General features: G+C 62.9%; 56 protein-coding genes, 1 tRNA gene and 1 pseudogene. 6 read left to right on the top strand and 52 right to left on the bottom strand.

All coding sequences use genetic code 11. From position 1 onward, the window contains the following. Nucleotides 1–103: 103 nt before the first annotated feature. The 52 genes and pseudogenes from KJQ12_RS12225 to urtA all read right to left on the bottom strand — a co-directional run bounded on the left by KJQ12_RS12225 (nucleotide 104) and on the right by urtA (nucleotide 51,907). Nucleotides 104–192 (bottom strand) — tRNA-Ser (locus KJQ12_RS12225). A gap of 80 nt (nucleotides 193–272) precedes the next feature. Further along, nucleotides 273–1,553: a serine--tRNA ligase gene (gene serS, locus KJQ12_RS12220; RefSeq protein WP_213484893.1), complete on the bottom strand. Its 1,281-nt coding sequence runs from the start codon at nucleotides 1,551–1,553 to the stop codon at nucleotides 273–275. An 18-nt stretch (nucleotides 1,554–1,571) separates the two neighbouring features. Then, complete coding sequence (gene pdxT / locus KJQ12_RS12215; RefSeq protein WP_213484895.1) at nucleotides 1,572–2,162, bottom strand: pyridoxal 5'-phosphate synthase glutaminase subunit PdxT; 591 nt, start codon at nucleotides 2,160–2,162, stop codon at nucleotides 1,572–1,574. A gap of 36 nt (nucleotides 2,163–2,198) precedes the next feature. Next, nucleotides 2,199–3,080, bottom strand: a complete 882-nt coding sequence (gene pdxS / locus KJQ12_RS12210) for a pyridoxal 5'-phosphate synthase lyase subunit PdxS (RefSeq protein ID WP_015256396.1) — start codon at nucleotides 3,078–3,080, stop codon at nucleotides 2,199–2,201. 112 nt (nucleotides 3,081–3,192) lie between these two features. Further along, a complete protein-coding gene (locus KJQ12_RS12205; protein WP_015256397.1) occupies nucleotides 3,193–4,458 on the bottom strand; it encodes a D-alanyl-D-alanine carboxypeptidase family protein in 1,266 nt (421 codons plus the stop codon). 222 nt (nucleotides 4,459–4,680) lie between these two features. Then, a complete protein-coding gene (guaB, locus tag KJQ12_RS12200) occupies nucleotides 4,681–6,138 on the bottom strand; it encodes an IMP dehydrogenase (protein WP_015256398.1) in 1,458 nt (485 codons plus the stop codon). A 177-nt stretch (nucleotides 6,139–6,315) separates the two neighbouring features. Beyond that, complete coding sequence (locus KJQ12_RS12195; RefSeq protein ID WP_213484892.1) at nucleotides 6,316–7,593, bottom strand: putative glycoside hydrolase; 1,278 nt, start codon at nucleotides 7,591–7,593, stop codon at nucleotides 6,316–6,318. 157 nt (nucleotides 7,594–7,750) lie between these two features. Beyond that, a complete protein-coding gene (gene lysS / locus KJQ12_RS12190; protein WP_015256400.1) occupies nucleotides 7,751–9,283 on the bottom strand; it encodes a lysine--tRNA ligase in 1,533 nt (510 codons plus the stop codon). 123 nt (nucleotides 9,284–9,406) lie between these two features. Next, nucleotides 9,407–9,883, bottom strand: coding sequence for a transcription elongation factor GreA (gene greA / locus KJQ12_RS12185; RefSeq protein WP_015256401.1), 477 nt, complete (start codon nucleotides 9,881–9,883; stop codon nucleotides 9,407–9,409). Nucleotides 9,884–10,121: 238 nt separating this feature from the next. Then, nucleotides 10,122–11,111 carry a tRNA dihydrouridine synthase DusB gene (gene dusB / locus KJQ12_RS12180; protein ID WP_015256402.1) on the bottom strand — a complete coding sequence of 330 codons (990 nt, stop codon included), beginning with the start codon at nucleotides 11,109–11,111 and terminating at the stop codon, nucleotides 10,122–10,124. A gap of 111 nt (nucleotides 11,112–11,222) precedes the next feature. Next, complete coding sequence (locus KJQ12_RS12175) at nucleotides 11,223–11,438, bottom strand: helix-turn-helix domain-containing protein (RefSeq protein ID WP_015256403.1); 216 nt, start codon at nucleotides 11,436–11,438, stop codon at nucleotides 11,223–11,225. Further along, nucleotides 11,390–11,947 (bottom strand): 2-amino-4-hydroxy-6-hydroxymethyldihydropteridine diphosphokinase, encoded by a 558-nt coding sequence (folK, locus tag KJQ12_RS12170; RefSeq protein WP_015256404.1) that lies wholly within the window; start codon nucleotides 11,945–11,947, stop codon nucleotides 11,390–11,392. The genes KJQ12_RS12175 and folK overlap by 49 nt, the downstream gene beginning before the upstream one ends. After that, nucleotides 11,931–12,311, bottom strand: a complete 381-nt coding sequence (gene folB / locus KJQ12_RS12165; RefSeq protein ID WP_213484891.1) for a dihydroneopterin aldolase — start codon at nucleotides 12,309–12,311, stop codon at nucleotides 11,931–11,933. Before folB ends, folK begins: the two co-directional genes overlap by 17 nt. Next, the gene (gene folP, locus KJQ12_RS12160; RefSeq protein WP_213484890.1) at nucleotides 12,299–13,183 is read right to left on the bottom strand and encodes a dihydropteroate synthase; all 885 of its coding nucleotides are present in this window, start codon (nucleotides 13,181–13,183) and stop codon (nucleotides 12,299–12,301) included. Before folP ends, folB begins: the two co-directional genes overlap by 13 nt. Nucleotides 13,184–13,187: 4 nt before the next feature. Continuing rightward, the gene (locus KJQ12_RS12155; RefSeq protein WP_213484889.1) at nucleotides 13,188–14,090 is read right to left on the bottom strand and encodes an aminotransferase class IV; all 903 of its coding nucleotides are present in this window, start codon (nucleotides 14,088–14,090) and stop codon (nucleotides 13,188–13,190) included. Further along, complete coding sequence (gene pabA / locus KJQ12_RS12150) at nucleotides 14,087–14,668, bottom strand: aminodeoxychorismate/anthranilate synthase component II (protein WP_213484888.1); 582 nt, start codon at nucleotides 14,666–14,668, stop codon at nucleotides 14,087–14,089. Before pabA ends, KJQ12_RS12155 begins: the two co-directional genes overlap by 4 nt. Next, nucleotides 14,665–16,272, bottom strand: a complete 1,608-nt coding sequence (locus tag KJQ12_RS12145; RefSeq protein ID WP_213484887.1) for an anthranilate synthase component I family protein — start codon at nucleotides 16,270–16,272, stop codon at nucleotides 14,665–14,667. The genes pabA and KJQ12_RS12145 overlap by 4 nt, the downstream gene beginning before the upstream one ends. 43 nt (nucleotides 16,273–16,315) lie before the next feature. Beyond that, nucleotides 16,316–16,630 (bottom strand): hypothetical protein, encoded by a 315-nt coding sequence (locus tag KJQ12_RS12140; protein ID WP_244860589.1) that lies wholly within the window; start codon nucleotides 16,628–16,630, stop codon nucleotides 16,316–16,318. 232 nt (nucleotides 16,631–16,862) lie between these two features. Next, nucleotides 16,863–18,233, bottom strand: coding sequence for a dicarboxylate/amino acid:cation symporter (locus KJQ12_RS12135; RefSeq protein ID WP_213484885.1), 1,371 nt, complete (start codon nucleotides 18,231–18,233; stop codon nucleotides 16,863–16,865). Between the two features lie 170 nt (nucleotides 18,234–18,403). Continuing rightward, on the bottom strand, nucleotides 18,404–19,423 hold the full coding sequence (locus KJQ12_RS12130; RefSeq protein ID WP_213484884.1) for a zinc-dependent alcohol dehydrogenase family protein: 1,020 nt from the start codon (nucleotides 19,421–19,423) through the stop codon (nucleotides 18,404–18,406). Nucleotides 19,424–19,559: 136 nt separating this feature from the next. After that, nucleotides 19,560–22,217: an ATP-binding protein gene (locus KJQ12_RS12125; protein WP_213484883.1), complete on the bottom strand. Its 2,658-nt coding sequence runs from the start codon at nucleotides 22,215–22,217 to the stop codon at nucleotides 19,560–19,562. Between the two features lie 128 nt (nucleotides 22,218–22,345). Continuing rightward, a complete protein-coding gene (gene cysK, locus KJQ12_RS12120; RefSeq protein ID WP_213484882.1) occupies nucleotides 22,346–23,284 on the bottom strand; it encodes a cysteine synthase A in 939 nt (312 codons plus the stop codon). 80 nt (nucleotides 23,285–23,364) lie between these two features. Further along, nucleotides 23,365–24,360, bottom strand: a complete 996-nt coding sequence (locus KJQ12_RS12115; protein ID WP_213484881.1) for a peptidyl-prolyl cis-trans isomerase — start codon at nucleotides 24,358–24,360, stop codon at nucleotides 23,365–23,367. Between the two features lie 23 nt (nucleotides 24,361–24,383). Then, complete coding sequence (gene hslO, locus KJQ12_RS12110) at nucleotides 24,384–25,292, bottom strand: Hsp33 family molecular chaperone HslO (protein ID WP_213484880.1); 909 nt, start codon at nucleotides 25,290–25,292, stop codon at nucleotides 24,384–24,386. Then, entirely contained in the window at nucleotides 25,289–26,080 is a 792-nt protein-coding gene (locus KJQ12_RS12105) for a type III pantothenate kinase (protein ID WP_213484879.1), read from the bottom strand. The genes hslO and KJQ12_RS12105 overlap by 4 nt, the downstream gene beginning before the upstream one ends. Continuing rightward, nucleotides 26,077–26,958 carry a carboxylating nicotinate-nucleotide diphosphorylase gene (gene nadC, locus KJQ12_RS12100; RefSeq protein WP_213484878.1) on the bottom strand — a complete coding sequence of 294 codons (882 nt, stop codon included), beginning with the start codon at nucleotides 26,956–26,958 and terminating at the stop codon, nucleotides 26,077–26,079. The genes KJQ12_RS12105 and nadC overlap by 4 nt, the downstream gene beginning before the upstream one ends. Beyond that, a complete protein-coding gene (gene nadB, locus KJQ12_RS12095) occupies nucleotides 26,951–28,564 on the bottom strand; it encodes an L-aspartate oxidase (RefSeq protein WP_213484877.1) in 1,614 nt (537 codons plus the stop codon). Before nadB ends, nadC begins: the two co-directional genes overlap by 8 nt. 78 nt (nucleotides 28,565–28,642) lie before the next feature. After that, complete coding sequence (gene nadA, locus KJQ12_RS12090) at nucleotides 28,643–29,581, bottom strand: quinolinate synthase NadA (protein WP_213484876.1); 939 nt, start codon at nucleotides 29,579–29,581, stop codon at nucleotides 28,643–28,645. 359 nt (nucleotides 29,582–29,940) lie between these two features. Continuing rightward, a complete protein-coding gene (ftsH, locus tag KJQ12_RS12085; protein WP_213484875.1) occupies nucleotides 29,941–31,944 on the bottom strand; it encodes an ATP-dependent zinc metalloprotease FtsH in 2,004 nt (667 codons plus the stop codon). 133 nt (nucleotides 31,945–32,077) lie between these two features. Next, nucleotides 32,078–32,617, bottom strand: coding sequence for a hypoxanthine phosphoribosyltransferase (hpt, locus tag KJQ12_RS12080; RefSeq protein ID WP_213484874.1), 540 nt, complete (start codon nucleotides 32,615–32,617; stop codon nucleotides 32,078–32,080). After that, on the bottom strand, nucleotides 32,611–34,053 hold the full coding sequence (gene tilS / locus KJQ12_RS12075) for a tRNA lysidine(34) synthetase TilS (RefSeq protein WP_213484873.1): 1,443 nt from the start codon (nucleotides 34,051–34,053) through the stop codon (nucleotides 32,611–32,613). Before tilS ends, hpt begins: the two co-directional genes overlap by 7 nt. 66 nt (nucleotides 34,054–34,119) lie before the next feature. Continuing rightward, nucleotides 34,120–35,067 carry a serine/threonine protein kinase gene (locus KJQ12_RS12070; protein WP_213484872.1) on the bottom strand — a complete coding sequence of 316 codons (948 nt, stop codon included), beginning with the start codon at nucleotides 35,065–35,067 and terminating at the stop codon, nucleotides 34,120–34,122. After that, complete coding sequence (locus tag KJQ12_RS12065; RefSeq protein WP_213484871.1) at nucleotides 35,051–35,776, bottom strand: vWA domain-containing protein; 726 nt, start codon at nucleotides 35,774–35,776, stop codon at nucleotides 35,051–35,053. The genes KJQ12_RS12070 and KJQ12_RS12065 overlap by 17 nt, the downstream gene beginning before the upstream one ends. A gap of 120 nt (nucleotides 35,777–35,896) precedes the next feature. Further along, nucleotides 35,897–38,389 (bottom strand): stage II sporulation protein E, encoded by a 2,493-nt coding sequence (gene spoIIE, locus KJQ12_RS12060; RefSeq protein ID WP_213484870.1) that lies wholly within the window; start codon nucleotides 38,387–38,389, stop codon nucleotides 35,897–35,899. Nucleotides 38,390–38,715: 326 nt separating this feature from the next. Further along, nucleotides 38,716–39,426 carry an FAD-dependent oxidoreductase gene (locus KJQ12_RS12055; protein WP_213484869.1) on the bottom strand — a complete coding sequence of 237 codons (711 nt, stop codon included), beginning with the start codon at nucleotides 39,424–39,426 and terminating at the stop codon, nucleotides 38,716–38,718. An 87-nt stretch (nucleotides 39,427–39,513) separates the two neighbouring features. Further along, on the bottom strand, nucleotides 39,514–39,912 hold the full coding sequence (locus tag KJQ12_RS12050; RefSeq protein ID WP_015256430.1) for an SRPBCC family protein: 399 nt from the start codon (nucleotides 39,910–39,912) through the stop codon (nucleotides 39,514–39,516). Then, nucleotides 39,909–40,238: an ArsR/SmtB family transcription factor gene (locus KJQ12_RS12045; protein WP_213484868.1), complete on the bottom strand. Its 330-nt coding sequence runs from the start codon at nucleotides 40,236–40,238 to the stop codon at nucleotides 39,909–39,911. Before KJQ12_RS12045 ends, KJQ12_RS12050 begins: the two co-directional genes overlap by 4 nt. Before the next feature lie 183 nt (nucleotides 40,239–40,421). Next, the gene (locus KJQ12_RS12040) at nucleotides 40,422–40,871 is read right to left on the bottom strand and encodes a S1 domain-containing RNA-binding protein (protein ID WP_015256432.1); all 450 of its coding nucleotides are present in this window, start codon (nucleotides 40,869–40,871) and stop codon (nucleotides 40,422–40,424) included. Between the two features lie 147 nt (nucleotides 40,872–41,018). After that, the gene (locus tag KJQ12_RS12035; RefSeq protein ID WP_213484867.1) at nucleotides 41,019–41,333 is read right to left on the bottom strand and encodes an FtsB family cell division protein; all 315 of its coding nucleotides are present in this window, start codon (nucleotides 41,331–41,333) and stop codon (nucleotides 41,019–41,021) included. Nucleotides 41,334–41,345: 12 nt separating this feature from the next. Continuing rightward, a complete protein-coding gene (gene yabQ, locus KJQ12_RS12030; RefSeq protein ID WP_213484866.1) occupies nucleotides 41,346–41,948 on the bottom strand; it encodes a spore cortex biosynthesis protein YabQ in 603 nt (200 codons plus the stop codon). Next, nucleotides 41,945–42,226, bottom strand: a complete 282-nt coding sequence (yabP, locus tag KJQ12_RS12025; RefSeq protein WP_041854644.1) for a sporulation protein YabP — start codon at nucleotides 42,224–42,226, stop codon at nucleotides 41,945–41,947. The genes yabQ and yabP overlap by 4 nt, the downstream gene beginning before the upstream one ends. Nucleotides 42,227–42,361: 135 nt before the next feature. Further along, a complete protein-coding gene (locus KJQ12_RS12020; protein WP_213484865.1) occupies nucleotides 42,362–42,640 on the bottom strand; it encodes an RNA-binding S4 domain-containing protein in 279 nt (92 codons plus the stop codon). A gap of 3 nt (nucleotides 42,641–42,643) precedes the next feature. Then, nucleotides 42,644–42,916 carry an HU family DNA-binding protein gene (locus KJQ12_RS12015; RefSeq protein ID WP_015256437.1) on the bottom strand — a complete coding sequence of 91 codons (273 nt, stop codon included), beginning with the start codon at nucleotides 42,914–42,916 and terminating at the stop codon, nucleotides 42,644–42,646. 180 nt (nucleotides 42,917–43,096) lie between these two features. After that, nucleotides 43,097–44,578, bottom strand: coding sequence for a bifunctional methyltransferase/pyrophosphohydrolase YabN (yabN, locus tag KJQ12_RS12010; RefSeq protein WP_213484864.1), 1,482 nt, complete (start codon nucleotides 44,576–44,578; stop codon nucleotides 43,097–43,099). A gap of 156 nt (nucleotides 44,579–44,734) precedes the next feature. Further along, nucleotides 44,735–45,277 carry a stage V sporulation protein T gene (gene spoVT / locus KJQ12_RS12005; RefSeq protein WP_015256439.1) on the bottom strand — a complete coding sequence of 181 codons (543 nt, stop codon included), beginning with the start codon at nucleotides 45,275–45,277 and terminating at the stop codon, nucleotides 44,735–44,737. Nucleotides 45,278–45,995: 718 nt separating this feature from the next. Then, nucleotides 45,996–46,313 carry a PDGLE domain-containing protein gene (locus KJQ12_RS12000; protein ID WP_015256440.1) on the bottom strand — a complete coding sequence of 106 codons (318 nt, stop codon included), beginning with the start codon at nucleotides 46,311–46,313 and terminating at the stop codon, nucleotides 45,996–45,998. Further along, complete coding sequence (locus KJQ12_RS11995) at nucleotides 46,310–46,945, bottom strand: energy-coupling factor ABC transporter permease (RefSeq protein ID WP_213484863.1); 636 nt, start codon at nucleotides 46,943–46,945, stop codon at nucleotides 46,310–46,312. Before KJQ12_RS11995 ends, KJQ12_RS12000 begins: the two co-directional genes overlap by 4 nt. Before the next feature lie 42 nt (nucleotides 46,946–46,987). Then, nucleotides 46,988–47,683 (bottom strand): urea ABC transporter ATP-binding subunit UrtE, encoded by a 696-nt coding sequence (urtE, locus tag KJQ12_RS11990; protein WP_213484862.1) that lies wholly within the window; start codon nucleotides 47,681–47,683, stop codon nucleotides 46,988–46,990. Continuing rightward, nucleotides 47,661–48,464: an urea ABC transporter ATP-binding protein UrtD gene (gene urtD / locus KJQ12_RS11985; protein WP_213484894.1), complete on the bottom strand. Its 804-nt coding sequence runs from the start codon at nucleotides 48,462–48,464 to the stop codon at nucleotides 47,661–47,663. The genes urtE and urtD overlap by 23 nt, the downstream gene beginning before the upstream one ends. Beyond that, nucleotides 48,409–49,557: pseudogene (gene urtC / locus KJQ12_RS11980) on the bottom strand (urea ABC transporter permease subunit UrtC). The gene urtD and the pseudogene urtC overlap by 56 nt, the downstream one beginning before the upstream one ends. A gap of 36 nt (nucleotides 49,558–49,593) precedes the next feature. Further along, the gene (gene urtB, locus KJQ12_RS11975) at nucleotides 49,594–50,502 is read right to left on the bottom strand and encodes an urea ABC transporter permease subunit UrtB (protein ID WP_213484861.1); all 909 of its coding nucleotides are present in this window, start codon (nucleotides 50,500–50,502) and stop codon (nucleotides 49,594–49,596) included. Between the two features lie 91 nt (nucleotides 50,503–50,593). After that, nucleotides 50,594–51,907 carry an urea ABC transporter substrate-binding protein gene (urtA, locus tag KJQ12_RS11970; protein WP_213484860.1) on the bottom strand — a complete coding sequence of 438 codons (1,314 nt, stop codon included), beginning with the start codon at nucleotides 51,905–51,907 and terminating at the stop codon, nucleotides 50,594–50,596. A 280-nt stretch (nucleotides 51,908–52,187) separates the two neighbouring features. On the opposite strand from urtA, the gene KJQ12_RS11965 reads away from it, so the two are divergent. From KJQ12_RS11965 to KJQ12_RS11940, 6 genes are all read left to right on the top strand, one after another. Further along, on the top strand, nucleotides 52,188–52,394 hold the full coding sequence (locus KJQ12_RS11965; RefSeq protein WP_213484859.1) for a spore germination protein: 207 nt from the start codon (nucleotides 52,188–52,190) through the stop codon (nucleotides 52,392–52,394). 20 nt (nucleotides 52,395–52,414) lie between these two features. Beyond that, nucleotides 52,415–52,624: a hypothetical protein gene (locus tag KJQ12_RS11960; RefSeq protein ID WP_213484858.1), complete on the top strand. Its 210-nt coding sequence runs from the start codon at nucleotides 52,415–52,417 to the stop codon at nucleotides 52,622–52,624. Then, nucleotides 52,621–52,953, top strand: a complete 333-nt coding sequence (gene gerPC / locus KJQ12_RS11955) for a spore germination protein GerPC (protein ID WP_213484857.1) — start codon at nucleotides 52,621–52,623, stop codon at nucleotides 52,951–52,953. Before KJQ12_RS11960 ends, gerPC begins: the two co-directional genes overlap by 4 nt. Continuing rightward, nucleotides 52,943–53,239 carry a hypothetical protein gene (locus KJQ12_RS11950; RefSeq protein WP_015256450.1) on the top strand — a complete coding sequence of 99 codons (297 nt, stop codon included), beginning with the start codon at nucleotides 52,943–52,945 and terminating at the stop codon, nucleotides 53,237–53,239. The genes gerPC and KJQ12_RS11950 overlap by 11 nt, the downstream gene beginning before the upstream one ends. 20 nt (nucleotides 53,240–53,259) lie before the next feature. Then, complete coding sequence (locus tag KJQ12_RS11945; RefSeq protein WP_015256451.1) at nucleotides 53,260–53,958, top strand: nucleotidyltransferase domain-containing protein; 699 nt, start codon at nucleotides 53,260–53,262, stop codon at nucleotides 53,956–53,958. A gap of 93 nt (nucleotides 53,959–54,051) precedes the next feature. Then, nucleotides 54,052–54,153, top strand: a complete 102-nt coding sequence (locus KJQ12_RS11940) for a YjcZ family sporulation protein (protein WP_213484856.1) — start codon at nucleotides 54,052–54,054, stop codon at nucleotides 54,151–54,153. Nucleotides 54,154–54,205: the final 52 nt, after the last annotated feature.

Below are 54,205 nucleotides of genomic sequence, written 5' to 3'. Positions count from 1 at the left end.
CTCGCCAGCCCCCATTCCGGACTTTCACCGTAGAGATGACGCCCATGCCGGGCGTACATCAAAAAGCCGATCCCTAAGATCAGGATCGGCTTAATGCTATTTATGGCGGAGAGAGTGGGATTCGAACCCACGTGGGCTTGCGCCCTAACGGTTTTCAAGACCGCCCCGTTATGACCACTTCGGTATCTCTCCGCGTACAAGAAGCACAGAACATTGTATCACAAGCCGCAACCGGCTGACAACCGGCTGCGGCCTGTAAAGCTCAGGGTATGTCAAGCAGGCCGGATCGCATCCAATCCGCCCATATACGGACGAAGCGCCTCCGGAATCAGTACCGAACCGTCTTCCTGCTGATAGTTCTCGAGAATGGCGGCGACCGTCCGGCCGACCGCGAGCCCCGAGCCGTTCAGCGTATGGATGAACTCCGGCTTGCCCTTCGGTTCGCGGCGGAAGCGGATGTTCGCCCGGCGAGCCTGGAAGTCCTCGAAGTTCGTGCAGGACGAGATCTCGCGATAGGTGCCGTAGCTCGGCAGCCACACTTCAATATCGTAGGTCTTCGCCGAGCCGAAGCCCATGTCGCCCGTGCACAGCACGATGACGCGGTAGGGCAGACCGAGAGCCTTGAGCACCTGCTCCGCTTCCGCCGTCAGCGTCTCCAGCTCCGCATACGAATCCTCCGGCTTCACGTACTTCACCAGCTCGACTTTGTTGAACTGATGCTGCCGGATGAGGCCGCGCGTATCACGTCCGGCTGCGCCGGCCTCAGCGCGGAAGCAGGCGGAGTAGGCGACGAATTTCTTCGGCAGATCCGAAGCTTCCAGGATGGTCTCCCGGTACAGGTTCGTGACCGGCACTTCCGCCGTCGGAATCAGGTAATAGTCCTGCCCGTCGATCTTGAACAGATCTTCCTCGAACTTCGGCAGCTGGCCGGTGCCGATCAGGCTGTCCCGGTTCACGATGTAGGGCGGCAGCACTTCCTCGTACCCGTGCCGATCCGCATGCAGATCCATCATGAAGCTGATCAGCGCGCGCTCCAGCCTTGCGCCGAGCCCGCGGTAGAAGACGAACCGCGAACCGGTGACGCGCGCCGCCGATTCGAAATCGAGAATGCCGAGCCGATCGGCGATCTCCCAGTGCGACTTCGGCTCGAACGGGAATGCCGGAGGCTCGCCGTGCCGGCGAATCTCCACATTGTCCTCTTCCGACGCGCCGACCGGCACGGATTCGTGCGGAATGTTCGGAACGGCGAGCAAGATGCGCTCGATCTTCGCCTCCAACTCTCGCACTTCATCGTCCAATTCCTTGATCCGGTCGCCGACCTCGCGCATCTCGACGATCAAAGCTTCGGCGTCGCCGCCTTCGCGCTTGATCTTCGCCACTTCCTGCGACACCGTGTTGCGCCGGTTCTTCAGCCGCTCGGTCTCGGTCAGCAATTCGCGGCGGCGCTGGTCCAGCGCCGGGAAATCGGCGATCAGCTCCTCCGACGCGCCGCGATGCACCAGCGCTTGCTTCACTCTGTCATAATCGCTGCGGAGCAGCCTGACGTCCAACACGTTCGTCTATACCCCTCTCTACTTCACGCTCTTCTCTGCGGCCGCTTCCTCGGCCATGGCGACGAAGTAAGCGTGCAGGGCGCTGTCATCCGTCAGCTCCGGATGGAACGAGCAGGCGAGCAGACGGTTCTGCCGTGCGGCGACGATCTCGCCCTTGTACACCGACAATACCTCGACGTCCGGCCCGACCTCCTTGATGAGCGGTGCGCGGATGAAGACCGCCCGAAGGGGCCGGTCAAGTCCGGCGACCTCCAGGTCCGTCTCGAAACTTTCGCGCTGCCGGCCGAACGCATTGCGCACGACCGTCATGTCCATCAGGCCGAGGTGGGCTTCCTCCCCGCCGTCAATCCGCTGCGCGAGCACGATCAGCCCGGCGCAGGTGCCGAAGATCGGCTTGCCATCCGCCGCGAACTGACGGATGGCTTCGATGAAACCGTATTTGCGCATGAGCTTGCCGATCGTCGTGCTCTCCCCGCCCGGAATGACCAGACCGTGCAGCTCCGAAAGCTGTTCAACCCGCTTGACGGCGACGGCTTCCGCTCCCGCTTGTTGAAGCGAGCGGATATGTTCCGCGACGGCGCCTTGCAGCGCCAACACGCCAATTTTGATGGTCAAAGTGGATCCCTTCTTCCCTTGAGGGCCCGATTACACGCTGCGATCCTGCATCCGGTCGTAGCCGGTCAGCTGCGAGATCTCGATGCCTTTCATCGGCGTGCCCAGATTTTTGGACACTTCGGCAATCAGCGCGTAGTCCTCGTAATGCGTCGTCGCTTCCACGATCGCGCGGGCGAATTTCTCCGGATTGTCCGACTTGAAAATGCCCGAGCCGACGAACACCCCGTCCGCGCCGAGATGCATCATGAGCGCCGCATCGGCCGGCGTCGCCACGCCGCCCGCCGCGAAATTGACGACCGGCAGCTTGCCGTTCTCGTGAACATAACGCAGCAGATCGTACGGCACGCCGAGCACTTTCGCCTCGTTGTACAGCTCGTCTTTCGACATATTCTGCACTTTGCGGATCTGGCTCATGATCAGCCGCATGTGGCGGACCGCCTCGACGATATTGCCCGTGCCCGGCTCGCCCTTCGTCCGGATCATCGAAGCGCCCTCCTGGATGCGGCGCAGCGCCTCGCCCAGATCCTTCGCGCCGCAGACGAACGGCACCGTGAACTGGTGCTTGTCGATATGATAGACTTCATCCGCGGGCGTCAGCACTTCGCTCTCGTCGATGTAGTCGACGCCGAGCGCTTCCAGCACCTTCGCTTCGACGAAATGCCCGATCCGCGCCTTCGCCATGACGGGAATCGAGACGGCCTTCATGACCTCTTCCACGACCGTCGGATCGGCCATCCGGGCGACGCCGCCGGCGGCGCGGATATCCGCGGGAACCCGTTCAAGCGCCATGACCGCCACGGCGCCGGCCGCTTCGGCGATCTTCGCCTGCTCGGCGTTCATCACGTCCATGATGACGCCGCCCTTCTGCATTTCGGCCATGCCGCGTTTCACGCGAGTCGTACCGGTTTCCATGTCTTCAAGTTCCTCCCACTCGACACGTAGTGTCCGAATTCGTACTAAACCTATATTTTAAATGAACGAGCCGACGCCGGCAACTGCGCAGAATATGCGTCCGGTCGGCGTTCTACCCGATGATGCCCTTGAACAGATTGCGGAAAAAGTCGCCGATGCCGCGGAACATGAGCCGCCACCAGCTGCCCTTCTTCGCTTCCTCGCCCGTGATCAGGTTGACCGTCTTCTCCAGCTTGTTCGCGCCGTCCGTATAAACGTAGGTGACGGAGCCGGCTTTCGTGCCCGCCGGCAGCGGTGCGACAAGCTCTTCCGGCGGCAGAACTTCAACGTTCGACACTTCGATCTGCGGCTCGACGCCCTTGCGGACAAGGAAGGTGACATCCGATTCGGTCACAACCGGCACTTCGGTCTTGACGCCTTTCTTAATCTTGACCGTTTCCACCGATTCTACAACCGATTTCGGGGCCACGACCGTCTTCATCTCGAAATTGTTGAACCCGTAGTCAAACAGTTTCGCCGTCTCCAGGAACCGTTCGCCCATCGAGTCGGTGCCCATCACGACGCTGATCAGCCGCATGTCGCCGCGTTTCGCCGTACCCGTGAAGCAGTAGCCCGCTGCGCTGATGTAGCCGGTCTTCATCCCGTCGACGCCTTCATAGGCGTACTGACGGAAGTTCGTCACATCTTTGTTCCCTTCGAGCATCCAGTTGTAGTTGATCATCGGATCCTTGTCCCGCTCGCGGAATTTGTACTGCGTGATGCTCGAATATTTCAGGAACGTCTCGCCGTGCTGCTGCAGAATGACCCGCGCGAGCTTCGACAGATCGCGGGCCGAAATCACCGTGTCTTCCTGCAGGCCGGTCGCCCCTGTGAAGTGCGCCGTGGACAGCCCGAGCTCACGCGCCGTATCGTTCATGATGTCGACAAATGCGGCTTCCGAGCCGGCGATATAGGATGCGAGCGCGACCGTCGCGTCGTTGGCCGAGCCGACGGCCATCGCAATGTACAATTCCTCAACCGTATGCTTGTCGCCCTCAGCCAGATAGATCTGCGAACCATCGGCCGGCGTCGAAGCGGCCTCCTTGCTGACCGGCACAACGTCCGACCAGTTCAATTTGCCCTCCGCAATCCGGCTGAGCACGATATATTCGGTCATCAATTTCGTCATGCTGGCAGGCGGTCTGGGCTGATCCGCATTGCGTTCATACAGGACTTGTCCCGTCTCGAAATCGATCAGGATGGCCGCGTCAACCGATTCGCCGAGCTGGAACGTCGTTCCCGATACCGTCGCCGTACCTTCTTCCGCCAGGACCGCAGGCACGGCCCCGAGCGCATACACAACAAACAACACGGCCAGAACAGCTGCCAAGGTCCGCATTCGGACAGACCGTTTCCCGTGGTCGTTCAACTCCGTTTCCCCTTTCTCCCCGTGTCGTATCGTCCCTAATTGTATCACAGTCTTTCCGGGCAGAAAAACCGGGAATCCCGAAAGACCGCCCGCTCCGCACGGCGCCCGCGCCTACAGAAAAACGCGGACCTTGTCGAGTCCGCGTCCCGTTGCAGGGTGTGCGCAGCAAGTGCGATTCCGGGAAGCCGCTTGTTACAGCGAATAGTTCGGCGCTTCCTTCGTAATCTGCACGTCGTGGGGATGGCTCTCCCTGAGGCCGGCGTTCGTAATCCGGATAAATTGCGTGTCGTTGATCAGCTCCTGGATGTTGCGCGCGCCGCAGTAGCCCATGCCGGCGCGCAGCCCGCCGATCAGCTGATGGACCGTGTCGGCCAGCGGGCCCTTGTACGGCACCCGGCCTTCGATGCCTTCCGGCACGAGCTTGCTCTCGTTCTCCTGGAAGTAGCGGTCGCCGCTGCCTTCCTTCATTGCGCCGAGCGATCCCATGCCGCGGTAAACCTTGAACCTCCGGCCCTGGTAGATCTCCGATTCGCCCGGGCTCTCCTCCGTGCCCGCGAACAGGCTGCCGATCATGACCGCGCTGGCGCCTGCCGCGATCGCCTTCGTAATGTCGCCGGAATATTTGATGCCGCCGTCCGCGATGATCGGCACGCCGTATTGGCGCGCCACCGTCGCGCAGTCATAGATCGCCGTAATCTGCGGCACGCCGATGCCGGCGATGACCCGGGTCGTGCAGATGGAGCCCGGCCCGATGCCGACTTTGACGATGGAAGCGCCGGCTTCGATCAGGTCGCGCGTCGCTTCGCCCGTCGCCACGTTGCCCGCGACGATCGTCAGGTCCGGATACAGCGCGCGCAGCTTGCGGACCGTCTCGATGATATTGACGTGGTGGCCGTGCGCCGAATCGACGACGATCACGTCGACGCCGGCTTTGACCAGCGCCTCCGCCCGCTCGAAGGTGTCCTTGGAAATGCCGATCGCGGCGCCGCAGAGCAGCCGTCCCTGCGCGTCCTTCGCCGCATTCGGGAACTGGATCGCCTTCTCGATGTCCTTGATCGTGATGAGGCCTTTCAGCACGTTGTTCTCGTCGACGAGCGGCAATTTCTCTATCTTGTGCCGCTGGAGAATCCCTTCGGCCTGCTGCAGCGTCGTGCCGACGGGCGCCGTCACGAGGTTGTCGCGGGTCATGACTTCCTTGATCTTGATCGAGTAGTCATGGACAAAACGCAGGTCGCGGTTCGTCAGAATGCCGACCAGCTTGCCGTCGCCATCCACGATCGGCACGCCCGAGATCCGGTACTTGCCCATCAGTTCCTCGGCGTCGTAGACGTGATGCTCCGGCGTCAGCGAGAACGGGTTCGTGATGACGCCGCTCTCCGAGCGCTTGACCCGGTCGACTTCTTCCGCTTGCTGGGCCGCCGACATGTTCTTGTGGATGATGCCGATGCCGCCTTCCCGCGCAATCGCGATCGCCATTGCCGACTCCGTCACCGTGTCCATGCCCGCGCTGATGAGTGGAATGTTCAGCTTCACGCTGCCGCTCAGCTTGACGGATACGTCGACTTCCCTCGGCAGTACCTCCGATTTGCGCGGAATGAGCAGCACGTCATCGAACGTCAGCCCTTCCTTGGCAAACTTCGTTTCCCACACAGTTGGTTCCTCCTCGATGATGCGGACCCGAAGGTCCGGTTCGACACATTCCGGCGGCCGGATACCGCAGGCCGCAGCCCGCGCGGCACCGGCTCCCTGTGTATATTGTCGTTATATTATCAAAGCGGTTTTGGGCCTGTCAAGGACAGTCGGGATGCCCCGAAACGCGCTTCGGCGTCAGCGGTAATCGTACGTGCAGGACGGGTTCCAGAGCAGAAATTGCTTCACGCCCGCCTCCTCGGCGGCGCGGATCTGCTCGCGGATCTGCCTCGCCCGGTACGGCTGGTGCGGGCGCAGCCAGGCGGCGGTGAACGCCTGGAGCCACGGCCGGATCTTCGCGGGACTTGCGCCCTCCGCCGAAAGCACCCGGTTGCGCTTGCCGGCATCATCCAGGGCATGCCGGACGACGGCCGACGGCGCCAGGTCGGGGTGCCGGATGCCGTACGTCCCCCCGGCGTAATGGGACGGGTAGACCATCGGGGAGATGACATCCACCGCCGGGGCGATCTCCCGCCACGTCTGGCCGATGCCCATGTCGTCACGCGCCGTCGTGACCAGGCCGAACACGTCCGCCGACAGCGCCGTGCCGGTTGCATGCAGCGCGCTGCGCGCATCGCGGAGAAACCGGCCGATCGCTTCCCGCTTCGTCCACCCTTCCGGGTTGCGGTAGCGGACGACGCGGTCCATCGCTTCCCCGTTGTCGGGGAACCGGACATAGTCGAACTGGATTTCGTCGAATCCGAGCGCGGCCGCTTCCTTCGCAATGGCGATGTTGTAGGCCCGCACTTCCGGCCGGTACGGCTCGACCCAGGGCTGCCCTTTCCGGTCCCGCCACAGCGCGCCGGACGCCGTATGGAACGCCCATTCCGGCTTCGCGCGAGCCAGCAGCGGATCCTTGAACACGACGACACGCCCGATCGTATAGATCCGCTTCGCCTTCAGCCGCCTGAGCAGGCCGGCCATGTCGCGGACCTGCGCCCCGCGGTCGGCGCCGACGGCGCGGACTTCCGGCAGCGACGACCGGTAGGTCAGCTGGCCGTAGTCGTTCTTCACGTCGATGACCATCGCGTTCAGGTCCGTCTCGTCGACGAGCCGGATCAGCCGCTCCATCGGCTCCTTGCTGCCGGCGATCCAGCCGGAGACATAGATGCCCCGGATGTCGTCCGGAATCGCTGGCGCATCGGAGCCGGTACGGCCGCGGGGTTCAAATGCGTCCCGCTCGGCAGACCGCCGAACCGGCGCGGACTCGTCCGCCCTGCCATTCGGTTTTGACGTTTCCGTCTTGGACGGATGCTCCGCCCCGGGATCCGCCTGCACGAACTCCGACATCCGTTGGTCCGCCGGCTGACGTTCCTTCCGCCGATCCTCCGATCCATCCCCGGCCGCGCAGCCGCCGGCCAGCAGCAACGCCGCGGCGAGCGCCATTCCTCTCACCGTGAGCGCACGTCCTGTCATGGGCGTTCCTCCGCAACGTGGTGTGCCTTTAGTATGGGCACGCAGCCTCGTCCAGTTGAGAAGGAGATTCCGCCAGCTTAGGAAGAAATCGCTCGCCGCCGTTCTGCACAACAAAGACCGCCCGCAACAGCTGCAGGCGGTCTCAAGCCAACAAGCGTTATTCGCCGGCGCGATCCCGCATATGCGGGAACAGCAGCACATCCCGGATCGACGGCGCATCCGTCAGCAGCATGACCAGACGGTCGATGCCGATGCCGAGCCCGCCGGTCGGCGGCATGCCGTATTCCAGCGCGCGCAGGAAATCCTCGTCCATTTCATGCGCCTCGTCGTTGCCTTGCTCGCGTTCGGCAAGCTGCGCCTCGAACCGTTCGCGCTGGTCGATCGGATCGTTCAGCTCGGTGAACGCGTTCGCATGCTCCCGCGCGACGATGAACAGTTCGAACCGGTCCGTAAAGCGCGGATCTTCGTCATTCTTCTTCGCCAGCGGCGAGATCGCCACCGGATGGCCCGTGACGAACGTCGGCTGGATAAGCGTGTGCTCGCAGAACTTTTCGAAGAACGCGTTGACGATATGGCCGAACTGCATGTGCGGCTCGACCGGCACGCCGTGCGCCTTCGCCAGTTCATGCGCCTCTTCGTCGCTCATCTGCTTCGTGAAGTCGATGCCCGTCGCTTCCTTGACGAGCTCGACCATCGAAACCCGGCGCCACGGCGGGGCCAGGTCGATCTCCATCCCCTGGTACGTGATCTTCGTCGTGCCGAGCACGTCCTGCGCGATATGCGCGATCAGGTTCTCGGTCAGCGTCATGATGTCGCGGTAGTCGGCGTAGGCCTCGTACAGCTCCAGCATCGTGAACTCCGGATTGTGGCGCGTCGACACGCCCTCGTTCCGGTACACCCGGCCGATCTCGTACACCTTCTCCAGGCCGCCGACGATCAGCCGCTTCAGATGCAGCTCGATCGCGATCCGCATGTAGAGCTGCATGTCCAGCGCGTTGTGATGCGTGATGAACGGCCGCGCCGCCGCGCCCCCGGCGATCGCGTGCAGCGTCGGCGTCTCGACTTCGAGATAGCCGTGGCTGTCCAGATAGCGCCGCATCGATTGGATGATGCGGGAACGGGTGATGAACGTCTGCTTCACGTCCGGATTGACGATCAGATCGACGTAGCGCTGCCGATAGCGCAGCTCGACGTCTTTCAGCCCGTGATACTTGTCCGGAAGCGGCAGCAGCGACTTCGTCAGCACCTCCAGCTCCTGGACCTTGACGGAAGTCTCGCCGGTCTTCGTCTTGAAGACGGTGCCCTTCACCCCGATGATGTCGCCGATGTCGAGCATCGAGAACGCCTTGTACGCCGTCTCGCCGACCGCGTCCTGACGGACGTAGATCTGGATCCTGCCCGACAGGTCCTGGATGTGGGCGAACGACGCCTTCCCCATGGACCGCTTCTGCATGATCCGTCCGGCGATGCTGACGGATACCTGCTTCGCCTCAAGCTCCTCCGTCTCCAGCGCATCGTACGCGTCCAGAATCTCCTGCGCCTGATGCGTCCGCTCGTACTTCCGGCCGAACGGGTCCAGCCCGAGTTTCCGGAGCTCGTCCAACTTGCTTCGCCGGATGCGGAGCAGCTCGCTCAATTCCTGCTCCTGTCCGGCCGTTTCCACACTGCCGCCTTGCTGCTGATGATCCAAATGTCCCAACTCCTTGTTCAGATAGCCGATAAGCGAACTTATGGGCGGAATGACTTACAAGTCCGCATCGTCGGAAAAAAAAGCTTCCGGAGGAAGCTTTTGCACCATGCCCTTATGCCCTTCTCACTTCTTGATGTCGACAATCTTGTATTTGATGATGCCCGCGGGTACATTCACGTCGACGACGGTTCCCTTCTTCTTGCCGAGAATCGCCTTGCCGACAGGGCTTTCGTTCGAAATCTTGTTCTGCGACGGATCCGCTTCCGCCGTGCCGACGATCACGTACTCCATCGTGTCGCCGTACTCGACGTCTTCCACCGTCACGATCGAGCCGATGCTGACCGTGTCCGTGTCGATCTCGTCGTTGTTGATGATGCGGGCGTTGCGAAGCATTTTCTCCAGGGTGATGATTCGCCCTTCGATGAAGGCCTGCTCGTTCTTGGCGTCTTCATACTCGGAGTTCTCGCTGATGTCGCCGTAGCCGATGGCGATCTTGATCCGCTCTGCCACCTCGCGCCGCTTCACCGATTTGAGGTTTTCCAGCTCCTCTTCGAGCCGTTTCAAACCGTCTTGCGTAAGAATGATTTCTTTGTCGCTCATCTAACGATTCTCCCGTCGTAGCGAATTTTCATACCCTATAAGAACTGAACTCGCTATAATATATTGCCGCTCCGGCCGGTCATGACACTTGCAACTACCCGCTTGCCTGCGGTCGGGTCAATGTTATTGCATGATTATAGGTCATACCCGTCGGGTATGTCAATCTCGCCGGGGTGCCTGCCTGACGCCCCGGCGGAACCGCGAAGCCGCGCGGACCAGCCGCGCGGCCGTTCATGATTCAGGCGGTGCCGACCGTCTCCTCCAGCGAGTCGACGTAGTCGTTCAGGATGCTTACCATGCGATCCCGGCTTGTCTCTTCCATGATCTGATCCTTCACGCGGGCGGCCCGCGGCAGTCCCTTCAGGTACCAGGCGAGATGCTTGCGCATCTCCCGGACCGCCTGCGCCTCGCCCTTCAGCGCGATGAGGCGGTCCATGTGCAGAACGGCGATTTCGACCTTCTCCTTCGGCGTCGGCTCGGGCAGAAGCTCGCCGGTCGTCAGATAATGGACGGTCCGGTACAGCATCCACGGGTTGCCGAGCGCTCCCCGGCCGATCATGACGCCGTCTACGCCGGTCGTCTCCAGCATCCGCTTCGCGTCCTCCGGCGTGAAGACGTCGCCGTTGCCGATGACCGGAATCGAGACGGCCTCCTTCACTTCCTTGATCACGTTCCAGTCGGCCTTGCCCGTGTACAGCTGCTCCCGGGTGCGCCCGTGAACGGCGACCGCCTTGCCGCCGGCCCGTTCGACCGCGCGCGCGTTCTCGACGGCGTAAATGTGCTGGTCGTCCCAGCCGATCCGCATCTTCACGGTGACCGGCTTCTCGACGGCATCGACGACAGCCGCCACCATCTCGTAAATTTTGTCCGGATCGAGCAGCCAGCGCGCGCCGGCGTCGCATTTCGTCACCTTCGGCACGGGGCAGCCCATGTTGATGTCGATGATGTCGGCGTTCGTCTGCTTGTCGACGACTTTCGCCGCCTCGACAAGCGACTTGCGGTCGCCCCCGAAAATTTGCAGGCTGAGCGGCTTCTCCCGCTCGTCCACATAGAGCATTTCCATCGTCCGCTTGTTGCCGTGAATAATCGCCTTGTCGCTGACCATCTCGGCGCAGACCAGTCCGCATCCGAACTCCTTCGCGATCAGCCGGAAAGCGGGGTTGCACACGCCGGCCATCGGCGCGAGCACCACCTGATTCTTGAGTTCAATATCGCCGATCTTGAGCATGTTCCATCGCCTCCTTCCCGCCGGTTCAGGCAAAAAAGATCAACGCAAAGCGCGCACCGCACCCTTAAACCGCATCTGATGCCGTGCACGCCATAACCGCCGCCCGGAGCGTCAGGCGCCGGGCTCGTTTCCCGTCAGTTCGTCGTAATCGATGCCGAGCGACTCGGCAATGCGCTGCATCAGCTTGGAATCGGGCCGGCGCGTGCCCCGCTCGAGCGAGCCGAGCACGGCAACCGAGACGCCCATCCGGTCAGCCAGCTGCTGCTGGGTCAGTCCTTTCAGTTTTCGAAATGCGCGGATGCGCAAGGCCAGGTGATCGTTGTCCATCTTGCGATGCCATCCTTTCCCTGCGAGAGCGCCGCACGGGCCGCCGACTCGACCGCCGGCCTGCAGGATGCGTGTTCATCCAGCACTTCGAGCAGCGGCACGAGCACGAATGCCCGCTCCATCATCCGGGGATGGGGAAGCGTCAGCTCTTCCGTCGCAAGCTCGGCGCCGTCCATCAGCAGCAGATCAAGGTCGATCGTGCGCGGACCGAAGCGGATATTCCGCACCCTGCCGAGTTCCCGCTCCACTTCCAGCATCTCCCGCAGCAAATCGAGCGGCTGCCGCTCCGTCGTCAGCGCGGCCGCCATGTTGAGAAATTTCGGCTGGTCGACATACCCGACCGGATCCGTCTCGTAGACGGCGGACACCCGGTCGACCGTAATGCCGTCGCGAGCGTGAAGCCGCCGCAAGGCCTCCGCAAGCTGCGCTTCCCTGTCTCCCAGATTGGAGCCGAGCGCGATATAGGCGCGCCGTCCGGCCGGCGCCTTGATGTCATCCTTGCCCGTCATGTTGTTCCCGCTTTCTGCGCAATTCCACGGTCACGCCGTCGAAATGGATGTCAAACGGCGGATGCGGCTTCGTCACGCGGACCAGAACTTCATTTATATTAGTATAAGTGTCGAGCAGATCGGTTGCAATACGGCGGGCGAGCGCTTCGATCAGCCTGCACGGCGGACCTTCGACGATTCGCTTCACCCGCGCGTGCAGATCGGCGTAGTTGACCGTCTTCGCCAGGTCGTCCGCCGCCGCCGCTTCCTCCAGCTCAAGCGCAAGCTCCACATCCACCATGAATTGCTGGCCGAGCCGGTTCTCCTCCGGAATGACGCCGTGATAGCCGAAAAAACGCATGCCGCGCACGATCATTTTGTCCATGGTACGCCCGCCTCCCCGCGAATGTCGGCCTGCCGATAGACCACCGCATCGGTCATCCGCACCGTCCGGACGATGCGGTCCACGTCATGCACGCGCACGACCTGGCAGCCTTGGGCGATGCCGAGGGCGACGGTCGCGGCCGTTCCTTCGACGACGTCGTCCGCCGGCAGATCAAGCGTATGGCGGATGAACCGTTTGCGGGACGTGCCGAGCAGCACCGGGTAACCCAGCCGGACAAGCTCGGCGAGCCGGCCCATCATGTCGAGATTGTCCTCATATTCTTTCGCGAAACCGATGCCCGGGTCGAGCCAGATGTTATACGAATCGACACCCGCATCAAGCGCTGTCCGCACCGATGCCAGCAGATCGGCCGCCACGTCCCGGGCGATATCGGCATACCCGCCGGTTTCGCGCCGGTTGTGGCTGATGACGACCGGACAGCCGAATTCGGCCGCGGTGCGCGCCATCTCCGGATCGGCCGTAAGCCCCCAAATGTCGTTGATGATGTGCACGCCCGCTTCAAGCGCCTTCCGCGCCGTCTCCGCCTTGTACGTGTCGATCGAGAGCGGCACGTGCGGCAACGCCTCGCGCACCGCCCGGATGACCGGGATGACGCGCCGGATCTCCTCGTCCGCGGGCACCGGCTCATGTCCCGGCCGCGTCGATTCGCCGCCGATGTCGAGAATGTCCGCCCCGGCTTCGACCATCCGCACGGCATGTTCGACGGCCGCGTCCACCGCCAGGTACCGCCCGCCGTCGGAGAAAGAATCCGGCGTCACGTTCAGGATGCCCATAACGAGCGTCCGTCTTCCCAATTCCAGATTCACGCCGCCGGCCAGCTCATATGTCCGGCTCCAGAATACCGGTCTCATTGCATCACCAAACTCCTTCCGCCGCCGCGCCGATGGAGCGCCGCACCTTAGCGCGGTACGCCTCGAGCAGCCTTGTCGTCACCGGCCCGGCAAGCCCGCTTCCGACCGTGCGCACCGTCCCGTCCGCCTCCGCGATCCGCGTCACCGGCACAATCTCCTGCACCGAGCCGGTCAGCCAGACTTCGTCGGCCATGAGCAGGTCGGCCGCCGTATAGTATCCTTCTTCCGTCTCCAGCCCCTCGGACCGGGCCAGCTCCAGCGTCAACGCGCGCGTGATGCCGGGCAGGATGCCGGTTGCGATGGCGGGGGTCCGCACGATGCCGTCCTTCACGAAGAAAAGATTGCTCACGATCCCTTCGGCAAGCCACCCTTCCCGCGTCAGCATCAGCCCTTCCGCCCCCGCCGGCGCGCCGCTCGCCGCAAGCTCCCTTTTCGCCAGCACATTCGTCATGTAATGAAGCGATTTGAGCCGAACCGGCGTCTCGGGCATGCCCCGCGGCGTCCGCAAGATCCGCAGCTCGCGCCCTTCACGGTACAGCCGCCCGCCCAGCGGCGGCAAGGGCTTGACCATGAGCAGCGTGTTCGGCCGCTCATACGGCCCGTCGTTCAGGCCGAGCCCCGCGTCGCCGGCGGTCACGGTCAGGCGGATATAAGCGTCGGCCAGCCCGTTCGCCTCCAGCGCCTTGGCGAGCCAGTCCGACACGTCCGCTTCCGTCATCGTCCAGCGGATGCCGAGCGTCTCGCAGCCGTTCCGCAGCCGGGCGAGCCGGCGGTCGAGCGCGAACGGCTTCCCGCCGTACGTGCGGAACGTCTCGAACAGCCCGATGCCGTAGAGAAGGCCGTGATCCATTGCCGGAATCACGGCCTCACCCGCCTCGAGCACGGCGCCGTTCCATCCGATTCTCATCGGACGGCTCCCGCCTTGTACGCGAGGAAATTGCGCAGCATCGTCCTCCCGTGCTCCGTCATGATCGACTCGGGATGGAACTGCACGCCTTCGACAAGATATTCTTTGTGCTTGATTCCCATGATCTCTCCGGTTTCCGTCTCGGCCGTAATCTCGAGACAGTCCGGCAGCGTCTCCCGCTTCACGATGAGCGAGTGGTAGCGGGTCGCCGTGAACGGGCTCGGCAGCCCGGCGAACACGCCTTTGCCCGTGTGATGGATTTCGCTCGTCTTGCCGTGCATCAGATTTTCCGCGCGCACCACTTCGCCGCCGAACGCCTGGCCGATCGCCTGGTGGCCGAGGCAGACGCCGAAGATCGGAATTTTCCCTTTGAAATGGTCGATGAGCGCGAGGCTGATGCCCGCCTCGTTCGGCGTGCAGGGACCGGGCGAGATCAGAATATGGTCCGGGGCCAGCGCTTCAATGCCGGCAAGGTCGATCTCGTCGTTCCGCCTGACGACGATCTCCTCGCCGAGCTCGCCCAAATATTGCACCAGATTATACGTGAACGAATCGTAGTTGTCGATGACCAGAATCATCGCCGTTCCTCCTTCGCGGGCCTCTCCGCCCCGGCCGCATGCGAAAGCGCGCCTTCCGCTTCGCGTTCGACATATTGAACCGCCTTCCAGAGCGCCTTGGCCTTGTTCAGCGATTCCTTGTACTCCCGCTCGGGGTCGGAGTCGATCACGATCCCGCCGCCGGCTTGAATATGCACGCAGCCGTCCCGGACGACCATCGTGCGTATAAGAATATTAAATTCCATATCCCCGCTGTAGTCAATCCAGCCGAGGGAGCCGTAGTACGGCCCGCGCCGCGTCGGCTCCAGCTCCTCGAGAATCTCCATCGTGCGCACCTTGGGCGCACCCGTAATCGTCCCGCCGGGAAAAACAGCCCCGATCACGTCCAGCGCATCCTTCCCTTCCGCCAGCTCTCCCTCCACCTGCGAGACGAGATGCATGACGTGGGAATAGTATTCGATCGTCATCAGTTCCTTAACCCGGACGGTGCCGTACCGCGAGATCCGTCCGAGATCGTTCCGCTCGAGGTCGACGAGCATGATGTGCTCGGCCCGCTCCTTCTCGCTCGCGAGCAGCTCTTCCGCCATCCGCCGGTCTTCCTCGGGCGTGCGGCCGCGGCGGCGCGTGCCGGCGATCGGCCGGGTCGAGAGGACCCCGCCGCGCATCGCGACGAGCAGCTCCGGCGACGCCGAGACGAGCCGGAAATCGGGGCAGCGCAGGTAGCCCATGTACGGCGACGGATTGAACAACCGCAGCCATTCGTACAGCGCGTCCGGGTCGGACGACGACCGCTTGCTCATCCGCTGCGACAGGTTCACCTGGAACACGTCGCCCTGCGCGATGTAGTCGCGGATCCGCTCGACCGCGTCCATGTAAGCCCGCTTGCTGAACGGGCGGATCAGCCCTTCGAGCGCGTCGATGTCGATCTCGAGCCGGTCCGCTTCCATCGCTTTTCGCCGCTCCGCAAGCCGCCGCTCCGCCTCCGGCGCGCGGGCGGCCGCCGCGATGCCCGCCCAGATCTCCCGCATGCGCTCGGTATGTTGCAGCGCTTCATCATACAGGTCGGCCAGCCCGACGTCGTCCGTCCCGTCCGGCACCGGCACATGCCGGGCGAGGATCAGCTCCCGCTTCTCGTGGTCAATGATCCACAGCTCGTCCAGCCGCAGGAACAGATAGTCCGGCAGGCCGAGGTCGTCTGCGGCCCGCTCGGGCAGCCGCTCGATGGAGCGGATGATGTCGTAGCTCCACAGCCCGGCGATGCCGCCGGTCCACTTCGGGCCGTCCGGCAGGGGCGGCCCCTTGCGCCCCGCGAGCCAGGCGCGCACGACGTCGAGCGGCTTGCCTTCGAGCCGCCGCGGCGGCGCTTCGCCCGTCTCCACCGCCTCGGCTTCGCTTCCTTTGCCGCGCAGCACGGCCGACGGCCGGAGGCCGAGATACGTGTACCGGCCTTCCTTGCCGCTCTCGAGCACGATCGCGTGCGGATGCGCCGCCATCCATGCGCCGCTCCACTCGGCCGGCCGGTCATCCCCCGGCTTGAGGCGCACGCGCCTGAGCAGCGGCAGCGTGTTGTATCCATCGCGCCGCCAGGCGCGCCATTGTTCCAATGTCGTCACAGCGTCCGTCACGCCAAACCATTCCCCCCATTGTTGCCCTTCGTATAGACCAATGTCACAGGTCCTGGACTTTGACGAGCACGTACTTGCGGTTCCAGATCCGGGTCGTCGCGATCCGTCTCTCTCCGTCCTTCTCAAAGAACAGGCCGGCGCCTTCTTTGCTCGTGAACGTCCACCCTTCCGCTTCGCTCATCCGCTTGACCGCATCGTCGACCGCACCGATTCCCTCGCCGTTCCGGTCGATATACCACCGGACACCGCCTGCCGAGGCAAGCTCCGCCAGCACGCGGTCGGAAGCCTCCAGCTTCTTCACCGCTTCCTTCGCCGATACGTCCGGCACGGGGAGGGGAGGATAAAACCACCGGTTCATAACGAAAAGAAACCCTACAAGCGCAACAAGCACCGCCGATGCGGCACCAAGCACCAAGCCTCTCTTCCTCAAACTGCCGTCTCCCCTCCTGTCGTGGAAGTCCCTCTCTCCCACATTCTAATCGTACAAGATTGCAGCCCGATTTCCACCCTGCACGCCGCCATTCAGGCGCAAAAAAAGACTGCCCCTGCAGACGGGACAGTCTCCGGGTTCGCTGAATGACGGCCGCGCATCACGCCGGATTCAGTTCCAGCTCGTCTTCCACGTCGCGATCGAAGGCTTCGCGGTCGAATTCCCCTTCCGAATTCGCCACGAGAAGGCTCGTGACCGTCGTGCCCGTAGCGTTGACGGCGGTGCGGCCCATGTCGATCAACGCTTCCACGGAGGCGACGATCGCAATGCCTTCCAGCGGCAATCCGAGCGCCGTCAAAACCACCGTGGTGGAGATCGATGCGGGCCCCGGTACGCCGGCAACCCCGATGGACGAAATCGCGCTGACCAGCACAATCAAAATGTAATCCGCGAAAGAGAGATTGATGCCGAAAATGTCGGCCACAAACACGGCGACGATGGCCGGCCAAATTCCGCCGCAGCCGTTGAAGTTCATCGTGGCGCCGAGCGGTGCGACGAAGCTGGCGACGCGCGGCGAGACGCGCAGGCGCTTCGTGATCACTTCCAGATTGACCGGCAAGGTGGCGTAGCTGCTCCGCGTCGTGAAGGCTACGGCGATGGTCGGGTATGCCTTTTTGAAGAACTTGATCGGATTCACCTTGGCCACGAGCAGCACCAATCCGCCGAAAATGAGAACGAAGTGAATGATCAGGGCGGCGTAGCTGACGCCGATCAGGCGCGCCAGCGGCTCAAGCGTCTCCAGACCGTAGCGGGCCGCCATGACGGCAATCAGGGCGAACACGCCGTACGGCGTGAAACGGAGAACGAACTTGATCACTTGATGCATGATTTCCGTGGCGGATTGAATGAAAGCCTTGAACGGCTGCACCGTCTCCGGTTTCTTCTCGCCGAGCTTCACCGTGGCAATGGCGATAAACAGAGCGAAGATGAGAATCGGCACCACTTTGCCGTTGGCCGCGTCGCTGATCGGGTTGTTCGGCACCTGATCGAGAATGACCTGGAACAGCGTAGGAACTTCCCGCGCCTGGAAGTCTTCCGGCGTTTGGGCGTCGATGCCCGCGCCCGGGTTCAGCGCCAGCGCCGTGAGCAGCCCGATGACGGCGGCGATGCCGGTCGTGAGCAGGAACCAGCCGATCGTCTTGCCGCCGATTTTCTTCAGATACCCCGTGTCCGTGATCGAAATGATGCTGTTGATCACGAGCACGAACACCAGCGGGATGACGACCATGCGAATCAGATTGACGTAGATCGACCCGATCAGTTGGATCGCATCGTAGTTGGCCTCCGCCGCATTCAGCACAACCCCCGCGACCAGGCCGAGCCCGAGGGCGATCAGCACGCGGGTGCCGAAGCCGATGCGCTTCCGGGCAAGGAAATGGAGCGCGAGGATGACCACAAGGCCCAACACGATGCTGAGCCAGTTGGTCTGAATCGCGGCCACCACATTGTTATCCAGCCATGTTGAATCCATAGGAACACACATCCTTTCGAAACAGCCTGATGTATTCATATTAGTCCAATTAAATTACTATGAATATTAAATAGCTCGACAAATTTTGTCAAGATCTGTGATTCTTCGGCCCGGCAAAGAAAAAGCGGCATCCGCGCATGAATCCGCGGTGCCGCTCAGGAATCGGATGATCATCCGATCTGAATCTGCACTTTGAGGTCGTCGGGGCCGGCGCCGTTTTCGAACAGGCGCGGAAGATCGTCCAGGCCGATGACGCGCGTGACGAGCGGCTCGAGCCGGATGCGCTTCGCCTTCGCCCATTGCAGCGCCTGATGGAACGTATCGTTCGTCGCCATCGATCCGATCAGCGTCCAGTCCTTCTGGAACAGATCGAACGGGCTGAGCTGGATGGCCGCCGTCCTGGCCGTTACGCCAAACTGGAGGTATTTGCCCGCCGGACCGAGATACTTCAGCGCCTGCTCGATGACCTTCGGGATGCCGGTGGCGTCCACGACAATGTCGAACCCGCGCGGGAAATCATCCAGCAATTCGGCTTCATCGTACTGACCGCTCAGGAACGTCCGGGTGGCGCCCCACTCCGCGGCCATCGCCAGCTTGCCCTCGGAAATATCGATGACCGCGAGATCGGACACGCCGGCATGGACGAGCGCCTGGATAAGTTGCTGTCCCATGGCGCCGGCGCCGAACAGGAGCGTCCGGGCGCCGGGGGCGGGCTGCAGACGGTTCATCGCGTGGACGACGCAGGCCAGCGGCTCGATGAACGCGCCTTCGGCGAAGCTCATGCCGTCCGGCAGCCGGAACACGTTGCCGACCGGCACCGTCACGTATTCCGCCATGGCGCCGTTTCGGGTGACCCCGACCGCCTGCCAGCTCTCGCAATGGTTGCCGCGATGGGACAGGCAGTACGCGCAGCGGCCGCAGTGGATGTTGGGCTCCGCGGTGACGCGGTCGCCGATCCGGAACTGATCCGCGCCTTCGCCGAGCCCGGCGATCGTGCCGGAGAACTCATGCCCGGGAATGACCGGGTAGGGGGAGACGTACTCGCCTTTGTAAATGTGAACATCCGTCCCGCAGATCCCGGCGCGCTCGACCCGGATCAGCACTTCGCCGGGGCCGGGTGCGGGGATCGGCACTTCCCGGACGGCCGCACGGCGAGGACCTTCGATCACGCATGCTTTCATCGTGCTCATGAGCTGTGGAACCTCCTGCTTCAGGCTCTATCAACCCCAATGTACACGAATCCGCCGCCGCTTGAAAGCAAGCCGCGCTGACCTTTTGGCCCGATTGCGCACAAAAAATGTACAGCCGCGTTGTACATTTTCTGCTTCAATCCGTCCGGCGTTCCCCGAGCGTTTCCAGCAGCCGCTCATGCAGCGCCGCAACTTCCGGACGTATGCGGATGCCGGGCTCCCACGCGTCGATGCGGTTCAGCGCGCTGCGCGCAAAGTCGAGGGCTTCACGATGCCGATGCTGTGCCGCGAGCAGCTGCGCCATGCCGTATTCGTGGTAGATCCGTTCAATCTGGTTGGCCAGGGCCGGGTCGTAGAGGAAGGCTTCAAACGCCTCCCGCGCTTTCTCGTACTCGCCCCGGCGCACATACGCCGCGCCGAGCAGATAATGGGGCTCGATCGATTTCTCGCCGCCGTAGGTGAGGCTGATCCGGTTCGCCTCTTCAAGATCCGCAACCGCCTGCTCGTCGTCCCGAAGCAGCATCGCGAGGTTTCCCTTCAGCAGCAGCGCGCGGTGCCGGATGACCGGCGAAGCCGGGATGGCCATCGCTTCTTCGAGCAGCGTCCGCGCCCGCTCCAGCTCCCCGCGGTCCGCATGATATCGCGCCTCGAACTGGAGGCCCAGGGAGCGCAGATCATCGCGCTCCGCCCGTTCCGCGGGATCGGATGCCGGTCCCGCCGCGCTTTCCGCGATGGCGAGTCCCCGCTTAACCTGCGCAAACCCCTCTTCGCTCCGTCCGATCTCGAAACAGGCCCAGCCGACCGTATCGATCCGGAAAAGCGCCTCCTGCAGCCCGCGGTTCAGCCTGCCCGCGGCCTCCGCCGCTTTCAGTCCGAACCGGATGCGCAGCGGCAGGCTGATCCGGCTGAGGAAATGCGCCATTCTGAGCATGAACGCGGTCAAATAATCGTCATTTCCCGTCTCTTCGCACCATTGCAGCAGCTTGTACAGATTGGGCCATTCCTTCCGGACCCGCGCGTAACCGCTGCCGGGAAGGCTGCTCCAATAGATATGCCCGGCCGGCTGGCGCGCCAGATGGTTTTCGACATAGTCCAGGTAGTCCGCCAGCCAGCGGGCTTGCGCTTCGGTCCGGAATTCGTCGTGTTCCCGGAGTTTCTGCTCCCCGTACACCACGACCGTCTGGTGGGCGCGGTAGCGCAGCTCGTCGTCCGATCGTTCCGCGGTGATCAGCGCGTACGCACGCATCTGGTCCGCCGCCTGATGGAACGCCCGGCGGTTCAGGCCGGCCGCCGCCGCCCAGCTCCGCTCGCCGGGCGGCGTCTGGAACAGCGGGAGCGCCATCCACAGTTTCTTCACGCTGTCCGGGCATCGTTCCCAGGTGTGGCCGAACAGATAATCGAACAGCGAGGCGAGCGAGTAGCCGGCCGATTGCACTTCCCGGATGAACGACCGGACGGGGATGACGCCGTCCGCGATGTAGGCGATGCAGAGGGACAGCGCCTTCGGGTTGCCGTTCGCCGCTTCGACCAGCTGCGCCAGCATGTCGTCGTCCGATTCGAGGAGCTGCCGCAAGTTGCCGCGTCCGGGTTCACCGGAGCTGGCGGCGAGGTGGACTTGCGTCTCCTGGCGCAGATAGCGCAGCGCATCCTCCCGCTCCATGCCCCCGACCTGAATGGCGAGCACATCGCGGGACACGTCGTGGAACAGATTGTGCCGGTGATCGCGCGAGGTCATGATCGCCTTGGTCCCCTGCGGCAGATTGGCCAGGAAGAACAGAATGTCCCGATCCGACGCGCCCACGTTGTCCACGATCAGCAGGATGGTTCCTTCGGTCGCATAATGGGCGAGGGCGTTCCGCACGACGAACTGCTTCTCGTTCTCCGATTGTCCGAGCAGCTCCGCCCTTCCCAGCTGATAGGCGATCGTGTCCAGGAAGTAGCTGTAGCTCAATCCCTTCAGGTCGGCGCTGATCCAGATCGCGCAAGAGACGCGCGGCCACGGAGATTCCGTGATCGCCGCCTCTCCGCGCGTTTCTCCGAGACAGGCGTACGCCGCTTCCAGCGCGATCGTGCTTTTGCCTACGCCGCTCCAGCCTGTGATGAGGCACAGGGGAGACGCCGTATGCATCCACCGATTCAGGATGTCGAGAATCGTCCTGCGGCCGATGAACCGGTTCGACCAGCGCGTCGGCAGATTGTGCCGGATGCCGGCGGACCGTTCCGGTGCGGCCCCAACCGCGGGCTGCGGCTGAACCGTCCCCGCCCCGGCCCCTTCCCGGGCGGCCTCCGCCGCGGACCTTGCCGGTCCGCCAGCCGCAACGGGCCGCTCGTCCCGGGCGTCCGGGAACAGGCGCGCGATGACGCGGTCGATCTCCGCCTCCTCCGGCGGCCCGAACGCGCCGCTTGCCAGGAGCACCTTCGCCTTGCGCAGGCATGCCCTGACCCAGCCCTCGGCCGGCGGCGTGAACACCGGGATGGATGTCGAACCGAGCACATCGACGAGCCAGTCGGTCGGCCGGTCGCCGTCCCGGAGCACGATCCACAGGAGGCCGAACAGCTTCCCGTCCTCCACGCGTCCGGGAACGTACTTCCGTCCCATCTGGCCGATCCAGCTTTTCAGCGTGCTGGAGGAGACGCCGATTTGCGCCGCGATTCTGTCCAGATAAGATTCCGGTTGGGCGGCGTGGGAGTTGCGGTTTCGCCGAACTGTTTTGTAGCCGGGACGGGACTTCAGGGAAGCGACTCCCGCGCGCAAAGCTTCGGCGAATCGGACTTGGTTCTCGATTTCGGCCATCGCAGCAACCTCGCTTCATTCATGTGACACCATCATACCGGATTCGCGGTGGATTTGCAGGCCTGCGGATGCATGAAAAAAACCCCACCCGATGCCGGGTTAGGGCTTGTTGGTGCTTCAGGCGGGAATCAGTTTTCGAAGTTGAACAGCGGCGTCGACAGATAGCGTTCGCCGTTCGACGGCACGACCGCGACGACGCGCTTGCCTGCGCCGAGCTCCTTCGCCACCTTCAGCGCGGCGAAGATGGCTGCGCCGGACGAGATGCCGCACAGAATGCCTTCTTCCTTTGCGGCGCGGCGAGCCGTCTCGAACGCTTCTTCGTTCTCGACCGTGATGACGCCGTCGTAAATTTCGCGGTTCAGGATGTCCGGCACGAAGTTTGCGCCGATGCCCTGAATCTTATGCGGGCCGGGCTTGCCGCCGGAGAGCAGCGGGGATGCCGCCGGCTCAACCGCGTAAATCTTGATGTGCGGGAAATGCTTCCGCAGCACTTCGCCGGCGCCCGAGATCGTACCGCCCGTGCCGACGCCGGCGACGAAAGCATCCAGCTTGCCGTCCAGCGAGTTGATCGCTTCGACGATTTCCGGACCGGTCGTCTCGCGGTGGATCTTGACGTTCGCCGGATTCTTGAATTGCTGCGGCATGAACCAGGACGGGTTCTGGGCGACGAGCTCTTCCGCCTTGCGGACGGCGCCGTTCATCCCTTCCGAACCGGGGGTCAGCACCAGTTCGGCGCCGTAAGCGCGCAGCAGGTTGCGGCGCTCGATGCTCATCGTCTCCGGCATGACGAGAACCGCGCGATAGCCCTTCGCCGCGGCGACCATGGCCAGACCGATGCCCGTGTTGCCGCTCGTCGGTTCGACGATCGTGTCGCCCGGCTTGATGCGGCCTTGCTTCTCCGCTTCTTCAATCATGCTGATGGCAATCCGGTCCTTGACGCTGGCGCCCGGGTTTTGATACTCCAGCTTTACATAAATTTCAGCGCTGCCTTCCGGTACGAGCCGGTTCAAGCGCACAAGCGGCGTATCCCCGATCAGTTCCGTAACACTGTTTACAATCTTTGGCATGATGGCAGAACCTCCTTTATTTCCGACCGAATTAGTAGGGTTTAGCTTTCTTCCATCTTAACAATGTCTTATCGGAATTGTCAATAGCCAGTTTCATGCCGGAATTCCGCACTTCCCCGGTCTGCCAGTTCGTCATCGAGGATCCTGGCGCCGTACTTGCCGAGCAGCGCTTCTTCGACTTCCTTGAGCGACGGCGCCGCCGCGAGTCCGAGCTGCATCCGCACCTGCTCCCGCAGCCTGCGTTCGTCCGGCCGTTCCTCGACCTCGCGGTCCTCGAGGCGGATGACCGCCCATCCGTCCGCGGTTTCGACGGGGCCGCCGAGCTCGCCGGGCGACAGCGATGCGGCCAGCTCCATGACCTCCGCGTCAAGGAACGGGTCATCCGCTTCCACCGTGCCGTAGAAACCGCCGTATTCCGCGGTGTAGTCGTCGATAGAGTAGATGCGCGCCTGTTCCTCGAACGATTCGCCCTTTTTCAGCCGATCCAGCACCGCCTCCGCTTCGTCTTGCTCCTCCGTCACAATCCAGGAGAATGTGAACCTGGTCTTCGGTTCGAGCAGCTCCGGATGATCGCGTATGTAAGCCTCCACTTCCTCATCCGTAATCAGAATCGGACGGACCGCGATCTTCTCGAGCAGCAGCCGCTCTTCCGCGTCCGCCCTCACCTCTTCCGGGCTCATGCCGAGCTGCTCGCGCATCGCTTCGTAGAACGCTTCCTCGTCTCCGTAGCCCGACATCATCTCGTCCAATTCTTCTTCCAGTTCGCGCTCCGATACGGATATGCCGTTGGCTTCCGCCTCCAGCCGGATCGCTTCGCGCACCAGCATCCGGCGCAGAACGGACGAGCCGTGCTCCCGCATGAGCTGCTCCGCAAGCTCGTCCGCCGTAATCGTCCGGCCGCCGATTTCCGCGACCGGCCGGCCCGCCCGGTCGCCGGCGGTATGGCCGCCTGCCGGGCCAATCTGTAAATCATCGCCGCGCGCTGACGGCCATTTCACCAGCACCAGCGCCGCCAGCGCGATCAGACAGACCGTCTGAAGGACGATGACCGCCTTCAGTATCTGGTTCTTTCTCATTTTCCATGGTCCGCCTTCCGATCTTACACATCCTGCTTGGGTTTGGCCTGCTCCAGCAATCTCTCCAGATCATGCCGATCGAATTCGTACGCCGAGTTACAGAAATGGCAGGTCACTTCCGCCCGCCCGTCTTCCTCGATCAGCGACGCAAGCTCCGCTTCGCCCATGCTGACGAGCGTCCGCTCCACCCGTTCGCGGGAGCAGTAACATTTGAAGACAATCGGCATCGCATCCAGCAGCTGCACGTCGTCATCCGTCAAAAAGCGCAAAATCGACTCCGGCGTCTCGCCCCGGTCCAGGAGAGACGTCACATGGGGCATCTCCTGCAGACGCTGCTCCAGCCGGGCAATATCCTTCTCCTCCGCGCCCGGCATGATCTGCAGAATAAAGCCGCCGGCGTGCAGCACGCTGCCGTCCACATCAACCAGTACGCCGAGTCCGACGGCGGACGGCGTCTGCTCCGACGATGCGAAGTAGTAAGTGAAATCTTCGCCCAGCTCGCCCGAGACGATCGGCACGCTGCCGCGGTACGGCTCCTTGAGGCCGAGGTCCTTCACGATATGGATATATCCGCTGCGGCCGACGGCCCCGGCGACATCCAGCTTGCCCTGCGCGTTGGGCGGCAGGTGCACCTGCGGATGGTCGACGTAGCCGCGCACCTCGCCCTTCGCGTTCGCGTCGACGACGATCTGGCCGAGCGGTCCGTCACCCTTGACCTGAATGGTCAGCTTCTCCTCGCCCTTCAGCATGGCGCCCATCATGGCGCCCGCCGTGGCCGCCCGGCCGAGCGCCGCCGTCGCCGTCGGATACGTGCCGTGACGGCGCTGCAGCTCGCCGGCGAGTCCGGTCGTCCGCACCGCGTACGCGCGGAGTCCGCCGCCCCACGCGATGCCGCGCACCAGCACGTCATCCGCGCCGCGTGATTCGTTCATGATTCGACTCTCCCTCCGGTGTCGTCCTGATTCCGTTCATAGATTAATCTGAGCCCGTCCAGCGTCAGCAGCGGGTCGACGACCGAGATCGTCTCGGTCTCGGGCGCGATGAGTTCCGCGAGCCCCCCCGTTGCGATCGCCCGGGCGTTCGTACGGCTCTCGGCCCGGATGCGGCGGACGATGCCGTCCACCTGGCCGGCATAGCCGAACACCATGCCCGCCTGCATTGATGCGACCGAGTTGCGTCCGATGACGCTGCGCGGGCGGGCCAGCTCGATGCGCGGCAGCTTCGCCGCCCGCTGATAGAGCGCCTCGGCCGAGATCGCGAGGCCCGGCACGATCGCGCCGCCCAGATAGTTGCCGCCGGCGTCGATGTAATCGAAAGTGGTCGCCGTGCCGAAGTCGACGACGATGACCGGCGCGCCGTATTTCTCGATCGCGGCCACCGCGTTGACGATCCGGTCCGCGCCCACTTCGCGCGGGTTCTCGTAGCGGATGTTGAGCCCGGTCTTCACCCCGGGGCCGACAAACAGCGGCGCCTTGCGGAAATATTGCCGGCACAGCTGCTCCAGCGTCCGCATCAGCGGCGGCACGACCGAAGAAATGATGATGCCGCGGGTGTCTTCCATCCGGAGCCCCGCGTAATGAAACAGATTGTGAAGCATCATCCCGTACTCGTCGGCCGTCGCCGTCCGGTTCGTGCTGAGCCGCCAATGGTGCAGCAATTCGGATCCCCGGAAAATGCCGAGCACCATGTTCGTGTTGCCGACATCCGCCGCGAGAATCATGCCTGCGTCCCTCCCGGCTTCTTGTCTCCGAGATCAAGGCTGATGTCGAGCGAATCGAAGGAGTACGTCAACCCGCCGACCGAAATGATGTCGACGCCCGTCGCCGCGATCTCCCGGATCGTGTCGAGCCTGACACCGCCCGATGCCTCGATTTTCACGTGCGGCGCCCGCTCCCGGATGAGCTTGACCGCTTCCGCCATCCCGGCGGGGGGCATGTTGTCGAGCATGATGATGTCGGCGCCGGCTTCCAGCGCCTCCCGGACCTGCTCGATCGTCTCCGTCTCCACCTCAATGGTCATCGTATGCGGAATGCGCGCCCGCGCTGCGGCGACCGCCGCCCGGATGCCCCCGGCCCCTTTGATATGGTTGTCCTTGATCATGACGGCGTCATAGAGGCCGAACCGGTGGTTCGCGCCGCCGCCCATGCGGACCGCGTACTTCTCGAGCAGCCGGTGGCCGGGCGTCGTCTTGCGCGTATCGACGAGCCGAACCGGCAGTCCCTCGAGGGCGTCGACGAACCGGCGCGTCTTCGTCGCGATGCCCGACATCCGCTGCAGCAGATTGAGCGCCAGCCGTTCGCCCGTCAGAATGCTGTGGGTGCTGCCCTCGACTTCGGCGATGACCGTTCCCCTGGCAACCTTCTGTCCGTCTTCCGCCAGAGCGCGGAATTCCAGCGTCGGGTCCACGACATGGAAGACGAGCCGGGCGACGGGCAAACCGGCGAGCACGCCGTCTTCCTTCACATGAATGACCGCCTTGTGCCGGCTGCCCGCCGGAATTGTCGATTCCGTCGTAATGTCGCCGTATCCGATATCTTCGTCCAGCCATCCGCGAATCATGCTCCGGATCGCTTCATTGTAACGGTCCAGCTCAAACATCGTCGATCCGCTCCTCGTAAATCCCCCGCTCGCGATGCAGGACGATATGCTTGCGCCAGAGCAGATCGTCCCGCTCGGGGAAGTCTTCCCGGTAATGCGCGCCGCGGCTCTCTTCGCGGGCGAGCGCCGCCTGCGTCGTGAGCAGCGCGCAGGTGAGCAGGTTCGCGAACTCGTACTCCTCGCGCTTCGTCAGCACCGTCTGGAAAATGGGCAATTGCCGCTTCAGCTCCAGCAGCCCTTTGTTCAGCCCGTTCGCGTCCCGCCTGAGTCCCGAACAGCGCAGCATGATTTTCTGCAGCTTCAGCCGCTTCTCGATGGCCGCCTGGGTGGACGGCTGCGTGCGCGGTTCTCCGCTCTCGAACTTCGGCATTCCGGCCAGCGGCCCGAGCTGCCCGATCCGCTCCACAATGCGGCGGCCGAACACGATCGCTTCGGAGAGCGAATTGCTGGCCAGCCGGTTGGCGCCGTGCACACCGGTCGACGAGCATTCCCCGCAGGCGAACAGGCGCCGGATGTTCGTCTCGCCGTACAGGTCGGTCTTCACGCCGCCCATCATGTAGTGGGCTGCCGGCGCGACCGGAATCCAGTCGCTCGTCAGATCGAGGCCGTACTGCAGGCAATATTCGTAAATGGTCGGAAACCGCCGGCGCACCAGATCGGCCGGCTCGTGCGTAATGTCGATGTACACGAACGTCGACTTCGTCCGCTCGATCTCGCTGACGATCGCGCGGGCGACGATGTCGCGCGGCGCCAGCTCGAGCTGCGGATGGTACCGCGACATGAACCGCTCGCCGCCGATGTTGCGCAGCACCGCGCCTTCGCCGCGCACCGCCTCCGAGATGAGGAACCGGGGAGCCCCCGGATAGCAGAGCGCCGTCGGATGGAACTGGACGAATTCCATATCCCGGATCTCCGCGCCCGCGCGGTACGCCATCGCGATGCCGTCGCCCGTCGCGACCTCCGGATTCGTCGTATAGCGGTACAGTTGTCCGGTGCCGCCCGTGCACAGCACGGTCGCCTTGCCCCGGACGATGAGCCGCGAGCCGTCCGGCTTCTGCACGAGCGCGCCGTGGCATTCCCCGTCATCCGTAATCAGATCGATGGCGAAGTGATCGTCCCACACTTCAATGTTCGGATTGGCCAGCGCCTTCTCCGACAAGGCGCGCACGATCTCGAACCCCGTCGCATCGCCGTTCGCGTGCAGGATGCGCCGCTGGCTGTGGGCGCCCTCCTTCGTCAGCGCGAACTCGCCGTTCTCCTGATCGAACTGCGCGCCCATCCGGATGAGTTCACGGACGCCTTCCGGCCCTTCATGCACCAGCACATTGACCGCTTCGTGCGAGCACAGGCCGGCGCCCGCGATGAGCGTGTCCTGCCGGTGGAGCGCCGGCGAATCTTCGTCGGAAATGACGGCGGCGATGCCGCCCTGCGCATAGCGGGTGTTGCTGTCCATCAGCGATTTCTTCGTAATCATGAGCACCGAATGCCGTTCGCTCGCCTTGATGGCGGTAAAAAGACCGGCGATGCCGGCCCCGATCACGATGACGTCCTTCTCGACGACGGGCAGCTCGTCCGGCGCCGCGTCGACCAAATATCGCGGGATCATATCCGTTCCTCCGATGCGTTCATCCGTATCATGCGGTTCAGGAATGCGTGCGAGGGGTAAGCGAAGAAGCAGCGCATGCTACTTCACTTGCAGCATGCGCTCCAGAGACAGCCTTGCCTTGTCTGCGATATGCGGCGGCACATAAACCTGCGGATGCATATTTTCGAGACATTTGACCAGCTTCTTCAGGTTGTTGACCTTCATGTTCGGGCAGACGAGATATTTCGATGCGAAGTGGAAGATCTTGTCCGGGCTGTCCTTGCGAAGCTGGTAGCCGGTCCCGTCTTCCGTGCCGATGATGAATTCCTTGTGCTCGGACTCGCGGCAGAATTTGATGATCGCCGTCGTGCTGCCGACGAAATCGGCCATCGCGACGACCTCCGGGCGGCACTCGGGATGGACGGCGACGATCGCGTTCGGATGCTGCGCCTTCATCTCCTCGATGTCCTTCACCGTCAGCATGTCGTGCGTATTGCAGTAGCCTTCCCAGATAATCATCTTCTTGTCCGTGTGCTGCTGGACATAGTGGCCGAGGTTCTTGTCCGGCACCCAGATGACTTCGTCGGTCAGTACCGAATTGACGACCTTGATGGCATTCGACGACGTGCAGCAGATGTCGGTCTCGGCCTTCACTTCGGCGGACGAGTTGATGTAAGTGACGACCGTCGCGTTCGGATGCTGCGCCTTCAGTTTCCGGAGGCCGTCGACGTTGACCATGTCGGCCATCGGGCAACCGGCCCGCTCGTCGGGAATGAGAACCGTCTTGTCCGGCGCCAGAATCTTCGCGCTCTCGCCCATGAAGTGGACGCCGCAAAAAACGATAACTTCAGCGTCGGTCTGGGCGGCCTTCTGCGCCAGCAGGAACGAGTCGCCGCGGAAATCGGCCACTTCCTGGATTTCGTCGCGCTGATAATAATGCGCCAGAATGATGGCGTTGCGTTCCTTCTTCAACTGCTCAAGCCGTTCGCGGAGTTCGCGGTTCTGTTCCGCCCTCCGCTCGAGCGCCAATGCTTCCATCTCTGTCGATCCTCTCCTTCGAGCCGCGCGCATGACGCCGATGTTCCCGCCGAGGCGCGCTTGACACCGCTGTCCGATCCGCGCTGTAATTTGTGCCAAATTTCACGAATTCGCATATGCGATGGAACAGTCATAGTGTGACCATCCGGCCGCAAAACCATTTGATTATCACCTAATTTACACGGGGTGCAGGACTCTGTCAACAAATAGACACAACCGCAAGCCCGCCGGATGGAGCATGCCGACGCCTGAGGACCTTCGCACGCCGCCGGAACCACAAAAATCGCCCCGGCAGCGGCCTGTTCGGCCGCGCCGAGGCGGTTGTGTCGACTTGTCCGTCGCTGAAATGCCGGGACGGTTCAGCCGCGCTTGTCGCCGCTGCCGTCGTCGCCGCCCGGAGGCAGCGTATCCTCGCCCGGCTCCTTCGATTGAATCCGGACGCGCACATTGCCCAGCGTATCGACAGCCGGCTCGCTGCTCGTCTCCTTCGGCTCCGCGTTGCCCTCGCCGCTGCCGCCTTCGCCGCCGTCCAGCGATCCGGTCTCGATCAGCCGCTTGATCTGCTCGAGTTCGAGCGTTTCGACTTCAAGCAGCGTCTCGGCAATGAGCTTCACTTCCCGCGACTTGGCGGTGAGCAGTTCCTTCGCGCGCGTGTAGCATTCGTTGATGATGCGCTGCATCTCCTGGTCGATCTCGTAGGCGATCGCGTCGGAGTAGTTCTGCTCGTGTCCAAGGTCGCGGCCGAGGAACACCTGTCCCTGCGAGTTGCCGAACTGCATCGGTCCGAGCTTCTCGCTCATGCCGTATTCCATGATCATGCTGCGCACGATCGACGTCGCCTGTTTGAAGTCGCTGTAGGCGCCGGTGCCGATCTCGCCGATGAACAGCTCCTCCGCGACCCGGCCGCCGAGCAGCCCGGTCACCTTGTCGAGCAGTTCCTGCTTCGTGACGAGCATTCGATCTTCCTTCGGCAGCATGATGACATAGCCGCCCGCCCGGCCCCGCGGAATGATCGTCACCTTGTGGACCATGTCCGCGTGTTCCAGGAAATAGCCGATGACCGTGTGCCCTGCTTCGTGGTACGCGACGATCCGCTTCTCGCGATCGCTGATGACGCGGCTGCGCTTCTCCGTACCGACAATGACGCGGTCGATCGCCTCGTCCACCTCGATCATCGCGATCTCCCGCTTGTTCCGGCGGGCCGCCAGGAGCGCCGCCTCGTTCAGCAGGTTCTCCAGATCGGCGCCGGTAAACCCGGTCGTCCGCTTCGCGATCGTCTCGAGATTGACATCCTTCGCCAGCGGCTTGTTGCGGGCGTGCACCTTGAGCACCGCTTCGCGTCCCTTCACGTCCGGACGATCGACCGTAATCTGGCGGTCGAAGCGGCCCGGGCGCAGCAGCGCCGGGTCGAGAATGTCCGGACGGTTCGTCGCCGCGATGATGATGATGCCTTCGTTCGCCCCGAAACCGTCCATCTCGACGAGCAGCTGGTTGAGCGTCTGCTCGCGTTCGTCATGGCCGCCGCCCAGACCGGCGCCCCGCTGCCGGCCGACGGCGTCGATCTCGTCAATGAATATGATGCACGGGGAATTCTTCTTCGCGTTCTCGAACAGGTCGCGAACGCGGGATGCGCCGACACCGACGAACATTTCCACGAAGTCGGAGCCGGAAATGCTGAAGAACGGCACGCCCGCTTCACCGGCCACCGCGCGGGCAAGCAGCGTCTTGCCCGTACCCGGCGGACCGACGAGCAGCACGCCCTTCGGAATGCGCGCGCCGACCGCGGCAAACTTGCGCGGATCCTTCAGGAACTCGACGACTTCGACCAGCTCCTGCTTCTCCTCGTCGGCGCCCGCGACGTCTTCGAATGTCACCCGCTTCTTGTCTTCATTATATAGACGCGCACGGCTCTTGCCGAAGTTCATCACCTTGCCGCCGCCGCCCTGCGCCTGATTAATGAGGAAGAAGAACAGGATGAACATGATGACGAACGGTATGATGGAGGTGAGGAACGTCAGCCAGATGCTCTGGCCTTGCTGCTTCTCCACATATAATGTAAACCCGTTCTGTTCGGAAGCGTCCTTGATTTCCTCGATCGCAAATTCTTCCGCCGGTATCCGGGAGTAGAACGCGTTCTGCTGCACCCCGGCGGGAGGCATGCGATATTTGCCTGTGGCGAGATACGAAGCGCCGTCATACCGGAGCGTCAGTTCTTCGACATTGTCCGCCTTGATCAGCTGGCGCAGTTCGTCGTATGATTTCCGCTCGGTTGTTTCGTTCTGGGTGCTGATGAAATGGACGATTCCGACGGTAACGAGAAAGATGATCAGATAGAATCCCGTATTCTTCAGGAACCGATTCATCCCCTACCTCCTCTCAAGGCGCTTCAACTATTTTACCATAGCACGTCTTGCCATCACAACACGACCGCGAGGAGGAGCATGGCGCGGGGACGCCCCCGGTTGGGCAGCTCCGCCGACGGAACGTTCTTCGGAGTCATCGGTTGTAGACTTCCGGCTTCAGAATGCCGATGAACGGCAGGTTGCGGTATTTCTCCGCGTAGTCGAGCCCGTAGCCGACAACGAAAGCATCCGGCAGCGTGTAACCGACGTAGTCCGCTTCGAGTTCGACCGTCCGGCCGGACGGCTTGTCGAAGAGCGTCGCAACCGTCACGGACTTCGCGTTGCGGCGTTCGAGCACATCGATCAGATAGCTGAGGGTGAGGCCGCTGTCGATGATGTCCTCGACGATGAGCACATCACGCCCTTCCACCGGCACGTCCAGATCTTTCACGATCTTGACGACGCCGGACGACTTCGTGGACGCGCCGTAGCTGGAGACGGCCATGAAATCGATCTCGAGCGGAATGTCCATCGCTTTCACCAGATCGGCCATGAAGATGAATGCGCCTTTCAGAATGCAGATGACCAACGGATTCCGATCCTTGAAATCGCGGCTGAGCTGACGGCCCATTTCAATTACTTTATGCCGGATCTGCTCTTCGTCATACAAAATTTCCTGAATGTCGCTTAACAACGCCAGACCTCCAATGTATCATCCTGCCACTCGATCCGCAGTATGCGCGTCGTATCCTCCGTCACCGGCGCGTCCGCCGACCGCCGGATGCCGGCAATCCATAGCAGCCGGCCTTCGGCATCCGCAACAAGCGGAATCCGGTTGCGCATGGCCCGCGCAACCTTGCCGTCAACGAAAATATCTTGCACCTTTTTGGAGCCGTTTAAACCGGCGAGGCGCATCCGGTCGCCGGGCCGGCGGGAACGAACGCGAAGCGGATAAGCGACGGCGTCTTCGTCGAACAGCGCCGCGCAGCGGGATTCCGCGCCCGGTGAGGGCAGCGGTTCGCCCGCCGCGCGGAGCATGCGGCGGAAGACGAGCCGGCCGCCCGCTTCGGGAATCGCAAGCTCGCGGACATCCGCCGTCACTTCATACTCGAACCCGGCATCGTCCCCGGCCGCATCGCCCGTCATCCACCGCAGCACGTCGTATTCCCGCAAGAAGCGGACGCCGCGTCCGGCCTCGATCACCGATGTCGTCGGCGAGCCTTCCGCGGCGGCTTCCCGGATAGCGTCGATCCGTTCGAACGGGATGGCCCCTTTTTCCACCCCAAGATAGATTAATATTAGAGTAATCAATCTTCTTTGTAAAGCGACATGCAGGCCGAGAAACGCGCCGCGTTCCATGGCAAATCCGCCCTGTTCCCGGCGCACGAGTCCGGCCATCGCGCGTTCCGCTTCCCGCGTCAGGAAGTCGTCCTCCGCGCGGCTGATTTCGGCCAGCCGCACGAGCGATGCGGACACGTTCGGGTTGTACCGCTCGAGGAAAGGCAGAATCTCCAGCCGGACGGCGTTGCGGAAGTACACCGTCTTGCGGTTGCTGCTGTCCTCGCAATAGCCAAGCCCTTCGCGCGCGCAGTACTGCAGCAGCTCCAATTTGGATATACGAAGCAGCGGCCGGATCAGTTCCACATTTCCTTCGCGCCGCTTCATCGGCATGCCGGCGATGCCGGACGTCCCGGCCCCGCGCAGCAGCCGCATGAGCACCGTCTCGGCCTGGTCGTCCGCATGGTGCGCCAGCGCGATCCGCGACGCGCCCCGCCGCGCCGCCGCCGATCGCAGAAACGCGTACCGCTTCTCCCGCGCCGCCGCCTGCGCGTTCATCCCCGTCTCTTCTATATAAGAAGGAAGATCGTATTCGACCGCGTCGAGCGGCACGCCGAGCTCTTCACACAACCGGCGCACGAATTCCGCTTCCCGCGCCGATTCTTCGCCGCGGAAGCCGTGATTGACATGGGCCGCCGCGAGCCTGAAGCCGCATTCGCCGGACAGCCGCCGCAACAGATGCAGCATCGCCGTCGAATCCGGACCGCCCGATACGGCGGCCAGTATCGTATCGCCCGGCTGCCAGAGCCCTTCCCGCTCCGCCGTCCGCCGGATGCGCGCCGCCAGATCCATCCTGCCGTCCCCCTACCTGCAAATATGCGCATGACGAAGAAGCATGCCGCATGCGCCGGACTTCCGTCACGACAGCCCGGTCGGCAGCATGCCTTCCGATATCATCCATACAATCGCCGCCGCCAGCGCGATCATCGTGCAGGCGAACAGGCCGGCCGCCCAGCCGGCCGTCGACCGCCGTCTGCGGGCCGGCTTCACGCCCCCGCCGTACATGATCCGCTGCCAGGCGGCGGCGCCTTCCCGCGCGGAAGCGAATTCGCCGCCCAGCGCGCGGGCCAGCCAGCCGGCGAACGGTTTCAGCGCCGGATGGCCGGTTGTCAGCCGGATCAAATCCGCCGGCGAGCGGTTCTGCGGCAGCAGCGTCTTCGTCAGCTGAAGCAGCCGCCGGCCTTCGAACAGATGAAGGCACAGCACCGCGAATGAGAACAGGTCGTACGTTCCTTCGGCCGTCCGGCTGCCCGCATTCCAGTACCCGCGGTCGTACAGCTCGGTGAACTGGCGGACGCTCTTGCCGATCGCCGTCGCGCCGCCGTAATCGACCAGCTCCACGCGGCCGTAGCTGCCGACCAGCACGTTCTCCCGCTTCAGATCGCCGAACACGAAGCCCGCTTCGTGCAGCTCGGCCAGCTTGCCGAGCAGATTGTACCCGACGAGCGGGAACCAGTCCGCGCCTTCGCGCTGCAAATACTCGTGCAGCACGCTGCCGCGCACATACCGCATGATGTAGAACGGATATTCCTTGCCGTCCCGATGGACATAATCGTCGACGGCAAGCAGAAACGGTTCCGTTCTCCGCCGCCGGGATGCCAGGCTGCGGAGAACGTTGATCTCGGACTGCAGATCCACCGCGTCCCCGCCGACCTTCATCGCATACAGGCGGCGGCTGTGTTCCACCAGGTAAACCTTGCCGTTCGCCCCCTCTCCGAGCAGGCGCTCGACCCGGTATCGGCCGCGATTCCATTTGCCCGTGATGACCGTGCCGGGCGCCAGCCGAAGTTCAGACGACGTCTTCACCTGTCATCCCGTCCATTTCGCCTCTGATGGTTCTACCATAATCGCCCTGACGGAAAAAATCAATGACCTGCATCATCGCCGGTCCGGTCGGCGTCGTGCCGCGCATGGCCAGCCGCGGCAGAATGCGCTTCACGCCGGCGATGTTGTCGGTCCAGTCCAGATCGCAGACGCAGCCCTCGCCGTTTTCCGAATCGGGAAAATGGAACACGGCAATCTCGCTCCGTCCGGAGCGCGACTGCAGGCTGAGCACGAGATCGCGGATCGCTTCCTCGACCGCCGCCAGCTTCGGGCGCATGCTCGCGCTCGTGTCGATGAGCAGCGCGATTTTCAGCGGCGACGATTCGCCGAGTTCGTCGATGACGCGCACGACTTCGCCGCGCCGATCCGGAGGCAGCGCTTCGACCGATTCCGCGCCGAACACCTGCCGGAGCTCCTTGTTCACCGCCTGCTGGATCGTCGTCACGACCGTCTTGCGCGTCATCATCTGCACGGTCTGCGACAGCTGGTGCGTATTCACGAGCCGGCTCATGCCGCCGCCGGCGCGCGCGATTTCCTCGATCTCGACTTCCGCGGAAGAAATCGATTCGCCGCGTTCCACCACCCCGATCACATTCACCGTAATGCCTTCCGCCTTCGCATGGGCCGCCGCGACGACCGGGCTCATCCCGACGTTCGAGCAGCCGTCCGTGATCAGCAACAATTGTCTCATGGCCGAAGCCCCTCCTTCGAATCTCGAATCTATCGATTCTGGTAACAGCATGCCCGATATGGAAGAGAGGTAAACTTCGGCGCGGCAATTGTCCGGCATGGAAAAAAAGTTTCCGCCTGCTCAACTCACCGTCCTCGGACGCTCCAGCTTCGTCAGCCCCGGCCAGCGGAACGTCGCCCATTCCGGCTGGAACCGCCGCACGCGGGCGACGACGATCGTCATGTCGTCGCGGATTTCGTCCGCGCTGCTCTTCAGCACCGTGTCGAGCAGCTCTTCCGCCATCTGCTGCGGATCTTCCGCCTTCAGCTCCTGGATGATGCGCTTCATCCAGATCTCCTTGTTCACCGCATGCCCCGGCGCGTCGTACACGCCGTCGGTCATCATGATCAGCGTGTCGCCGGGATAGAGCTGCACGCGGACGAGATCGACGTCGATCTCCTGCAGAATGCCGATCGGCAGATTGCCGGCGGTGATCGGGATGACGTCGCTGCCCCGCTTGATGTAGCTCGGCGTGGAGCCGACCTTCAGGAACGTTGTCTTCGCCGTGTACCGGTCGATGAGCGCCACGTCCACCGTCGCGAACATTTCGTCGGCCGAGCGGAGGAGCAGCACCGAATTGACCGTCTGGATCGCCAGCTTCTCGTCCATCCCCGACTGCAGCAGCTGATGCAGCATGTCCAGCGCCGAGCGGCTCTCCAGCCGCGCCCGCTCGCCGCCGCCCATGCCGTCGCTGACGGCCACCGCGAACTTGCCGTTCGCCAGCTCCACCGTGCTGTAGCTGTCGCCCGACAGCAGCCCGCCGCCCTTGGCCGTGCCCGCCACGCCGGTCTCCACCTCATACGCCTTCGCCGATGTGAACGTCACGATCGACGGCTCCCCGCTGCGCTCCGGCAGTCGTTCCGATTTCACCGCGATCGGCTCGCCGAGAATGTCGGTCAGGAGCGGCGCGATCATTTTCCGGCATTCATCGAATCCCCGCGGGAACGTATGCGCGATCTCGATCTCGACGTTGCCTTCCTCCAGGCTGATGATCTCGACGCTGCGGATCGACAGGCCGAGCCCTTCCACCGCCTCGCGGATCTGCTCTTCCTGCAGGTGCATCTCCTGGCCTTCCCGGCGGATCTCCCGCGCCAGATCCTGCATGATCCGCGAGACGCCCGACAGCTGGTCGGCCACCAGGCGGCGCGACTCCCGGATGCGCTTCCGCCACAGCCGGTCGTGCTCGACCAGCTCCACCTGCTGACGCAGCACGGCGAGCACCTGATGCGGCTTGACGCAGTGCCTGGTCCACGTCTCCGGCAGCTCCTCGCCCAGCTGCGGCCGTTCGCGCTCGACGGACGCCGTCATTTCTTTCATGAGCCGGTACGTCTGCTGGAACTTCCCTTCCCAGCATTGCTGCTGCCGGAAACAGGTCGCGCAGACCGCCTCGGCCGCGGCGTTGACGAAGTGGACCCGTTCCTGCTGCCGCCGGCCGAACGGTTCGACATCGGCCGTCTCGGCGAAGCTTTCCGAGAGCTGACGGAACACTTCGGAGAATTGCGTCACCCGCTGCGCGGTCACGTCGCGAACCCGGCGGGCGTATTCGTGCTGTGACCGCGCATGCTCGGCCGTGCCCGGCACATAGCGGGCGATCGTCTTCAGCAGCGCGCGCGGTGTCATCAGGAACAGCAGCGCGGCGGCTGCCGATTCCCACGTCGAAGTGAGCGCGCCTTCCGTTCCGCCGACATAGACGGACAGGATCGTCGTCCCGAGCAGCATGCCGAAAGCCGCGGCCGGCTTGCCGCCTTCCCGGAGCAGGCCGGCGAGCAGCCCCGCGAACGCGAGCAGGCTCATCTGCAGGACGGCGCCGAAGTCGGCCAGGCTGAGGATGAGCCCGGCGATCACGCCGACCGACGCGCCGAGCAGGGCGCCGCCGGCCAGCGCGAACAGGAGCAGGACGTAGCGCGACAGGATGTGCGTAATCTCCAGATCATAGACCGTCCAGCCGGCCGCGCCCGTCATGATTGAAGCAAGCAGAATCATCAGACAGATGATCTCTTCATTGCGCAGCAGCGCCGGCTTCTTCGTCAGCATCAGGACGGGAACCGCCTGGATGAAGACGAGGGTGAGCACGAACGCCAGGCCCGCCTCCACCCCGACCATGAGCAGCTGGTAGCCGGTCAGCGCCTTGTCCAGCACGACGCCGAACAATTGCACCAGCAAGGCGGATATAAAAACGAGCAGCGGCGCATAGGATATTTCAGCGCGCTCGTAAGCCTCCATCCCGCGCACGAGCAGGTAGAACACGAGCAGCTCGGCCGCGGTCGACCAGGCCTGGGGCGCGGCGGCCAGCCAGCTGCCGGCGACGAGCGCCAGCGCGGCAATGAAGGCCGCATCGCGGCGCAGGAAATAAATGACGGCGAAATAGGCGGCCGCGAACGGCGCGAGCGTGTCCAATATCGCGGCGCGGCCGAGCAGCAGGCCGACCACGGCGATCAGCATCGTCCAGCGCCGGGACAGGAACAGCTGCGAGGCCGATGACGATAGCTTCCGCCATCTGTACCCGAGCTTCGACCGGCCGCCGCCGTGCCGGCTGCCGGTCCCGGGAAGCGGCACAATATTCTGCTTGTCCATCTTGAACAGCACCACCCATCCGAATATGCTTGTCCGCACTTGCCCGCAGCGGACGCGAGAAGTGACTCCTATTATAGGCGGGGTGCCTTCAGGAGTTTGTCATATTCGGTAGGCGGCGGCTATTTTTTTTCCGACACAAGCAGCGCGCCTCCGCCAGGGCGGACGACAAAGGGCGAATGCCCGCCGCGCCTGCATTCGCCCGCATCACGAGAAATTTGAAGGTCCGACGGACCGGCAAAATCCGCGGACGAAAGCGGCGCGGCTTCCGTCCGATCCTGGCTTCATGTGGCGAACGCCAGCGGATCTTTCCTTCCGTCTCCTCCGAATTAATAGCCGAAGAACGCGTCTTTGACGATGTTCCGCTTCGGAATTTTCCGGTTTCTCAGCTCCGCCGCAAGCGGATTCACCATCGATTGCGCTCCCGCAATCATGATGCTGCCGTCCTTGCGGTACGCGTCGGCCAGCCGGTCGAGCTCGCGGTACAGCTGATCGCGCGAGTCCAGGTAGTCGATGCTGACGGCGGACCGGTCGGCGATCCGGTCCAGTTCGTCTTTGAACAGATGCCGCCGGTGGCTGTCCACGTAAAGCAGCCGGATTTGCCGCTCACCCCCGCTTCCCTCCGCCTCGATCTGTTTCAGGATGGAGCGAATCGGCGTAATCCCGATGCCGCCCGCGATGAACAGCACGGGAGCCTTGTCTTTCGGATAAAAAGGCCCCACGGGACCGCGCAGCGTCACCTTCATGCCGGGCGAAAGCTCCAGCAGCGCCCGCTTGAACGCGCTCGGGTTGTCCCGCACAACCGTCGTGATGCGGATGACGTTCTCGGCGGGCGCGGACGAGACGCTGAACGGTTTCGTCGCGTTTTTGATTTTCTTGTGCGTGATCGTGAACAGCCCGTATTGCCCCGCCTTCCAGGCCAGATCATCCGGCTTGTCGAACAGGAAGCTCACGACATCGTCCGCCTCTCTGCGGCTTTCCCTGAAGACGATCTCCCGTTGCCTGAAAAACGGAATCAGATTGTCCTGCAGAAATCCCATGCGCTCAGCTCCTCTCAATGGATCATCCGCGGCTCCCGTGCCGGGAAAGTACAGCTGCCCGTTTTCCCTCCGCCGCGCTTTTGGCTTTTACTCCGCCAATACCTGCTCCAGCTTTTCGACCCAGGCCTTCCAGCCGTATTGGGCGCCGGCCAGCGCCGCCTTGTTCGAGAGACCGGTCTGTTCGAGGCGCAGGTGCACCTTGCCGTTCCCGAGATCGTCCAGGGTCAGCGTCACCGTGTGCCGCTCCTCGCCGACCACCCATGAGAAGGACAGCCGATGCGGCGCTTCCACGGCGAGCACTTCGCTGTCCACGATGCCGTCCCAGTACTCGTTCGGCTGATGGCGGAACTGGAATCGATGCCCGACCACCGGCTTGAAGTCGTTGTCCGCGATCCATTTGGCCAGCTTGCGGGAATCGGTCAAGGCGGACCACAGCTTCTCCACCGTCGTCTCAAACTGAAAATCCATGTTTAACGAAAAACTCATGCGTCCTCCTCCTCCTCGAGCAATTGGCCCAACCGCATCATGTTGGCGCTCCAGTAGTTGCTGTAATAGGCGACCCAGTCCTGAACCTCTTTCAGCGGTGCCGCATCCAGCTTGTAGCGGGTCTCCCTGCCCACCTTGCGGTCTTTCACAAGCCCGGCCTCTTTCAGAATGCCCAGATGTTTGGAAACGCCGGTCCGGCCCATCGGAAAATGCGAGGCCAGCTCATGCAGCGGCAGCTCCTCCGCTTCGGCGAGCAGCTGGATCAGCCGGCGTCTCGTCGGATCGGCAATCGCATCGAAGACGTCTCGTTGTTGAACTTTGCTCACGGTACCCACTCCAGTAGCAATGTTTGATATGGTTATGGAAAGATCACCCGCTTAAACATGGTATGCGCCACCATTCGGTGACATATCCACTATACGACACTTTTTGGTGTCTTGTAAACAGGGATCTATTGCATCAAAAAAAGCAGAACCTGTCGGTTCTGCCTGCATCTTCAACAATTTGCCTCAGCCGCGTCTCGATCCGCGGCCTCCGCGTTTGCCTTCCGTATTCTTCTTCAGGGAGGAAATGCGTTCCTCGCTGTCTCTCAAGAACCGGGACATTTTCTCCTCGAAGGACATTTTGCCGGGAGCCGATCTGAATCCGCCGCGTCCGCCCGGTCTGCGGTCTCCGGGCCGGCCTTGCCGGTCGCCGCGCTGCGGAGGAACATAGCCTTCCGGACGATCGATGGCCTGCTTGATCGACAGACCGATCTTGCCGTCCTTGTCGACGTTGATCACCTTCACCGTGACGATGTCGTCGATTTTCAGGTGGTCATTCACGTCTTTGACGTAGTGGTCGGCAATTTCCGAAATGTGCACGAGCCCCGTGACACCGTCAGCCAGATCGACGAATGCCCCGAAATGCGTAATGCCCGTCACTTTGCCCTCTAACTTGGCTCCCACTTCAATTGCCATGAATAAGATTGGCCTCCCTAAATGATTAAATCAAAGAAGAACACTTCCATACGCTTGGGGCATGGCTGACTCAGGCTCCAGCGAAAGGCTGTTCTATCCGTGATTATAACCGAACGCCGAATGCAAAACAACAGCGGCCAGCGGCGCTCAGTCGCCGCTTTCCGTCACCTGGATCGGCTGTTCTCCGGGCATGGTGAGGCCGTTTTTCCGGGCAAGTTCCTTGATGTATTCCGGGTTGCCCAGCCGCTCGATTTCGAACTCGAGTTCAGCCTGGCGCTGTTCGGCTGCTGCGACCTGGTCCTGCAGCGCTTTCAGCGTCTTGATCGTCTCCGATCGGGCCTCAAGCTGCTGAACGGATGTATAGACCGCCCACCCCATGAACGAAGCGACGATCAAAAACCAGAGCCGCAAACGCCGCTTCATGCCCGTTCGGGAGGGAGTATGCTTTCGGGCATCCGCCACGTGCCGTACCTCCTAGGATCGCCTGTTCCGCCAATTGCGTATCATGGCAGCCAATCTTTCGGTCAGCGGCGCAAGTCCCGCCGCTTTCGCCCATCTCGCCGCCGTTTTGCTGATCGGGAGCCATACAGGCCGCGCGAGCCGGGCGATCAATCCAAGTATTGGATTTAATAATTGTACCATAAACCGGAACAGATACATAGAGGCTCCAGAGACTAGTCTGAAAAACCCATTTGAAAGCCGAACCAGCCATCGCAGCGGCCGGACGACGAGCACATCCGCGGTGCGGACGGCAAGCCGCCAGAGCCGGCGGACTGCCGCGGCCAGCAGCCGGTACAGGCGGATGACCGGTCCGCTGAGCAGCCAGAAATAAAATGCGAGCCCGATGAAAAAGCCGAGGAAGACGGGCAGCCGCACCTCGCCTTCGTTGACCGCCAGCAGCACGCGAAAAACAACCAGCGTGGCCAGCAGCCAGTACAGGAGGTCGAACACGGGAATCCACAGCCGGCCGGCGTTCAGCTCGCGGGCCGCGACCCGGTAGCCGTCGAAGGCCGCACCCATGCCGATGCCGGCCAGCGCCACATAAGCGAGCGTCAGAAACTGGACCTGCAGGCTCACTTGAACAACTTCCCGAAGAAGCCTTTGGATTTGTCGACCGACGCGCCGTCGAGATAGGCGATCGTATGGATCGCGCCTTCGATGGCGACGAGCCCCTGCTCGAGGCTGAGATGTTTCATGTGCAGGTTCTGACCGCGCACGGTCAGGAAGCCGAGCTCGGTATCGAGCAGGAACTCCTCGCTGTCGAAGCTCTCCACGTTCCGGATGCCCGTGATCTCCAGCACTTTGCGGTTCAACATTTTGATTTCCTGGCGTTTCGCTTTCGTCTGTTCCATCATCATGGCCTGGCCTCCTCCCTTACCACCATGGATATGGAAGAAGGACAAGATTTAGAACAGGTCGGACAAGAAGAAAGACCGCCTCCGGCGCCGCAGTCCGCGGCACCGAAGACGGCCTTCGTTGTTGCCAAATCCTTATTGCCCTTCCTCTTCGCCTTCCCGGCGGAATTCTTCACGCAGCAAGGTGTAGAGACCGGCGGCTTCGTCCTTGCGGGTCGTCTCGGCGAGCCGCTCGACCCGAACCGTCACCGTCTTCTGGCCGAACTGGATGGTCAGTTCGTCGCCAACCTTGACCGTGCTGCTCGGCTTCGCCTCGCGGCCGTTGATCCATACGCGCCCCTGTTCGGAGACGTCCTTCGCCACTGTCCGCCGTTTGATCAGCCGGGATACTTTGAGGAATTTGTCCAGCCTCATGTATTACTTTACGGCTTCTTTCAGCTTGTTGCCCGCTTTGAACGCCGGGACTTTCGATGCAGGAATCTCGATCGTCTTGCCCGTTTGCGGGTTGCGGCCTTTGCGGCCGTTGCGCTGACGCGTTTCGAACGTGCCGAAACCGATCAGCTGAACTTTGTCCCCGGATTGCAGCGCTGCCGTCACTTCACCCAGAAATCCGTTCAGCACCGTCTCGACGTCCCGCTTCGACAGCCCGCTCTTCGCGGCAATGTTGTTGATCAGATCCGTCTTGTTCATCTACTCACAGCCTCCTGATTTCCTTCATCATAATAGTGTCCGCACGGAGACGTTGCCGCTCCGCGGCGGAATTGCAAAGCATCCGCATCTTCTATTCTTTCCGGGAATGGGAAAATCCTGCCGGACCGCGTGATTTTTTTCGATTTATCGGGGAAAAACGCGGGAAAAAGTCGAAAAGTCCTAGTTCTTGCGTTTCGCTTCCTCCCACCAACGATCCATTTCCTCGAGATTCGTTTCCCCGAAAGTCTTACCGCTTTTCTTGAGCTGCTCCTCGATATAGGCGAAACGGCGGCTGAATTTCGCGTTCGTCCGGGCGAGCGCTTCCTCGGGATCGGCGCCGATGAACCGGGCAACGTTGACGGTTGCGAACAAGAGATCGCCGAGCTCCAGCGCCTGCTCTTCCTTGTCTTTCCCCGCCGCGACCGCTTCGCGCAGCTCCCCCAGCTCCTCGCCGATCTTGTCCAGCGCCGGGCCGATCTCCGGCCAGTCGAATCCGACTTTGGCCGCCTTCTTCTGCAGCGCGTACGCCTTCATGAGCGCGGGCAGATCGCGCGGGATGCCGTCCAGCACGGACGACCGCTCCGAGAGGCCTTTCCGCCGCCTCTCCTCCGCTTTCATCCGCTCCCAGCTCGCGAGCGCCTCTTGCGCGTTCGCCGCGCCGGTCTCGCCGAAAACGTGCGGATGCCGGAACAGCAGCTTCTCGTTCAGCGACTGGATGACGTCGTATACGTCGAACGTGCCGTTCTCCGCTTCCATCTGGCTGTGCAGCATCACCTGCAGCAGCACGTCGCCGAATTCTTCCTGCATGCCGACGGGATCGTCGTTGTCGATCGCCTCGATCGCTTCGTAGGTTTCCTCGATGAAATTTTTCCGGATGGACCGGTGCGTCTGCTCCCGATCCCAGGGACAGCCTTCCGGGCTGCGGAGGATGGCAACGATCTCATGCAGCCGGTCGAACGACCGGTTGCGCAGCATCGGATCGTCGGACTTCGGCAGCCAGACCAGGGTCAGGTTGCCGTATTCCTCCAGCCGGTCCAGGTCGTGCAGCGGCACGGTCTCGATCCGCTCCTCGCCCGGAACGCCCAGCGCGTGCCCGACCGTCACCGGGTGATCGTCCGGGTAACGCTCCATCAGCGACAGCTTGACGTCGGACGCGGTGAACTTGTCGTACACCTGGGCGATGACGGTGTGCAGCTCCGGCCGAAGCAGGGACGGCTTCACATCCGCCGCGTCGAGCAGCTGGAATCCTTCGATCGGATCGAAGCCGAGCCGGATGAACGCCTGGTCGAGGAAGCTTTCGCCGCCGACGATCTCGAGCGCTATGCCGGCGCCGCCGCACCGCTCGGAGAGCAGCCGCACCGTCCGCTCGGCCACCATCGGATGGCCCGGCACCGCATAGAGAAGCGGCTGCCCGTCCGCCTGCGCCAGCCGGATCAGCTCGTCCGCGATCCGCTCGTACACGTCCGGGAACGAATCCGACTGTTCGTAGAAATGATCGAATGATTCGAAAGCCAGCCCGTGTTCGGTGAGCTTCCGGACCGCGGGATGGCTTGCGGTCCGCACATAGCGCCGCGGCGTCTCCTGCAGCCGCCGCCAGACGCCCAGCGTAATATGGTCTTCGCCGCCGGAACCGATTCCGGCGACGATGATGGTCGGTGACATCGCGCCTGTGAGTCCTCCTTCCGAAGCGGCCCGCAGGCCGCCGATCACCATTATAACCCATCCGCGCCGGAATTGCCTCTTCGGTCGCACAATAAAAGCTCCCCCTTGCGCCGGGTTGCCGCATGGGGAAGCCTGTCGTCCATGAAAATTTGCCGCTTATTGCTCCATCTGTTTTGCCAGGAAACCGGCGGCCGTCTCCGCCATTTTCGCTTCCATCTGTCCCATCTTCACGCCTTCGTCCTTGCTGACAAGCACGACGGCTCCGATCGGGTCGCCGCCTGCAATGATCGGCGCGGCCGCCAGCGAGCTGAACTGGTCTTCCGTGTCCTTGACCAGCTCGAACCGGCCGCCGTTCGGCTCGAGAACGGGCTTGCGGTTCTCCATGCTCTGCTCGAGCAGCGAGCCGACCGGCTTGTCCAGAAATTCTTTCTTCGATGCGCCGGCCACGGCAATGATTGTATCGCGGTCGCAGATCAAAGCGATATGTCCCGTGCTCTCATACAGCGATTCGGCATATTCCTTGGCGAAGTCGCCAAGCTCCCCGATCGGGGAATATTTCTTCAGGATGACTTCACCGTCGCGGTCGACGAAGATCTCCAGCGGGTCGCCTTCGCGTATTCTCAGCGTGCGGCGGATTTCCTTCGGAATCACGACACGGCCGAGGTCATCGATCCGGCGGACGATACCTGTTGCTTTCATGTCTGGATGCCCCACTTTCGCTATAGATTTGGATTCGACAGAAGGCTGCGGAGACAATCGGGACGAGAGACCCTGGCATATGTTACACCGCCTGCCAGGCCGACGCGCGGCCATTTGCGGCACCATGAGCCAGAAGCGATCTGACCATAGTATTCAACTGCTCCCAAAACCTTATGCGCTTGCCCGAATCGTCCTGAATTCGCCAATTGTTCAGCGCCGGGGCAGCCGCCCGTCGATTTCCGCCGGATGTTCCGGCACGAAAAAGGCCGGCCAGGCCGTTCGCGCCTGACCGGCCGGTCGGGGCCGGGTTCCGTGATCCTGTTATGCGGCATGCGAGCTGCAGCAGCGCGGCCGGCTAACCGCTGTAACGCGGCATGCGCGTTACCGCTTGTCGAGAGGTGCTCCGCAAACCACTGTAACGTGGTATGCACGTTACAGCCTCGTCGGAGGGGCCACGCGAGCCGTTGTAACGTGGTATGCACGTTACAGCCTCGTCAGAGGGGCCACGCGAACCGCTGTAACGTGGTATGCACGTTACAGCCTCGTCAGAGGGGACACGCGAACCGCTGTAACGTGGTATGCACGTTACAGCTTCGTCGGAGTGGCCTCGCGAGCCGCTGTAACGTGGTATGCACGTTACAGCCTCGTCAGAGGGGACACGCGAGCCGCTGTAACGTGGTATGCACGCTGCGCCTGTCGGCCAATCCGACCTCCAAGCCTACCGCCTCCTCGCCAGCGCGCGCAGCGCGGTCCACAGCAGGACCGCCATGACGACGGCGCCGATGAGGCCGGCCAGACCTGTCCGGACGGCTTCCCACGGAATGCCGGCGACCTCGTAGCCGGGCATCGGCGAAAACGAATGGACGGCGGCTTCCCGCCCGAGGAAACCGAGATCTTCGGCGACGCGCTCCAGACCGTCGGGACGGCCCGAAGCCCACGGGGAAGCGAGGCCCGCCGCAGCCAGCGTGAGGACGGCCAGCACCGCCCATTTGCGCCGGCTGCCCGTTACCTTGTATTCCGGGCGTCTTTCGTTCATGCGAACGCACCTTCCCGCGCCAGGGAAGTCCGACGCTCCGTCAAATAGGCTGCCGCCGCCATCGTGATCAGCCCTTCGCCGATGCCGATGAGCGCATGCCAGCCGAGCATCGCCGGCAGCGCTGCGCTGAGCGGGGCAGCGCCGGACAGCGCCAAGAGCAGCGCGACGCCGCAGGATGCCGCGACGATGGACACCCACGCCGCGGCGAACGACGCGGCGGCCTGCAGCCGGCCCTTGAGCAGTCTCAAGCCGGCTTGATAGACACCGTAACCGGCGAACGAACCAATGATGGCGGTGCACAGAATGTTGGCCCCGAGCGCGGTGATGCCCCCGTCATGGAACAGGACCGCCTGGATAATCAGCACGGCCGACATGATGACGGCGGCCGCCCACGGTCCGAACAGAATGGCCGCAAGCGCGCTGCCGAGAAAATGCCCCGATGTCCCGCCGGCAATCGGGAAGTTCAGCATCTGCGCCGCGAAGATGAACGCCCCGGCAAGGGCGGCTGCCGGCACCTGCGGCTGCGCGAGCGCCGTCCGGGTCCTGCGCAGCGCATAGCCCGCGGCCGCCGCTCCGGCAACCGTCGTTGCCGTCCACACTTCCATGCTCAAATATCCGTCCGGTATATGCATGATGGATTCCTCCCTGTCAGTTTTTCATTGCGCAAATTGCCTTTATACCGCCAAATGCCGCTGCACGACATCCTCGGTCAACTCCGCCGCTTCGCCCTGCCAGACGATCATGCCCCGATCCATCATGTAGAAGTAGTCGCCGACGCTGCGCACGAACTCGAGGTCCTGCTCCGCCAGCAGAATCGCCATCCGGCCCTCGCGCTTGATGTCGCGGATGACGGCGCGGATCTCCTCGACGATCGACGGCTGGATCCCTTCGCACGGCTCGTCGAGCAGCAGCAGATCCGGCTGCGGCGCAAGCGCCCGTGCGAAGGCGAGCTGCTGCTGCTGGCCGCCGCTCAGGTCGCCGCCGCGCCGCCCATAGAGCGAGGGCAGCGTCGGGAAGCGCGCGACCGCTTCCTCCGGAATCGTCTTGAGCCGCCCGCCGGCGGCCTCCAAACCGAGCAGCAGGTTGTCGTACACCGTGAGCAAGGGGAAGATTTCCCGCCCCTGCGGCACGTAGCCGATGCCGCGCCGGGCGCGGACGGCCGGCGGACGGCCGGCGAGTTCCTCGTCCTTGAACCGGATGCTGCCCTTGCGCGCCTTCAGCACGCCCATGATGCCCCGCATGAGCGTCGTCTTCCCGACGCCGTTGCGGCCAAGCAGGCAGACGACCTGCCCCGGCTTCACATCCAGCGACACGCCGCGCAGGATGACGGTGCCGCCGTACCCCGTCTCAAGCTGTCGAACGGTCAGCATCGGCATTCCGCCTCCGTCCGAGGTAAACTTCCATCACGCGCTCGTCGTTCTGCACTTCGTCCACGGACCCTTCCGCCAGCAGCCGGCCTTCGTGCATGACGGTGACCGTGCTCGCGAAATTTCGCACGAACTCCATGTCGTGCTCGACGACGATGACCGACTGCCTGCGCGCAATCTCGCGCAGCAGGATCCCCGTCTTCTCCGTCTCCCGGTCGGTCATGCCCGCCGCCGGCTCGTCGAGCAGCAGCACATCCGGCTCTTGCATGAGCATCATGCCGATCTCCAGCCACTGCTTCTCGCCGTGGGAGAGACTGCCGGCCAGGCGGCCGGCTTTCGCCTCCAGCCCGATCATCTTCAGCTGCGCCGCCATGCGGTCCTCGTCTTCCGAGCTCATCCTCGCCGTCAGCGTCGCGAACACGCTCCTGTTCTGGCGCATCGCGATCTCGAGGTGTTCGCGCACCGTCAGCGACGGGAAGATCGACGGCGCCTGGAATTTCCGCCCGATGCCGAGCTCCGCGATCCGGTGCTCCCGCTTCCGCGTCAGATCGATCTCTCCCCTGAACAGGACGCGGCCGGAAGCCGGCTTCACCTTGCCGCAGATGACGTCAAGCAAGGTCGTCTTGCCCGCGCCGTTCGGCCCGATCAGGAAGCGCAGTTCGCCCTGCCGGAGCGTCAGGTTCATCCCCTGTAGCGCCTTGAATCCGTCGAAATCGACGACGACCGCCTCACACCGCAGAATGTCGGACACCTTCCGCGCCCCCGGCTTCTGCGCCGACCGCATTTCCAAGTCCGTTCCCGGTTCCAACTCCATCGCTCTCATCGGTTCTCTCCCTCCTTCTTCGCAGCGCCGCCGGCAAACCGGCAATGCCGGCCAGCCCGCGCGGCATGAATACGACAACCGCGACGAACAGCAGGCCGATCAGCAGCGTCCACAGTTCGGGGTACGTTTCGCTGAGCACGCTCTTCGCCCCGTTCATCAGGACGGCGCCGAGCACCGCGCCGATCAGCGTGCCGCGGCCGCCGATCGCCACCCACAGCACCATCTCGATGGACGGCACGATGCCCATCATCGACGGGGATATGATGCCGACATGCAGCACGAACAGCATGCCCGCCAGCCCCGCCAATCCGGCGGAAACGCAGAACGCGGTCATCTGGTACAGGGCCGGGTTGTAGCCGATGAACCTTGCCCGGTTCTCCCCGTCCCGGATCGCCCGCAGCACGCGCCCGAACCGGCTCCCCGTCAAATACCGGCAGAGGGCGAACGCGGCAAAGAGCACGACAGCCGTCAGCAAGTACAGCCACACCTTCGTCTGCGGATCGGCCAGTTTGAATCCGAACAGCGTGCTGTACCCGGTAATGCCGTTCGTCCCGCCCGTATATGCCTGCTGACCGACGAACAGCGTCGTCGTGATGATGACCAGCGCCTGCGTCAGAATCGTGAAATAGACGCCCTTGATCCGATTGCGGAACGTGAACCAGCCGAGCAGCAGGGCCAGCGCGACCGGCAGCAGCACCCCGGCCAGCATCGCGAAGGCCGGTGATTCGAACGGCCGCCAGAACTACGGCAGCTTCGTCAGCCCGCTCCAGCTCATGAAATCCGGCAGTTTGCCGCCGGACGCCGCAAGCTTCAGATGCATCGCCATCGCGTAGGCGCCGAGTCCGAAGAAGACGCCGTGGCCGAGGCTTAAGATACCGGTGTATCCCCAGATCAGGTCGAGGCCGAGCGCCGCGACGGCGAGCGCAAGAAACTTCGCCAGCAGATTCAGGCGGAAGTCATTCAAATAGAGCGGCGCGCACAGCAGCGCGGACACGGCCGCCGCGTATCCGACGAGCAGCCAGATGCGCCGGGGCGTCCAGTAGGCAAAAGGCATGACGCTTCACCTCTCGTTTCCGTTTTTTGTGCCGCATCAGGAATCGAGCGAACGCGTCCGCACGGCGATGATCCCCCGGGGTTTCCATTGCAGGAACAACACCACTGCCAGGAAGACCAGCACCTTGCCGAGCGATGCGGTCGTCCAGAATTCGAACAGCGTGTTCGCCATGCCGATGCCGAGCGCGCCGAGCACGGTGCCGATCAGCTTGCCGACGCCGCCGAGCACGACGACCATGAACGCGTCGACGATATAGTAGGTGCCGATCGACGGACCGATCGGACCGATCAGCGTCAGCGCGCATCCGGCGATGCCGGCGATGCCGGAGCCGACCGCGAAGGTGAGCGCGTCGACGCGCCGGGTCGAGATGCCGAGGCAGGCCGCCATGTCGCGGTTCTGCATGACCGCCCGCATCCGCCGTCCTTCCGCCGTGCGGTAGATGTAAACGTACATGAGGAGCAGCACAACGGCGACCAGCGCAATGATGAACAGCCGCTTGTACGGCAGCACGACACCTTCCATCACGGTCCATCCGCCGTTCAGCCAGCCCGGACTCGTCACCGCAACGTTCGGCGCGCCGAAGATCGAGCGGGCCGCCTGCTGCAGCGCGAGGCCCACTCCCCAGGTCGCCAGCAGGCTGTCCAGCGGTCGCCCGTAGAGAAAGCGGATCAGCGACGACTCCAGGAGCAGTCCGAACAGGAAGCAAACAAGAAAGCTGACCGGAACGGCCAGCGCGAAGTACCAGTCGAACATCTCGCCGGGCAGCGCCGCACGGAAGATGTTCTGCGTGACAAACGCCGCATACGCGCCGATCATGATCATCTCGCCATGCGCCATGTTGATGACGTTCATCAGTCCGAAGGTGACCGCAAGTCCGAGCGCGATGAGCAGCAGGATCGAGCTGACGCTGATGCCGTTAAACAATTGAAGCAGCATCACTTCCATGTGTATCCCCTCCCGCTGTCAGGAATCCGGCTGCCGGGACAAGGAAGCGCCCGGGGTATCCGGACGCCCCCTTCCGGGCTGCAGCCCGCGATCATTCTTCGGCCAGACCCGCCGCCCATTCGTATCCGGCCAGGTACGGATCGGGTTTCACGGGTCCGTCCGTCGCCCACAGTTCCTTGAACATGCCGTCCGCCTGCACTTCGCCGATGCGGACCGTCTTGTAGATGTGCTGGTTGTCGCCGTCGACCGTCACTTTGCCTTCCGGCGCATTCCATTCAATGCCCTTCGCCGCTTCCCGGACGGCGTCGACGTCCGTCGTGCCGGCCTTCTCGACGGCGGCGGCCCACAGGTACACCGCGATGTAGCCCGCTTCGATCGGGTCGGCGGTGACGCGGTCTTCGCCGTACTTCGCCTTGTAAGCTTCGACGAACGCCTTGTTCTCCGGCGTATCCGTCGTCTGATAGTAGTTCCATGCCGCGAGATGCCCTTCCAGCACGTCGGCGCCGATGCCGCGGATCTCTTCCTCGGCGATCGATACGGACAGCGTCGTCAGATCCTGCGCCGTAATGCCGGCATCCTTCAGCTGCTTGAAAAACGCCACGTTGCTGTCGCCGTTCAGCGTGTTGTAGACGACGTCGGGGTTGGCCTGCTTGATTTTGCTGATGATCGTGCTGTAGTCGGTATGGCCGAGCGGCGTATATTCTTCGCCTACGACTTCGCCCCCTTCGGCCTGAAGCTGCGCCTTGATGATCTTGTTCGCCGTGCGCGGGAACACGTAATCGGAGCCGAGCAGGAAAAACTTCTTGCCGCGGTTCTTGAGCAGCCACGTGACCGACGGCACGATTTGCTGGTTCGTCGTCGCGCCGGTATAGAAGATGTTCGGGGAAGCTTCGAGCCCTTCATATTGCACGGGGTACCAGAGCAGGCCGTTCAGCTCTTCGAACACCGGCAGCATCGCCTTGCGGCTTGCCGAAGTCCAGCCGCCGAACACCGTCGCGACCTTGTCTTCCGAGATCAGCTTGCGCGCTTTCTCGGCGAACGTCGGCCAGTCGGACGCGCCGTCTTCAATGATCGGCACGATCTTCTTGCCGAGCACGCCGCCCTGCGCGTTGATCTCTTCGATCGCGAGCAGTTCCGCGTCCTTGACGGACACTTCGCTGATCGCCATCGTGCCGCTGAGCGAATGCAGGATGCCGACTTTGATCTCGCCTTCGCCGGCGTCTCCGCTATCGCCGGAAGTTTCGGCACCCCCGGCCGATTCGTTCGAAGAACCGCCGCCGGAACCGGACGCCGGGCTTCCTCCGGATCCCGCGTTTCCGCCGCCTCCGCCGCAGCCTGCAAGCACCAGCGCGAAGGCAAGCACCAGCATCATCGCCGAAAGCCATTTTTTCCTCCGATTTCTCATCTTCCCACTCCCCGATATGTCATATTTCCGAACGTTATTTCTCTTCATCCGGTCAACGTTCGTAAATCCAATTATAGTTACACCATTTTTACATGTCAATATATATAACATATTATCGCCATAACCACTTTTAATCAATCTTTATGTTAGATTATATTACTTAATAATGTAATGTTAAAAGGGTGTGTCCGTCCGAGACCGCGTCTCAAGCCGGCAACAGGAAAGAGCGGTAACGTTCGCGCCTCCGGGCCATATGATGAAATGACTGGAGGGGTGATAAATGCCCACCGTTAACAACATTTTCAACCTGAAAATCACCAGCGTGTCCCAAAACGGCTCGATCAATTTCGGCAACGCGCTTCACCGGGAGCTGACCGTCAACCAGAAAATCATCGGCGGGACGATCCTGATCGGCGATGGCAGCCTGGCCATGAACCGCCTGCTTAACAACGTGGTCGACAGAGATGTGCAGGATCAGATCAACTAGCGGACCGGTGGGTGTGCGGCATGCAAATCAATATCGGGATGATCAGAATCAATGTCATAACGAACGTCGGCTCCTTCAATGTGGGGAAGACGATTCTGTGCAACAACCGTTCGACGGTTACGGTGCAGCCCGGTCCGGAGGACGCGGGCGGCGGCACCGGCGCGGAAGGAACCGCCGAACCCGGCGGGCCGCAGCATGAACCGATGCAAAGGAGCGACAATGCGCCATGAACACGACTTCAGAGGATCAAATTCGAACGCTGGAAGCGTGCGTGCGTCTTCTGGAGAACCAGCTTCGGGAGCTGGAGGACCGGCTCCGGCAGGCCGAGGACGAGCTCCGTGCGCTGAAGACGGAGGCCGGCCAGGTGAGGCCGATCCGCATCGAAGCGATCAATTACAAAGTGCAGGAACTGGTCGTCAGCGAGCTGTCCGGAACGCTGCACGTCGGCCTTACGGCGCTTACCGATTCCAAGTCGCTGGATAAGATCGTGAACGGCGGAGAGGCCGTCTCGCTGGAGAACCTGACGAACGAAAGCGGGGCCGGGACGGATGGCGGATAACAAAACCTGCCTCCGGTGCGGGGCCGTTTTCGAGGAGGGAAGCCATTATTGCACCAGGTGCGGCGCGCCGGTCGTGAACCGCTGCACCGACCCGGGTGATCTGCTGAACGATCCGTGCGGACATATCTGCGGCCCCCGGGACGCGTTCTGCTCGAAATGCGGCTCGGAGACGACCTTCAAGAAAGCCGGGCTCATCCATTCCCCCTACACGGAGAACAAGGTGCTGTACAAGAACCATCTGGACGACATGAGCTGGCTGCTTCATCCGTTTTTCACCAAGTGGTAAGCCCCGGGAGGAGATCAACCATGCGCCCGTCTCCGTTTGAAGCCGCTGCACAGTATGTTGCCGCCGCGCATCCCGGCTGCCTGCTTGCCGTTCTCGGCGGGAGCGCGGCGCGCCGGACGCACGGCCCGGATTCCGACCTCGACATCGTCGTCGTGGAGCGAGGAGAAAGCGAACTGTTCCGCAGAGTCGTCCGCTTCCGCGGCTGGATCGTCGACTGCTTCATTCTGACCGATTCGGACTACCGGGAAATCTTCGACGCGGGCATGCAGGAAGCCAATCCGTCCCTGCAGCGCATGATCGCCGAAGGGACGGTGATCCGCCGCACCGAGCGGGGGCTGCAGATCGTGGAGGAAGCGCGCGCCGATCTCGCGTTCGGGCCGTTGCCCTGGTCTCCCGATGAGATCGACGACGCGCGGAACCGCCTCTCGGAAACGGCGGCCGACCTGCTGCGGTCCCGCTGCCGGGACGAGCGGCGGTTCATCGCGAGCCGCCTCGTGCTGCTCGCCGCCGAATTTCTGCTCCGGACGGGGCGCCGGTGGATCGGCGAAGGCAAGCATCTGTACCGGTGTCTGCGCGAATTCTCGCCCGAGTATGCCGCGAAGCTGAGCAGCGCCCTGGAAGCGCTGAACGCGCACGACGATCCCGCGCCGCTGATCGCCGTCTGCCGCTCCATCCTGGAGCCGTTCGGCGGCGAGTTGATCGTCGGGTATGAAAGATGACGCGGAACAGTTGTTACCGGGACATCCGCACAATACGTTAGGCCGCAGACCGCATACGTTAGTAGTGCAGTTCATCAGGAAGGAGGTCATCCGATGAGCTACGCGGGCAAAACGGGTTTCTGGTACACGTCGGCCGGCGTCATTCTGGTCCTGTTCATTCTGCTGGTCATCGTCTCCCGGCCTTTCCTCTACTAGTAGAGGGAGCGGAGACGCAAGCGGCCGGCCGGGCTTCAATCCCGGCCGGCCG

Source organism: Thermobacillus xylanilyticus (assembly GCF_907165215.1).
GTDB lineage: Bacteria > Bacillota > Bacilli > Paenibacillales > Paenibacillaceae > Thermobacillus > Thermobacillus xylanilyticus.
The sequence above is the reverse complement of the archived record's forward strand: the minus strand, read 5'-3'. Positions and strand labels throughout refer to the sequence as shown.

Bases quoted from the DNA above. Each gene is read 5' to 3' on its own strand.
- KJQ12_RS12020 (WP_213484865.1), bottom strand. From the start codon at position 42,640: ATGAGGCTGGACAAATTCCTCAAAGTATCCCGGCTGATCAAACGGCGG.
- ftsH (WP_213484875.1), bottom strand. From the start codon at position 31,944: ATGAATCGGTTCCTGAAGAATACGGGATTCTATCTGATCATCTTTCTC.
- hslO (WP_213484880.1), bottom strand. From the start codon at position 25,292: ATGAACGAATCACGCGGCGCGGATGACGTGCTGGTGCGCGGCATCGCG.
- urtD (WP_213484894.1), bottom strand. From the start codon at position 48,464: ATGCGGTCGGCGCAGAAGCCGGGGGCGCGGAAGGTGTCCGACATTCTG.
- nadA (WP_213484876.1), bottom strand. From the start codon at position 29,581: ATGGAAGCATTGGCGCTCGAGCGGAGGGCGGAACAGAACCGCGAACTC.
- dusB (WP_015256402.1), bottom strand. From the start codon at position 11,111: ATGCTCAAGATCGGCGATATTGAACTCAAGAATCAGGTGGTGCTCGCG.
- KJQ12_RS12140 (WP_244860589.1), bottom strand. From the start codon at position 16,630: ATGAACCGGTGGTTTTATCCTCCCCTCCCCGTGCCGGACGTATCGGCG.
- KJQ12_RS12015 (WP_015256437.1), bottom strand. From the start codon at position 42,916: ATGAACAAGACGGATCTGATCAACAACATTGCCGCGAAGAGCGGGCTG.
- spoIIE (WP_213484870.1), bottom strand. From the start codon at position 38,389: ATGGACAAGCAGAATATTGTGCCGCTTCCCGGGACCGGCAGCCGGCAC.
- KJQ12_RS12155 (WP_213484889.1), bottom strand. From the start codon at position 14,090: ATGAGAATCGGATGGAACGGCGCCGTGCTCGAGGCGGGTGAGGCCGTG.
- yabN (WP_213484864.1), bottom strand. From the start codon at position 44,578: ATGTCACCGACCATCATCGTCGCCGGAATCGGTTCCGGCGGCGAAGAC.
- KJQ12_RS11995 (WP_213484863.1), bottom strand. From the start codon at position 46,945: ATGCATATACCGGACGGATATTTGAGCATGGAAGTGTGGACGGCAACG.
- pdxS (WP_015256396.1), bottom strand. From the start codon at position 3,080: ATGGAAACCGGTACGACTCGCGTGAAACGCGGCATGGCCGAAATGCAG.
- folP (WP_213484890.1), bottom strand. From the start codon at position 13,183: ATGAGACCGGTATTCTGGAGCCGGACATATGAGCTGGCCGGCGGCGTG.
- KJQ12_RS12065 (WP_213484871.1), bottom strand. From the start codon at position 35,776: ATGAGACAATTGTTGCTGATCACGGACGGCTGCTCGAACGTCGGGATG.
- nadC (WP_213484878.1), bottom strand. From the start codon at position 26,958: ATGTTTGAGCTGGACCGTTACAATGAAGCGATCCGGAGCATGATTCGC.
- KJQ12_RS12195 (WP_213484892.1), bottom strand. From the start codon at position 7,593: ATGACAGGACGTGCGCTCACGGTGAGAGGAATGGCGCTCGCCGCGGCG.
- KJQ12_RS12050 (WP_015256430.1), bottom strand. From the start codon at position 39,912: ATGAGTTTTTCGTTAAACATGGATTTTCAGTTTGAGACGACGGTGGAG.
- tilS (WP_213484873.1), bottom strand. From the start codon at position 34,053: ATGGATCTGGCGGCGCGCATCCGGCGGACGGCGGAGCGGGAAGGGCTC.
- KJQ12_RS12055 (WP_213484869.1), bottom strand. From the start codon at position 39,426: ATGGGATTTCTGCAGGACAATCTGATTCCGTTTTTCAGGCAACGGGAG.
- KJQ12_RS11960 (WP_213484858.1), top strand. From the start codon at position 52,415: ATGCAAATCAATATCGGGATGATCAGAATCAATGTCATAACGAACGTC.
- cysK (WP_213484882.1), bottom strand. From the start codon at position 23,284: ATGCCAAAGATTGTAAACAGTGTTACGGAACTGATCGGGGATACGCCG.
- KJQ12_RS12135 (WP_213484885.1), bottom strand. From the start codon at position 18,233: ATGGATTCAACATGGCTGGATAACAATGTGGTGGCCGCGATTCAGACC.
- yabP (WP_041854644.1), bottom strand. From the start codon at position 42,226: ATGATGGAACAGACGAAAGCGAAACGCCAGGAAATCAAAATGTTGAAC.
- greA (WP_015256401.1), bottom strand. From the start codon at position 9,883: ATGAGCGACAAAGAAATCATTCTTACGCAAGACGGTTTGAAACGGCTC.
- spoVT (WP_015256439.1), bottom strand. From the start codon at position 45,277: ATGAAAGCAACAGGTATCGTCCGCCGGATCGATGACCTCGGCCGTGTC.
- KJQ12_RS11945 (WP_015256451.1), top strand. From the start codon at position 53,260: ATGCGCCCGTCTCCGTTTGAAGCCGCTGCACAGTATGTTGCCGCCGCG.
- KJQ12_RS12130 (WP_213484884.1), bottom strand. From the start codon at position 19,423: ATGAGCACGATGAAAGCATGCGTGATCGAAGGTCCTCGCCGTGCGGCC.
- KJQ12_RS12105 (WP_213484879.1), bottom strand. From the start codon at position 26,080: ATGATTCTCGCGGCGGATGTCGGCAACACGAACATGGTGCTCGGCATT.
- pabA (WP_213484888.1), bottom strand. From the start codon at position 14,668: ATGATTCTGGTCATCGACAACTACGATTCGTTCACGTATAATCTGGTG.
- nadB (WP_213484877.1), bottom strand. From the start codon at position 28,564: ATGATCCCGCGATATTTGGTCGACGCGGCGCCGGACGAGCTGCCCGTC.
- gerPC (WP_213484857.1), top strand. From the start codon at position 52,621: ATGAACACGACTTCAGAGGATCAAATTCGAACGCTGGAAGCGTGCGTG.
- KJQ12_RS11965 (WP_213484859.1), top strand. From the start codon at position 52,188: ATGCCCACCGTTAACAACATTTTCAACCTGAAAATCACCAGCGTGTCC.
- KJQ12_RS12000 (WP_015256440.1), bottom strand. From the start codon at position 46,313: ATGAACGAAAGACGCCCGGAATACAAGGTAACGGGCAGCCGGCGCAAA.
- KJQ12_RS12040 (WP_015256432.1), bottom strand. From the start codon at position 40,871: ATGGCAATTGAAGTGGGAGCCAAGTTAGAGGGCAAAGTGACGGGCATT.
- KJQ12_RS11940 (WP_213484856.1), top strand. From the start codon at position 54,052: ATGAGCTACGCGGGCAAAACGGGTTTCTGGTACACGTCGGCCGGCGTC.
- KJQ12_RS12115 (WP_213484881.1), bottom strand. From the start codon at position 24,360: ATGAGAAAGAACCAGATACTGAAGGCGGTCATCGTCCTTCAGACGGTC.
- folK (WP_015256404.1), bottom strand. From the start codon at position 11,947: ATGACGGGCAAGGATGACATCAAGGCGCCGGCCGGACGGCGCGCCTAT.
- folB (WP_213484891.1), bottom strand. From the start codon at position 12,311: ATGGACAAAATGATCGTGCGCGGCATGCGTTTTTTCGGCTATCACGGC.
- KJQ12_RS12125 (WP_213484883.1), bottom strand. From the start codon at position 22,217: ATGGCCGAAATCGAGAACCAAGTCCGATTCGCCGAAGCTTTGCGCGCG.
- KJQ12_RS11950 (WP_015256450.1), top strand. From the start codon at position 52,943: ATGGCGGATAACAAAACCTGCCTCCGGTGCGGGGCCGTTTTCGAGGAG.
- KJQ12_RS12175 (WP_015256403.1), bottom strand. From the start codon at position 11,438: ATGGACAACGATCACCTGGCCTTGCGCATCCGCGCATTTCGAAAACTG.
- urtB (WP_213484861.1), bottom strand. From the start codon at position 50,502: ATGGAAGTGATGCTGCTTCAATTGTTTAACGGCATCAGCGTCAGCTCG.
- urtA (WP_213484860.1), bottom strand. From the start codon at position 51,907: ATGAGAAATCGGAGGAAAAAATGGCTTTCGGCGATGATGCTGGTGCTT.
- KJQ12_RS12205 (WP_015256397.1), bottom strand. From the start codon at position 4,458: ATGCGGACCTTGGCAGCTGTTCTGGCCGTGTTGTTTGTTGTGTATGCG.
- urtE (WP_213484862.1), bottom strand. From the start codon at position 47,683: ATGCTGACCGTTCGACAGCTTGAGACGGGGTACGGCGGCACCGTCATC.